Annotated in this window: 43 protein-coding genes and 1 pseudogene; 24 read left to right on the top strand and 20 right to left on the bottom strand. The window is 36.3% G+C overall.

Annotated features, from left to right (window positions below):
• The 3 genes from CY0110_RS18095 to CY0110_RS18085 form a co-directional block, all read left to right on the top strand.
• On the top strand, positions 1-561 hold a 561-nt coding region (locus tag CY0110_RS18095; RefSeq protein ID WP_008276964.1), incomplete at its 5' end, for an NAD-dependent epimerase/dehydratase family protein.
• Between the two features lie 51 nt (positions 562-612).
• The gene (locus tag CY0110_RS18090) at positions 613-2,013 is read left to right on the top strand and encodes an O-antigen ligase family protein (protein ID WP_008276963.1); all 1,401 of its coding nucleotides are present in this window, start codon (positions 613-615) and stop codon (positions 2,011-2,013) included.
• Positions 2,014-2,133: 120 nt separating this feature from the next.
• Entirely contained in the window at positions 2,134-3,093 is a 960-nt protein-coding gene (locus CY0110_RS18085) for a sulfotransferase family protein (protein WP_035799892.1), read from the top strand.
• A 33-nt stretch (positions 3,094-3,126) separates the two neighbouring features.
• Here the strand turns inward: CY0110_RS18085 and CY0110_RS18080 are convergent, their stop codons facing one another.
• Positions 3,127-3,630, bottom strand: a complete 504-nt coding sequence (locus CY0110_RS18080) for a pentapeptide repeat-containing protein (RefSeq protein ID WP_008276961.1) — start codon at positions 3,628-3,630, stop codon at positions 3,127-3,129.
• 50 nt (positions 3,631-3,680) lie between these two features.
• Here CY0110_RS18080 and CY0110_RS18075 point away from each other — a divergent pair, with 50 nt between their 5' ends.
• Positions 3,681-4,109 carry a YraN family protein gene (locus CY0110_RS18075; protein ID WP_008276960.1) on the top strand — a complete coding sequence of 143 codons (429 nt, stop codon included), beginning with the start codon at positions 3,681-3,683 and terminating at the stop codon, positions 4,107-4,109.
• Here CY0110_RS18075 and CY0110_RS18070 read toward each other — a convergent pair.
• Positions 4,106-5,374 (bottom strand): serine hydrolase, encoded by a 1,269-nt coding sequence (locus CY0110_RS18070; protein ID WP_008276959.1) that lies wholly within the window; start codon positions 5,372-5,374, stop codon positions 4,106-4,108. The two genes, CY0110_RS18075 and CY0110_RS18070, sit on opposite strands and share 4 nt — an antisense overlap.
• Positions 5,375-5,825: 451 nt before the next feature.
• Between CY0110_RS18070 and CY0110_RS18065 the strand changes: the two genes are divergently transcribed.
• The 3 genes from CY0110_RS18065 to CY0110_RS18055 all read left to right on the top strand — a co-directional run bounded on the left by CY0110_RS18065 (position 5,826) and on the right by CY0110_RS18055 (position 9,061).
• On the top strand, positions 5,826-6,119 hold the full coding sequence (locus CY0110_RS18065; RefSeq protein ID WP_008276958.1) for a hypothetical protein: 294 nt from the start codon (positions 5,826-5,828) through the stop codon (positions 6,117-6,119).
• A 310-nt stretch (positions 6,120-6,429) separates the two neighbouring features.
• On the top strand, positions 6,430-8,499 hold the full coding sequence (locus tag CY0110_RS18060) for an FAD-dependent oxidoreductase (RefSeq protein ID WP_008276957.1): 2,070 nt from the start codon (positions 6,430-6,432) through the stop codon (positions 8,497-8,499).
• A 106-nt stretch (positions 8,500-8,605) separates the two neighbouring features.
• Positions 8,606-9,061, top strand: a complete 456-nt coding sequence (locus tag CY0110_RS18055; RefSeq protein ID WP_008276956.1) for a DUF29 domain-containing protein — start codon at positions 8,606-8,608, stop codon at positions 9,059-9,061.
• Positions 9,062-9,070: 9 nt separating this feature from the next.
• Here CY0110_RS18055 and CY0110_RS18050 read toward each other — a convergent pair whose 3' ends face one another.
• The 6 genes from CY0110_RS18050 to psbN form a co-directional block, all read right to left on the bottom strand.
• The gene (locus tag CY0110_RS18050; protein ID WP_157464610.1) at positions 9,071-9,562 is read right to left on the bottom strand and encodes a hypothetical protein; all 492 of its coding nucleotides are present in this window, start codon (positions 9,560-9,562) and stop codon (positions 9,071-9,073) included.
• A gap of 15 nt (positions 9,563-9,577) precedes the next feature.
• A complete protein-coding gene (locus CY0110_RS18045; protein ID WP_008276954.1) occupies positions 9,578-11,200 on the bottom strand; it encodes an AAA family ATPase in 1,623 nt (540 codons plus the stop codon).
• Positions 11,190-11,384 carry a CxC ATPase DNA modification system associated small protein gene (locus CY0110_RS18040; protein WP_008276953.1) on the bottom strand — a complete coding sequence of 65 codons (195 nt, stop codon included), beginning with the start codon at positions 11,382-11,384 and terminating at the stop codon, positions 11,190-11,192. The genes CY0110_RS18045 and CY0110_RS18040 overlap by 11 nt, the downstream gene beginning before the upstream one ends.
• Positions 11,374-13,386: a DEAD/DEAH box helicase family protein gene (locus CY0110_RS18035; RefSeq protein WP_008276952.1), complete on the bottom strand. Its 2,013-nt coding sequence runs from the start codon at positions 13,384-13,386 to the stop codon at positions 11,374-11,376. Before CY0110_RS18035 ends, CY0110_RS18040 begins: the two co-directional genes overlap by 11 nt.
• A gap of 242 nt (positions 13,387-13,628) precedes the next feature.
• A complete protein-coding gene (locus CY0110_RS18030) occupies positions 13,629-15,110 on the bottom strand; it encodes a DEAD/DEAH box helicase (protein WP_008276951.1) in 1,482 nt (493 codons plus the stop codon).
• Positions 15,111-15,559: 449 nt separating this feature from the next.
• Positions 15,560-15,691, bottom strand: a complete 132-nt coding sequence (gene psbN, locus CY0110_RS18025) for a photosystem II reaction center protein PsbN (RefSeq protein WP_008276950.1) — start codon at positions 15,689-15,691, stop codon at positions 15,560-15,562.
• A 158-nt stretch (positions 15,692-15,849) separates the two neighbouring features.
• Between psbN and aroB the strand changes: the two genes are divergently transcribed.
• The 6 genes from aroB (at position 15,850) to CY0110_RS17995 (ending at position 23,283) form a co-directional block, all read left to right on the top strand.
• Positions 15,850-16,950, top strand: coding sequence for a 3-dehydroquinate synthase (gene aroB, locus CY0110_RS18020; RefSeq protein ID WP_008276949.1), 1,101 nt, complete (start codon positions 15,850-15,852; stop codon positions 16,948-16,950).
• 233 nt (positions 16,951-17,183) lie between these two features.
• Positions 17,184-17,873 carry an ATP-dependent Clp endopeptidase proteolytic subunit ClpP gene (gene clpP / locus CY0110_RS18015; protein WP_035799886.1) on the top strand — a complete coding sequence of 230 codons (690 nt, stop codon included), beginning with the start codon at positions 17,184-17,186 and terminating at the stop codon, positions 17,871-17,873.
• Between the two features lie 11 nt (positions 17,874-17,884).
• The gene (clpX, locus tag CY0110_RS18010) at positions 17,885-19,201 is read left to right on the top strand and encodes an ATP-dependent protease ATP-binding subunit ClpX (protein WP_035799884.1); all 1,317 of its coding nucleotides are present in this window, start codon (positions 17,885-17,887) and stop codon (positions 19,199-19,201) included.
• Positions 19,202-19,576: 375 nt separating this feature from the next.
• A complete protein-coding gene (rimO, locus tag CY0110_RS18005) occupies positions 19,577-20,890 on the top strand; it encodes a 30S ribosomal protein S12 methylthiotransferase RimO (RefSeq protein WP_035799881.1) in 1,314 nt (437 codons plus the stop codon).
• Positions 20,891-21,051: 161 nt separating this feature from the next.
• The gene (locus tag CY0110_RS18000; RefSeq protein ID WP_008276945.1) at positions 21,052-22,488 is read left to right on the top strand and encodes a DEAD/DEAH box helicase; all 1,437 of its coding nucleotides are present in this window, start codon (positions 21,052-21,054) and stop codon (positions 22,486-22,488) included.
• A 255-nt stretch (positions 22,489-22,743) separates the two neighbouring features.
• A complete protein-coding gene (locus CY0110_RS17995) occupies positions 22,744-23,283 on the top strand; it encodes a PEP-CTERM sorting domain-containing protein (RefSeq protein ID WP_008276944.1) in 540 nt (179 codons plus the stop codon).
• A gap of 78 nt (positions 23,284-23,361) precedes the next feature.
• Here the strand turns inward: CY0110_RS17995 and CY0110_RS17990 are convergent, their stop codons facing one another.
• Positions 23,362-24,003 (bottom strand): hypothetical protein, encoded by a 642-nt coding sequence (locus CY0110_RS17990; RefSeq protein ID WP_008276943.1) that lies wholly within the window; start codon positions 24,001-24,003, stop codon positions 23,362-23,364.
• Positions 24,004-24,308: 305 nt separating this feature from the next.
• Between CY0110_RS17990 and CY0110_RS17985 the strand changes: the two genes are divergently transcribed.
• On the top strand, positions 24,309-24,875 hold the full coding sequence (locus tag CY0110_RS17985) for a hypothetical protein (RefSeq protein WP_008276942.1): 567 nt from the start codon (positions 24,309-24,311) through the stop codon (positions 24,873-24,875).
• Positions 24,876-24,931: 56 nt separating this feature from the next.
• Here CY0110_RS17985 and CY0110_RS17980 read toward each other — a convergent pair whose 3' ends face one another.
• Both CY0110_RS17980 and CY0110_RS17975 read right to left on the bottom strand, forming a co-directional pair.
• The gene (locus tag CY0110_RS17980; protein ID WP_008276941.1) at positions 24,932-25,732 is read right to left on the bottom strand and encodes a DUF3153 domain-containing protein; all 801 of its coding nucleotides are present in this window, start codon (positions 25,730-25,732) and stop codon (positions 24,932-24,934) included.
• 98 nt (positions 25,733-25,830) lie between these two features.
• A complete protein-coding gene (locus CY0110_RS17975) occupies positions 25,831-28,083 on the bottom strand; it encodes a ribonuclease R family protein (protein WP_008276940.1) in 2,253 nt (750 codons plus the stop codon).
• A gap of 933 nt (positions 28,084-29,016) precedes the next feature.
• Between CY0110_RS17975 and hypF the strand changes: the two genes are divergently transcribed.
• From hypF to CY0110_RS17955, 4 genes are all read left to right on the top strand, one after another.
• Entirely contained in the window at positions 29,017-31,311 is a 2,295-nt protein-coding gene (gene hypF / locus CY0110_RS17970) for a carbamoyltransferase HypF (protein WP_008276939.1), read from the top strand.
• A 54-nt stretch (positions 31,312-31,365) separates the two neighbouring features.
• Positions 31,366-32,343 (top strand): HD domain-containing phosphohydrolase, encoded by a 978-nt coding sequence (locus tag CY0110_RS29630; RefSeq protein WP_008276938.1) that lies wholly within the window; start codon positions 31,366-31,368, stop codon positions 32,341-32,343.
• Positions 32,344-32,444: 101 nt separating this feature from the next.
• A complete protein-coding gene (locus CY0110_RS17960) occupies positions 32,445-32,930 on the top strand; it encodes a DUF4079 domain-containing protein (protein ID WP_008276937.1) in 486 nt (161 codons plus the stop codon).
• A gap of 78 nt (positions 32,931-33,008) precedes the next feature.
• A complete protein-coding gene (locus CY0110_RS17955) occupies positions 33,009-34,169 on the top strand; it encodes a nuclear transport factor 2 family protein (RefSeq protein WP_008276936.1) in 1,161 nt (386 codons plus the stop codon).
• Between the two features lie 20 nt (positions 34,170-34,189).
• Here CY0110_RS17955 and CY0110_RS17950 read toward each other — a convergent pair whose 3' ends face one another.
• From CY0110_RS17950 to CY0110_RS17940, 3 genes are all read right to left on the bottom strand, one after another.
• The gene (locus CY0110_RS17950) at positions 34,190-34,552 is read right to left on the bottom strand and encodes a DUF2237 family protein (RefSeq protein ID WP_008276935.1); all 363 of its coding nucleotides are present in this window, start codon (positions 34,550-34,552) and stop codon (positions 34,190-34,192) included.
• A gap of 86 nt (positions 34,553-34,638) precedes the next feature.
• A complete protein-coding gene (locus CY0110_RS17945) occupies positions 34,639-36,003 on the bottom strand; it encodes an efflux RND transporter periplasmic adaptor subunit (RefSeq protein ID WP_008276934.1) in 1,365 nt (454 codons plus the stop codon).
• 114 nt (positions 36,004-36,117) lie between these two features.
• Positions 36,118-36,750 (bottom strand): GUN4 domain-containing protein, encoded by a 633-nt coding sequence (locus CY0110_RS17940; protein ID WP_035799876.1) that lies wholly within the window; start codon positions 36,748-36,750, stop codon positions 36,118-36,120.
• A 195-nt stretch (positions 36,751-36,945) separates the two neighbouring features.
• Between CY0110_RS17940 and CY0110_RS17935 the strand changes: the two genes are divergently transcribed.
• The 3 genes and pseudogenes from CY0110_RS17935 (at position 36,946) to CY0110_RS17930 (ending at position 44,832) form a co-directional block, all read left to right on the top strand.
• A complete protein-coding gene (locus tag CY0110_RS17935) occupies positions 36,946-37,938 on the top strand; it encodes an aspartate carbamoyltransferase catalytic subunit (RefSeq protein WP_008276931.1) in 993 nt (330 codons plus the stop codon).
• Between the two features lie 459 nt (positions 37,939-38,397).
• A pseudogene (locus CY0110_RS28735) lies at positions 38,398-38,574 on the top strand (transposase); the annotation flags it as partial.
• A gap of 252 nt (positions 38,575-38,826) precedes the next feature.
• Positions 38,827-44,832: a hybrid sensor histidine kinase/response regulator gene (locus CY0110_RS17930; protein ID WP_008276929.1), complete on the top strand. Its 6,006-nt coding sequence runs from the start codon at positions 38,827-38,829 to the stop codon at positions 44,830-44,832.
• A gap of 153 nt (positions 44,833-44,985) precedes the next feature.
• On the opposite strand, the gene CY0110_RS17925 is transcribed toward CY0110_RS17930, so the two are convergent.
• The 3 genes from CY0110_RS17925 to CY0110_RS17915 form a co-directional block, all read right to left on the bottom strand.
• On the bottom strand, positions 44,986-46,296 hold the full coding sequence (locus CY0110_RS17925; RefSeq protein ID WP_008276928.1) for an APC family permease: 1,311 nt from the start codon (positions 46,294-46,296) through the stop codon (positions 44,986-44,988).
• A gap of 84 nt (positions 46,297-46,380) precedes the next feature.
• The gene (locus CY0110_RS17920; RefSeq protein WP_008276927.1) at positions 46,381-46,719 is read right to left on the bottom strand and encodes a hypothetical protein; all 339 of its coding nucleotides are present in this window, start codon (positions 46,717-46,719) and stop codon (positions 46,381-46,383) included.
• 115 nt (positions 46,720-46,834) lie between these two features.
• On the bottom strand, positions 46,835-48,895 hold the full coding sequence (locus tag CY0110_RS17915; protein WP_008276926.1) for a thioredoxin domain-containing protein: 2,061 nt from the start codon (positions 48,893-48,895) through the stop codon (positions 46,835-46,837).
• A 215-nt stretch (positions 48,896-49,110) separates the two neighbouring features.
• On the opposite strand from CY0110_RS17915, the gene CY0110_RS17910 reads away from it, so the two are divergent.
• Positions 49,111-49,572 carry a hypothetical protein gene (locus CY0110_RS17910; protein ID WP_157464609.1) on the top strand — a complete coding sequence of 154 codons (462 nt, stop codon included), beginning with the start codon at positions 49,111-49,113 and terminating at the stop codon, positions 49,570-49,572.
• A 32-nt stretch (positions 49,573-49,604) separates the two neighbouring features.
• Positions 49,605-50,381 carry a sulfite exporter TauE/SafE family protein gene (locus CY0110_RS17905; protein ID WP_008276924.1) on the top strand — a complete coding sequence of 259 codons (777 nt, stop codon included), beginning with the start codon at positions 49,605-49,607 and terminating at the stop codon, positions 50,379-50,381.
• Between the two features lie 27 nt (positions 50,382-50,408).
• Here CY0110_RS17905 and ftsH read toward each other — a convergent pair whose 3' ends face one another.
• From ftsH to CY0110_RS17890, 3 genes are all read right to left on the bottom strand, one after another.
• On the bottom strand, positions 50,409-52,412 hold the full coding sequence (gene ftsH, locus CY0110_RS17900; protein WP_008276923.1) for an ATP-dependent zinc metalloprotease FtsH: 2,004 nt from the start codon (positions 52,410-52,412) through the stop codon (positions 50,409-50,411).
• 170 nt (positions 52,413-52,582) lie between these two features.
• Positions 52,583-52,900 (bottom strand): HepT-like ribonuclease domain-containing protein, encoded by a 318-nt coding sequence (locus CY0110_RS17895; RefSeq protein WP_008276922.1) that lies wholly within the window; start codon positions 52,898-52,900, stop codon positions 52,583-52,585.
• On the bottom strand, positions 52,890-53,180 hold the full coding sequence (locus tag CY0110_RS17890) for a nucleotidyltransferase family protein (RefSeq protein ID WP_008276921.1): 291 nt from the start codon (positions 53,178-53,180) through the stop codon (positions 52,890-52,892). Before CY0110_RS17890 ends, CY0110_RS17895 begins: the two co-directional genes overlap by 11 nt.
• 247 nt (positions 53,181-53,427) lie before the next feature.
• On the opposite strand from CY0110_RS17890, the gene CY0110_RS17885 reads away from it, so the two are divergent.
• On the top strand, positions 53,428-55,029 hold a 1,602-nt coding region (locus CY0110_RS17885), incomplete at its 3' end, for a tetratricopeptide repeat protein (protein ID WP_008276920.1).

Genomic DNA, 55,029 nt, shown 5'->3' with positions numbered 1-55,029 from the left:
TTTTCAACTGATGATAATGTTGATCATCCTGTCAGTTTATATGCTGCTACCAAAAAAGCTAATGAGTTAATGGCTCATACTTATAGTCATTTATACGGCATTCCCACAACAGGATTACGTTTTTTTACAGTTTATGGCCCTTGGGGTCGTCCTGATATGGCATATTTTTTGTTTACAAAATCAATATTAGAAGACAAACCAATTAAGGTATTTAATTATGGGAAAATGAAACGAGATTTTACCTATATTGATGACATTGTAGAGGGTATTATTCGTGTGATGAATAATATTCCTCAGTCTGAAAATTTATCAGTTCCTTATAAAATCTATAATATTGGTAACAATCAACCTGTAGAACTTGGTCACTTTATAGAAGTGTTAGAAGACTGTATCGGCAAAAAAGCTATTAAAGAGTTTATTCCTATGCAACCAGGAGATGTCCCTATGACTTATGCTGATGTTGACGATCTCATCAAAGATGTTGGGTTTCAACCTAACACGTTATTAGAAACAGGGTTAAAAAAATTTGTTAATTGGTATAGAAATTATTATCATTATTAAACATAGAAATAGATAAATTAACTCTCAAATAAAAATTAATTAAAAAACTTTATGAGTCCTCAAGCCCAAATCGTTATTTTATTATGGCTGCCGATTGTTACATTTATCTTCCTACAATTTTCTCCTAAAAAAGCAGTTATAATAAGCTTTTTAGTTGCGTGGTTATTTTTACCACAAAGGGCAGGTTTTGTTTTTACTGGTATTCCAGATTACACTAGAATATCAGCTACTTGTTATAGTATTTTATTATTGGCTTTTGTTTTTGATGGGAAAAGAATACAGGCTTTTAAATTCAGTTGGCTTGATTTGCCAATGTTGATTTTGTGTATTTGTCCGTTTTTTTCATCTATTGTTAATGGCTTAGGAGCTTATGATGGGCTATCTTCGACCCTTGCCCAAACTGTGAAATTTGGTTTACCCTATTTTCTTGGACGAATTTATCTAAATAGTTTATCAGGTTTAAATCAACTAGCTAAAAGTATATTTATTAGTGGATTGATTTATATGCCTTTATGTCTGTATGAAATCAGGATGAGTCCACAACTTCACAGAATAGTCTACGGTTATTTTGCTCATAGTTTTGCTCAAACGATACGCTACGGTGGCTTTAGACCAACAGTATTTATGATACATGGCCTTGAGGTAGGAATGTGGATGATGGCTGTAACTGTAATCGGAATTTGGTTATGGCAAGCAAAAGTTATTAAAAAAGTCTGGTCTATTCCTATAACTTGGTTAGTTTGTGCTTTAATTATAACATTTATATTAATTAAATCAACTGGGGCTTATTTGTATCTCATTTATGGTGTCTTTATATTATTTGTTGCCAAAAAGTTTCGTCATAGTCTTCCTTTATTAATCCTCATCGTCACTGTATCGTTGTATTTATGTTTTGCTTCTACAGGGAACTTTACCACTCAAAATGCTGAACCTGTATTGTCTGCAATTTCTAGCAATATTTCTGAAGACCGAGCGGGATCTTTAGAATTTAGATTAGAGAACGAAGAACTGTTAGTACAAAAGGCTTTAGAAAGACCTATTTTTGGTTGGGGAGGATGGGGTAGAAGTCGTGTTTATGACTATAATTGGGAGGGAGTGTTAGTTGATATTTCGGTAACCGATAGTCTTTGGATTATAACCTACGGAAGGACTGGAATAGTAGGATTAATTAGTCTTTATGCTGCTTTTTTTATTCCTGTGTCAATTTTTGCCTTAAAACGGTATCCTGCTAAGTTCTGGTTTCATCCTCAAGTTGCACCTACTGCCTCTCTAGTAGTTGTAATTACTTTATATATGTTAGATAATACCCTTAATGCCCAGTTTAATCCAATTTTCACCTTGATTTGTGGAGGTATTACAGGTTTAGTTATTCAAGTTCCCAAAAAACACAAAAAACTCGATAGTCAAGCCAAAAAATTACACTCATCTCTTCCCACAAAACTCTCTCAGTGAAGTAAATATTCTCAGTAGATAATATTACCAATAGATTTTCATTAGTCTGAATTGGATATTATAAAAAGTCTAGGGAACCTTATTAATGATTGTTAATCATGTTCAAAAGGATAAATCACCATGAATAGTAATCCATTCATAATATCAAAACCAACATTTCTAGTAGGTGCTGAACGCTCTGGAACAACACTTTTAAGATTAATGCTATCTCATCATCCTCGCCTTGCTTGGTCATCAGAATTTGAATATGTAGTCGATAAAATCACTGATAACGGTGATTTTCCTGATCTTAATCAATATTATGAATGGTTAGAAACTCTTTTGATATTTCAAGATGTAAGTTTTTTGACTATTGATCCTGAGCTTGACTATATTCAACTGGTTAATAGTTTTTTATGGCAATGGAAGAATCACTATCGCAAAGAATTAGTTGGGGCGACAGTACATCGTCATTTTGATCGGTTATTAAAGATTTGGCCAGATGCAAATTTTATCTATTTAATTAGGGATGCTAGGGATGTTGCACGTTCGTGTATTGGTATGGGATGGTCTGGAAATGTTTGGAAAGGGTTAGATAGATGGTTAGAAGCTGAATATCTCTGGGATCAACTGAAATCTCAACTCTCAACCGATAGATATATAGAAATAACTTACGAAAATTTGATTACCGATCCAGTAACTACTTTAACCAAAATTTGTCACTTTTTAACTTTAGAATATGACCAAAATATGTTGAATTATGCTGGAGACACAACCTACAGTAAACCTGATCCAAAATTAATTAAACAATGGCGACATAAATTATCTGATTATGAGATTAGATTAGTTGAGTCAAGGGCATCGGCTTTATTGAAAGATAGGGGTTATGAATTGAGTGGTTTACCACCCCTTGATGTTACTCCATTCATGGAAAAACAAATAAATTTACAAGATTGGTGGTTTCGGATACAATTTCGGATTAATCGTTATGGTTTATCTTTAGTGTTAGCCGATTATGTTGCTCGAAAACTTAATATTAAACCTTGGCAAAAACAAACCCAAAAACAACTTATTGATATTCAAATGCAGTATCTTAAATAAGAGAGCAATTCATCAATGACTGAGATAATTTTATCAAGGACAAAATAACGTATCTTTAGTATTTCTCCGAGTAACTGGATTAGTTCCTTTTGCTATGTCACATAATTTCTTTTCAGTATCAAGACGCAGTAAAACATCGGTAAAATCTGCCCCGTCAATAACTGCTCCATTAAATAAGGTATTGGTAGCAAAAGCTCCTTCTAAAATAGCATTGGTAAAGTTAACACGAACTAATCTAGCAGACTCTAAATCAGCATATCTTAAATCGGCTCCTTCAAAATTTGCTCCTTCTAAATTAGAGGCAAAAAATCTCACCCCTTGTAAATTAGCATGACTAAAATTACAACCACGTAAATTAGCGTGTTCAAAATCGGAGTCTCGCAAATCTTGACCTGAAAAATCTCGCTCAACTAAGTTTTGTTTAGCATAATTAACACTCCAGGCTGGAGCAACAGGCTCAAAAAAATAAATAATAGTAGATAATAGTAAGATAATGCAAACTGTCAAGATAGTTTTATTATTCTTTATTGTAATCATATTGATAATTTAACTAATCTTATAGTCATTTCCTATTATATCGTAATTTGATGACTGATATTGGCAAAATTGGCGAACAATTTGTGGCTCAATGGTTAATTTCTCAGGGTTGGCAGCTTTTACATGAGCGTTGGCGATCGCCTGGGGGAGAAATTGATATTATTGCCCAACATCACAATAGTAATACTATCATTTTTGTTGAAGTCAAAACAAGGAAACGTGACAACTGGGATCAAGAGGGAATTTTATCTGTTACTCCGAAAAAGCAAGAAAAAATAAGGCAAACAGCTCATTATTTTCTAGGCGAATATCCCCAGTTTTCTAACTTTATTTGTCGTTTCGATGTGGCTTTAGTTAATCATCAACCTTGTTATCAAAGCGCTTCTAACAATAGAAATATCACCATTAAAATAGGAGAACCCATACAATGGCAAGGTTATCAACTAACTTTATTAGAATATATTGAAGCTGCTTTTTAACCTTCTGTCGGGTTGCTGTTACTTAATTTTTCTTCTGGTTGAGGTTGACTTTCAACGGGTTTCTTGACAGTTTTAGGAACAGGACGAGGTTGATAGTATTTGAAATGTTGATAGACAGTTCTGGAAATGTCTTGAATGAGAGAACGTCCGGCTGGATCATTATAAGCTCTCTCAGCAAAAACGGCTCCAATATAACGCTTTCCTGTGGGCATGTCAATAATACCAGCATCCCCGATAATTGTGCCGATATCCCCTGTTTTATGAGCAATATTAGCCTGTTTTTCTAATCCTTGGGGGAGTAAGGTTCTAGTTTTTGTTCCTTCCATAATAGCAATCAAGCGATCGCGGGATCTCGTACTAATTAAATCACCCCTTTCTATCCTTGCCAAAAGTTTAGCTAAATCTTCTGAACTTGTTTTATTGGTTCCTTCTAAATCGGGTAAAATATTGTGGATTTCAGTATGTTTCATGCCCCATTCTTTAAAGCGTTGATTAAGAACTTCTTTGCCACCTATCTGTTTAACTAACATTTCTGTAGCGGTATTATCACTAATAATAATCATTTTTGTTGCGACTTCAATGGCTGGAAATTTCTTATTTTCCTGCATATATTGCATATCTCCTGAACCACTAACCATGACATCTTTAGTCATAGTTAACATTTGATCAAGGTGCATATTTCCTTTATCAACTTCTTGGAAAAAAGCCACTAAAACAGGAATTTTAATGGTACTAGCAGCAGGAATAGGTTGTGTGCCATTATAAGTCACATAAGCCCCATTATCTAGGTCAATAAACCAAGCTTGTGGCTTAACATTAGGATATTTGGCATCAATTTTTTGTATTTTTTCTTTGAGTGCGGTTAATTCTTCACTAACGGGAACGGTTGCCGAACTTTTCGGCGTAACTTTTTCGGGTTTCTCTTCTTTGGTTTCTTCTGGGGACGGTTTAACTAATTGAGAGGCTTTAAAATAAGCTGCTAAGATATCTTGAGGATTAATAATGGTGAGGGTGGTTCCTGCGATCGCACCAATACCAACCCCCATAATACCAATTCGTAAAATATACAAGAAAAGTCGAACTAAGAGGTTAGGGGAACGTTTAGAAGGGTTAGGACGAGATTTTCTCGCTTCTGTGGATAGTTCATTTTTACTATTTCTTCGTGTCCCTGAAACAAGTTTAACTGGTTTCTCATTATGATTAACCCGACGACGTGCTATTTTTTTGGGTTGAGGAGAGGAAATAGAAGAAGTTCGACGCGCCATAATTTCAGCTTATCTATAGTGTCATTGATCTCAGTTATCCCTTGAGACGAAAAAAACCTCCTAGAGTTGCATTAATCCTAAGTTATTTAGATTTAATTTATTTTTAAGCCAAACTGGCTTAAATCAATCTCCATTTCTTTGATCACTTGATTTCCGTCAATAATTCCAATTTTATATCCTTTTTTAAGCTTCTTCTTCAGCAATACCAAAGAATGCTATTCTGTTTATGATGACGTTAGCGATATCTGTATTGTTGTGTTCGGCTAGTTTTTCGAGAAGTTGATAGAGTGCTGGCGAAATACTCAAGTTTAACTGTTCATTATTAGGATGACTTATTGCTATATCAACATATTCAAATTGCAGTAAAAATAAGAGATTGTGTTAATTCTTGGTGTTTTTGGGGAATCATAAACATAACTTAGATGATAATGCCTAATAGTTCAATTGTCTTATGGATACTAGCAACAAATCCGAAAATAGAGTACAAGCTTATTTAAGTGATTCTGTCTATAAAGCTTTTCGTGAATATTATGATACAGAAGGATTAAACGAATCAAAAGCAATGGAGAAGATACTGTCTGATTTTTTATTAAAGAAAAATCAAAGATGTTCTATTGCAAATAATTACCAAGGTAAAATGAAATATTTAGAATCTAGACTTAGCAAAGTAGAGGCTATTATCAAAACGAAAGATTATTTAGACCGAGAAAAAGTTAATACTAATTCTCTTAAAGTAACGAATTAAGATATCAATAAATTAATGAACTACACATTTTATTCAAGAGTAAAATGATCATACAAAATCAACTGCAATTAATCAATTAAGAAATACTAAAATTGATAAAAAATGATACAAACTATTGACTTGACAAAGATAATTGTTAACTTATAAGATGATTTTTCAACAATCTGAAAAAAGACTTAAAAGATTGCAGTATTTGTTGAGAGTTTCCCTAGACTTAAAGAACAAAACACACAAAAGATAAATGATTAGCGATTTATCTTCACAATAGTTAATCATTCAGCTTGCTATACTCACACAATCAATAAAAATTATGGGAAGACTCAGGAAACGTCATGAGAACTCTGGGAAATTATTGTCACAAAAAAGAACCCATGAAACCAAACCATTAAAACGAATTTTGACAAGTTTATTTTTGGGAATTATTAGCTTAGAAACAACCTTACCTTTAGTCGCTTATTCCCGTAATCCTCAAGAAACTATCAATTGCGATATGTTAATCGTGGGAGCTGGTTTAGCCGGTTCTGCTGCAGCCTATGAGGGTTTATTAGCAGGAAAAACCGTTTGCTTAACCGAAATTACTGATTGGGTTGGGGGACAAATTTCAGCACAAGGAACCTCAGCGTTAGACGAAGGAAAACAACAGCGATCGCAACAACATTTCCCTAGAGGATACAATACATTAAGAACTAATATTGCTCGTCTCTACAATCGACAAAACCCTGGAGAATGTTGGGTTAGTGAAAGTTGTTTTCTTCCTTATCATGGTCATCAGTTATTGTATCAACAATTAAAAGAAGCCCAACAATGGGGAAGAGGTACATTAAAATGGTTTCCTTCTACAGTGATTAAAGACGTAGAATTAAGTGAAGATGGAAAGTTAATAAAAAGTGCGATCGCTATTCAACATAGCCCGAAAACGGGAACTGGTCACCTCAACAAAGACCCCCTTTCTAAAACCATTGAAGACGCTTATAGTTACGAAAACTCTCAACGGTTTAACAAGAAAATTATTCGTTTTCAGTCCAAATCTAACAAAGGAAGTCCTAGCGACTGGTTTGTTATAGAAGCCACAGAAACTGGTGAAATCGTCGCTTTAGCAGACGTTCCCTACCGTTTAGGACTGGACCCCCGTAGTCATCTTAACCCCTCTTCTCCCACCGAAAACGGCGATCCCTATTGTGTGCAAGGGTTTACCTATCCCTTCGCCATGCAACGAACCGCAACCCCTCAACCCCAGACCAAACCCTCTTTTTACGAACAGTATGAACCTTACTACGGTTATGACAGCGATCGTAGAATGGCCTATTTTGACTTAATATTTACCTATCGACGCATCTGGAGTAACGAACAAGGGAAATTAGTTAAAGTCGGCCCGATGAAGGTTCATGAACCCACCCCTGGAGACATTTCCATGCAAAACTGGGTATGGGGGAATGATTATCGTCCCGGAACTTCTCAAGATAACTTGGTTTATAGTCGTAGACAACTCGAACAAACGGGACAACTCGAACCCGACGGTTGGAAAGGGGGACTACGTACAGAAGCCTTACGCAAAGGAGAAGAACTCTCTGAGGGGTTTTACCATTGGTTAGTTGCAGGTACTACTGATTCTCGTTTAGGCTATGGGGTTAAACGGCCTCATCCTAACCATAATTTCATGCAAGGGTTAGATTCTCCTATGGGAACCACTCACGGGTTATCGAAATATCCTTATATTCGCGAAGGAAGACGCATTATCGGTAGACCCTCTTACGATCATCCTCAAGGGTTTGCTATCAATGAGATCGATATTTCTACCAAAGATTATTGGCATGATTTTTATCGGACTTCCTTACCCCGTCCGATGTATCAGTTGGTTTGGTCAACCATTGCGGATTTAGAATCAAAATTTGTCACTGCTAACGATCGCCCTTCCTATATGATTACCCGACGCACCCATGCGACAGTTTATCCTGACTCGGTGGGAGTTGCTGACTATATGATTGATTTTCATCCTTGTATGGCTTTATCTCCCCCAGAAACGCGCGGAAACCGCGAACGCCAAGGGGTTCGCGTTGCTCATGGTGGGGCCTATCCGGCACAAATTCCTTTAAGGGCTTTAATTCCGCAAAAAGTGGATAATTTGATTGTATCAGGGAAAAGTATTGCTACCAGTCATATTGCTGCTGCTGCGTATCGGGTACATGGGTTTGAATGGTCTGTGGGTGCTGCCGCCGGAACTTTGGCTAGTTTTTCTCTTGAACAAAGTATTTTACCCTATCAATTAGTGGATAATTTACCCCAACAAGAAGCTAAATTACAACAGTTACGTCGACGGTTAGAAAGTAATGGCAATCCCACAACATTTCCCCGTGACATAATGTTTAGTCTGCGTCGTTAAATTGTAGGGTGGGCAATGCCCACCTTATCTGATCTACCATAGCTTTCGCAATATAATCTTAGAAAATATTGTTAAAATTATCTTACGTTAGATAGGAGTTTAATTAATGAGTTCCATCGACAACATGATAGAAACTGACGAAAACAATAACATGACAAACCTGTATGAAACAGATTTTATAAAGTGGACGATTAAACAAGCTCAAGCATTAAATGATCATAATATAAAAGCTCTTGATTGGAATAACTTAAAAGAGGAGATAGAAGACTTGGGAAAAGAGCAAATTAATGCAGTCCATAGCTTTCTAAAACAAATTATAATACACAGATTAAAACTAGACTATACTAACGAGATTCTATCACGGGGACATTGGATAGATGAAATTGACGATTTTCAAGACGAAATTGAGAGAAGATTAACTAAAACTTTGTTAAATAAAATCAATCTTGAACCTGAATATGAGCGAGCAAAGCGTAAGGTCTTAAAATCATATAAGATTAACTTACCTGATCAATGTCCTTATACTTTTGAAGATTTAATGACGAGATTACCAGGTAATTAATTTTATTGATTACCAGTTATGATTGTTATCCATTTCTGTTTTAAGAATTTCAACATATCTAATTAAAAAATCTTCAGCAAAATAAGGTTTAGGCATTTTAGACTGTAAATAGTCAAACCCTCCACTTGCATAAGCATTCATTTTATCCATTCCGTCATCAGTTAAACTTGTAAAACGATTAGTAGGATCAATTAAGTCTTTTAAAATTTTTTTAGCCTGATTTTTATCATCTAAAGTTAAACTTTTATCTGATAACTCGGCTTGTATTAATAACCCAATAATTAAGTTTTGTTGACGTTCATGCTGTTTCACAAATCTATCAACAAAATCAGCAGAATGACTGGGATCAGGGGTACTCTTATTTTTTGACGCTAATCCCATCATTAAACATAGATAGTATAAATCAAAGTCAGTATTGATAGGAGGAGTATCCTTGGTTGGTTTTTTAATCTTAGAAAACCACTCCCTTGCCTCGTGACGCATTCTAAATGATTTAGCCATAGGAATTACCTCTTTTTAATAGTGTAATAAATCGAAATTATTAAAATATTCTTTACCTTCAATAATGACACAATTTTTATTATCAATTACGCCTTTTGACGGTAAAGCTTGTTCTAATTGTTTAGTGGTTTCTGTTTTACGAAATACAGTCAAAAACTTGATATTATCTGCATTATTAGCTAAGGTATACGTAAACCCTTCTCGTTCCGAAGAAATAGTAAAAGCAATAAACTGTTTACATAAACTAGGGATTATTTGACCGATTTCTCGTCTCACAGTAATATCAATAGAGTTTGCTGGACTATCTACTAATAATGGAAATTGATGTTGTCCTTCTGATAATAAAGTTGTCAGAAAAATATAACCTACTGATAAAGTTTGTCCCATACTTGCCGCTTTTTGTCCTTTTAATGTAATTGAGTGGTTAATATCACTAATGGAAATGGGATCACGGTACAATATTTTTTCTAATTTTTGATTACATTTATTACGGATAGATTCTCTTAGGTTATTATTTGCTTTTGTTTTCGCAAGTTTGAGAATCTTTTGTAAAATCTCTTTTTTCTGACGCATTTCTATGGTATTAGAAATTTCAGCAAGTTTTATTTCTTCGTCTTCCAACCATTGTTTTAATGCTTTTAAACAATTAGTTTTTTCGTAATATTTTTGGTCATCACGATGACTAGGTTCTCTTTCAATTTCTTCTAATTCTGACTCAATCCTATTTTTTTCTTTAGTTTTCTTATCAAGTTCTTCTTTCCATTCTTTAACTTCGTTATTACCATTATTAATCATTTCTTGTTTTAAATACTCAATCTCATCATCAATCAACTGTTGATAGTCCTTAATATCTTGTAAATTATCAACACTGTTTTTAAAACTCTTCTCAGTTCCATTATCATCTGATAATAAATCTCTCTTAATATCCGACTTTAAACTATTTAAAAATCCTGCAGTTTCATTAGAGAGATACAAATTAGCACGTTGTTTAATTATTTCTCTTATTTCGTCATTTAATTCCCGACCGCAAATACAATCTTTTTCATTACAAAGATCAATAAAAAATTGACGCGATGCTTTTTCAGGCAATTCAGCTTTATCAAATTTATCTTTTAATTCAATCAGTGACTCTCTAAATTTTAGATGTAATAATTGAGGTTTTCTTATTTTATCCATCAACTCAGCAACATCCGTTTTTACTTTTTCATTAGCATAAATTAAATCTTTTTCTTTTTGTTCTAATTTTTCATGAAGATGTTGATTTTGACTTAAATAATAGTTTATTTTTGACTCTAAATCTTCTATAGAATAACTGGGAAGACTATCAACGATTCCTTCTTCAAAATTAAACATTAATTTAAAGGTCAAAAATTCGTTATCAATCTGTAAGTTCAAGGTAAATGATCCTTGAGGATTATTATCTCCGTGACGACGATAACTTTTAATTTTTTCTGCATCCCAATTACTTAATTCTCGTGTCAAAGCAGCACGAATTAAGCTTAAAATTGTGGTTTTTCCTGTACCATTTGGCATTTGGATTAAAGCAACATGGGCAGGGTTTTCACCAGACATTAAATTGATTTCCATATCTGGACATCTTAACCCTTTACATTCCCAACTAATAATTTCAATCTTCATAAGAATTTTCTATTTTTATTGACTCATAAATTAATTCTAGTCTTTGTGCTTTATCACTATCAGATAAAGTATTTTTATTGATAGCTTCCAGCCAAGAAATGATTTGTCTAGAAACTGAGTCATCTTGACTCATTTCTTCAACAGAATCCTCAATTGCTTTTTTAATTTCAGGTTCAATAGACATCGCTATTTATCCTCCTAGTTTGTGATAATTCAGTTAACCAGAGATAACGCTCTTCATCAGCACTTAATCTATCTTTTGTTTCCTCATCATCAACAACAAAATCAATAATTGTTGCTTTTTTATCAGGATTTTTTGGATCAGTGCGGAGACAACGACCAATTCTTTGTATAGTTTCTAATTTCGCTCTTGCTGATGAAAATAGAATAACATTTTTTAGGCTTTTAATATCAATTCCTTGAGAAATTCTATGACAAGCAATTAAACAATCAATCTCTCCTTTTGCAAATGCTTTAAGATAAGTTGGATCTTCCCCTGAGTAGTAAGTACGATAACGATGAGTATATTTGTGAATAGTCTTTAAAAGTTGATCTCCGTACCATTTTTCTTCAACAAAAATAATGGTTGACCTGAGAATCTCAGGATGACTTTCCCCATAATTAGCAAATATTTCTGGTTTTTGTTCAGCCAGTTTATAAACCTTAGAAAGTGCAGTCCATACTTCTTCCTTTGTCATGGGATTTCCTTCTTTTTCTCTAGCTGCTTTTTGTTTATAAACTTGCTCCCGTCTCTCCTTATCCACATCGGTTAATTGATACCTCAAAGGGATATAATTAAACTCACAAAGAATTCCCCTTTCAATAGCTTCTTTTAGTCCAAATTGAAAAAATACTTCTCCAATTTCTTCAAAAATAAAGTCGGTACCTTCTTGATCATATTCTCTTTCTGGTGTCGCACTCAACCCTAAATGATAACCAAAATTTTGATGTTTACCTTGCAAGTTTTTACAGTTTTCTGGACTGCCCAAACCATGAACTTCATCATGAATAATTATTATTCTTTGTTTTTCATCATCTTCAATCTGATTTAATAGTTTACTAAGATTTTGACGAGAAATAATGATAACAGCTTTGTGATGATTGTTAATAAATTTTTCTAATTCGTGATTATTTTTATAGTGTTTAAATACCCGAAACTTCTCTTCTCGTTGAATTGCCCAACCTAGCATTTCTTGTGACCATTGATCTAACAAATCATTCCCATCTGTACTAATAATAATACTATCAATTTTATTCTCATTACCTAGTTTGGTTAAAATTTTAATACTGGTTCGTGTTTTACCGGTTCCTGTGGCCATTTCTAAAACACCATGATGCACTTTTAAGAATTTTTGTACCGCTTCTTCTTGGTGTTGCCAACGCTGATCTTTTTCTACAGTTTGTGAAATCTTTTTAAACTGATGTGACTTATTGGTGTTAGAATATAGAGGATTATAATTAGGGGCATAATCTTTAATAAATTTAATGGTTTGCTGAGAGAGAGAAAGGGTTTTTAAACCTGTAGCTTTTCCTAACCAAGCTTCCTCAAATTCCTCGATTTTAATGTCAATTCTTTCTTGATCTGCCGTTATCCAACTCCGATAAACATCAATAGATTCATAATTAAAATTATAACCATTTACAGACTCATTAGCTGAACCCGTAAAAGCGATCGCATCTCCCCAAGGAAAGTCAAAAATTCCAATTTTTTTATGAAACAATCCTACTTGTTCTAAATGTTGCGGAAAAGCAAATTTCAAGATTAATCTATCATTAGCTATCATCCAAGCTAATAACTTTTGTCTCATTTCAAAATCATCATTATTTAGTGCATCTCGTACAATCTGATCAGCAATAATTTGTCTGAGTTTCTTTCTTTCCTTTTCATCAGTCACTATCTTCAAGGTTTTTTTATCTTCCTCTGATAACTCAGGAGAAATAATTAATTTAACCGTCACATTGTCTAAAATAAGATGAGCAATAGCATTATTCCAACTTAACAAAGCACTGCTGGAAAAATACCCTACAGCACGACGATATTGACAACAATATTTAAGACAAGGGGTAAAAAAATCTTGACCTAAATTAGCTTTACCACTGCGATAATGGCTATTAATATTTCGGATAAACTCTTTCCCTTGTTTATTCCAAGGAAACTGATGATCTATGATTGAGGAATTGAACATAGAATGCAACTATAATTTTCTTTAGCATTCCCAAAAATTCCTAATCTGTATCATCACAAAAGTAAAAAATCTTACTCACCCCCTAACAGTTGTCTAGTAAACTGTTGAAAATAACAATTTTTTGAATGACTTGTTTTTCTTTTCAAAACGATGTTGCAAGCGCATGCCTTTTCCATTGTGTATATAATATCATGTCAAGTCAAGAAAAAGCAAGTATTTTTAACATTAATTAGCAATATATTTTACTCTTCTTCTCCCCACTTTTTCTTAGGTTTTTCAGCAGCACGTAATGACTTTTTAGACTTCATGTTATAAGTTGAGGGTAACAATTCTAGTTGTTGAGGTTTCGGTGTTTTTGTTCCTTCCTTTCTCCGTTGTGATATTCTTTCCTCACTGGTGTCTTCTGCCACAATTTCATAAAGGGTTGCTAACTTATTTTTTCCCTTTCCTTTCCGTAAAATACGACCCAATCTTTGAACATATTCCCGTGCCGAACTGGTTCCCGATATAATAATAGCAACCTTAACCTCCGGCACATCAACCCCTTCATTTAAAACATGGGAAGTGACTAAACTTTTATAAATACCTTCTCGAAATCTGGTTAAAATGTCATGACGTTCTTTTACTGGGGTTTGATGGGTAATCGCCGGGATTAAAAATTCTTGAGAAATACGATAAACTGTCGCATTATCATTGGTAAAAATTAATAATGAATCTTGATGATGTTCACAAACTAATTCCGCCAAGACTCTTAATTTTCCTTCTGTACCTGCTGCAATTTCCTTTGCTTCTCGATGGGCTAACATTGCCCGTCTTCCTGCTGGACTTCTCGCACTGGCTTTGACAAAAATTTGCCAGCCATTTAAACTCCCTAAAGAAATATTAGACTTGCGTAAAAAATCATTACGAATTTGTATTGCCTTATCATAACTTTTTCGTTCTGTTTGTGATAGTTTAACCTTAATTTCTATGACTTCATGATCCGCTAACGTTCCCCCCGCAAGTTCTTTAACTCCCTTGCGATAAACTACCTCACCAATTAAACTATCTAAGTCACGATGGCTACCATCAGCCCTTTCTGGGGTGGCAGTCAAGCCTAAACGATAGGGAGAAATAGCGTATTCGGCAATAACACGAAAAAAATCAGTAGGAAGATGGTGACATTCATCGAATATTTGTAATGCGTAGCGATTTCCTAACGTTTCTGCGTGAATAGCTGCACTGTTGTAAGTGGCAATTAAAATAGGACTGCGATCGCGTGATCCTCCTCCTAATAACCCTACCTCAATGTCAGGAAAGGCCGCGCTCATTTGAGCATACCATTGGTGCATTAAATCCAAGGTGGGTACTATAATCAAAGTAGTGCGAGGCGTAGCTATCATGGCTAACTGGGCTAAATAGGTCTTTCCTGCAGCCGTGGGCAACACAACCACTCCTTTACGTCCTGAATGTTTCCAAGCCTCTAAAGCTTCCGTTTGATGGGGATAAGGTTCCCTTTCAAAACTAGGGGTTAGGTTTAAAGGAAAGAATTCTTTCGCCTCATCAATCAAGCTAAGGTTATTTGCTTGAAGGATTTCAATTAAAGTCCGATAGTAAATAGCCGGAACCCGAAACTGCTCAATGCGGTCATCCCAGGTAGCAAAATCAATCCAAGCTTTACCTTTTGGGGGTGGATGTAAAATTAAAGTACCGCGATCGTATTTTAGTTTACTGGGTCGTGCCATGTAACAATTTAGCTTTAGATAGTTAGGTTGCGATTATCTTTTCAATCTTGACATACAAAATTCAGTCATCTCACCATAACTAAACATTAGACAGAACGGCACCTTTATTTTCCGATTGCATCTTATCACAAGTGTCTGTAAAGGGGCAACTTCGTTGTTAAAATTTTGCTAATTTCAGTGATTAGGGCAGCTTTCATAAGATTTCAAAAACTTATAAATAATTTAAAAAATTAAAATATTTTTCATTAATTTTATTTATATAAAAGATCGGGCAGGCTAAATATAACTAGAGTTTTTATTATTTTAAATAAAATTAAATGTATTTGATTGATTTAATGAGCCGATGAAAAAGGTTGAGTTTTTCTAACAGTTAACCCAACCTATTGTTTAATTTAGTTTAATTTCTTGTGGATTTGAAGGAAAAGCTTTATAATCCTCATTAACATAGCTTAATCTTCGTGATCTTCAAAAGGATCACTTAACTGAGCAGATGGGGGTCCAAATGCCGTGTAAATGGCAAATCCAGTAATGACAAGAAGAATTGAGCCAATAGCGATACTTAAAGCAGTTGCAGGTTCCATAGGATTTTTAAAAGATAATATCGATCATCTTAAATATTATAATTAAAAATTGTAACCATATCTATCAATTCTATCTCAGTTTTTACCCCAACCCCTTGAAATCAGTCAAATTTTTATCTACTAAATTATTCTGAGACATTCAGTAGAAACCGAAATTTATGTCCTCTGTCATTCAAGTTACTTTACCCCATACCAGTTACAATATTGTCATTGATCCCAATAGCTTAGGGACTATAGGTCGATATTTGGATTCACTTCAGTTAGGTCAGAAAGTCATGGTAATTTCTAATCCAGAGATTTTTAATTACTATGGTAAAACTGTTATTAATTCACTCAAAAAAACAGGGTTTGAAGTATTTTCTCATTTAATTCCACCAGGAGAAACTTACAAAACTTTAGATAGTATTTCTCAAGTTTATGATGTTGCTCTAAAATATCGTCTAGAACGCTCGTCTACCTTGTTGGCCTTGGGAGGTGGAGTCATAGGAGATATGACGGGGTTTGCTGCAGCCACTTGGTTAAGAGGCATTAATTTTGTTCAAGTTCCTACCTCCTTATTAGCTATGGTAGACGCTTCCATTGGAGGAAAAACAGGGGTAAATCATCCTCAAGGAAAAAATTTAATAGGTGCTTTTTATCAACCCCGTTTAGTATTTATTGATCCGATGGTATTAAAAACATTACCAGTCAGAGAATTTAGAGCAGGAATGGCAGAAGTTATTAAATATGGAGTAATTTGGAATCAAGATTTATTTAATCAGTTAGAAGCACAAAAAAACTTAGATAGTTTAGATAATATCAATTTAGAGATATTACAAGAAATTATCAAAAAATCTTGTCAAGCAAAAGTAGATGTGGTTAATCAAGACGAAAAAGAAGCAGGACTGAGAGCTATTCTAAACTATGGCCATACTATTGGTCACGCAATAGAAAGCTTAACAGGTTATAGTCAAATTAATCATGGAGAAGCAGTGGCAATCGGTATGGTGGCAGCAGGAAAAATAGCAGTAAAATCAGGGATGTGGACGAAAGAAATGTCTCAAAGACAAGATGATTTGATCAAAAAAGCTGCTTTGCCAGAGAGCATAGATAAAAGTTTGAAATCCCAAAAAATTATAGAAACCTTGCAGTTAGATAAAAAAGTAAAAGCTGGAAAAGTTAGATTCATTTTACCAACAAATATTGGGAAAGTTGATATTAAAGAAGAGATACCCTCTGAAGTGATTAACACAGTATTAGAAGAAATGAAAAGAACCTGATAATCTACCTAGACAATATGCTAATGTGAAGGTAGCAAGAAGCAACTCGCAGTATCCAAATCATTAAATTAAATTTGTTGCAAGAGAGACAAAATTCAAGAAGAAGACTTATAATTAAACAAAGTCGGTTCTCAGGCAATTGCCTTAGTTACCGCAAACGGTAGAATCGATAAGGTTTCGCCGTGAATGTGTAACTTAATAGAAATACCATTTTTAACCTAATCTAAAAGGATATGATTCAATCGCGATCGCTAGATTATAATCTATCAAGTAAGCGTCCCTCAGAAATTTACGCCACCGCCAAAAACATAGTACCAATGGTGGTAGAACAGTCTGGTGTAGGGGAAAGAGCCTTTGATATCTATTCAAGATTGTTACGAGAAAGGATTGTCTTCTTAGGAACTCCCGTAGATGATCAAGTAGCTGATTCGATCGTAGCGCAACTGTTGTTTTTGGATGCAGAAGACCCTGAAAAAGACATTCAAATATATATTAACTCACCAGGAGGCTCGGTCTATGCAGGATTAGCTATTTATGATACCATGCAGCAAATACGTCCTGATGTAGTTACCATTTGCTTTGGACTAGCAGCTAGTATGGGAGCCTTTTTACTCTCAGGAGGAACAAAAGGTAAGCGCATGGCTTTACCCAGTTCTCGGATTATGATTCATCAACCCCTAGGGGGCGCACAAGGTCAAGCCGTAGAAATTGAAATTCAAGCTAAAGAAATTCTCTACATCAAAAAACGGCTGAACGATATGCTGGCTGAGCATACGGGACAACCCTATGACAAAATTGCTACTGATACAGAACGAGACTTTTTTATGTCAGCCCAAGAAGCAGTGGATTATGGTTTGATTGATAAAGTCATTTCTCGACCAGATTTGTCCGATCCCACTGTCCCTGTAACCTCACTCAACTAACTCAACCGCTTATGTCTAAATACGACTCCCACCTAAAATGTTCATTTTGTGGAAAATCCCAGGAGCAAGTACGAAAGCTAATCGCTGGCCCGGGAGTCTACATCTGCGATGAATGTGTCGAGCTTTGTAACGAAATTTTAGACGAAGAATTAATGGGAACATCGGGTCCGATTACAGACAAAAGTAATACCCGGACTAAAGCACGTCCTTCTAAAAATGGGACATCCCTTAAAGAGCTACCTAAGCCCATGGAGATAAAAGATTATCTTGATGAGTATGTGATAGGTCAAGATGAGGCTAAAAAAGTTCTTTCTGTAGCTGTTTACAACCATTATAAACGTCTGAATTTGGTTCAGGGAAAAAATGATGATGACAACATCGAACTGCAAAAATCGAATATCTTGCTTATGGGTCCAACTGGTTCAGGAAAAACCCTTCTAGCTCAAACCCTAGCCCAAGTATTAGAAGTTCCTTTTGCTGTAGCCGATGCTACTACCCTAACAGAAGCAGGATATGTAGGAGAAGATGTCGAAAATATACTCCTACGATTATTACAAGTAGCCGATCTCGATGTAGAAGAAGCCCAAAGAGGGATTATTTACATTGATGAAATCGATAAAATTGCTCGTAAAAGCGAAAATCCTTCTATCACTCGTGACGTATCCGGAGAAGGAGTACAACAAGCACTGTTGAAAATGTTAGAAGGGACAGTCGCCAATGTTCCACCTCAAGGAGGTAGGAAACATCCTTATCAAGATTGTATTCAAATTGATACTAGTAACATTCTATTCATCTGTGGTGGGGCTTTCGTTGGTTTAGAACGAGTGATAGAACAACGCATCGGCAAGAAATCTATGGGGTTTGTTCGTCCAGGAGAAGGACAGTCAAAAGAAAAACGGACAGCAGATTTAATGCAGCGAGTTGAACCCGATGATTTGGTGAAATTTGGCATGATTCCTGAATTTGTAGGAAGAATTCCTGTAATGGCAGCCTTAAACCCCTTAACAGAAGAAACCCTGGTTGCAATCTTAACTCGTCCTCGAAATGCTTTGGTTAAGCAATATCAAAAACTGCTAAATATGGACAATGTAGAGCTAGAATTTAGTGAAGAAGCAGTTAAAGCGATCGCTCAAGAAGCCTATCGACGAAAAACTGGAGCAAGAGCGTTACGGGGCATCGTTGAAGAACTGATGTTAGATGTAATGTACGAGTTACCCTCACGCCAAGATGTTCAGAAGTGCATGATCACCAAAGAAATGGTAGAAAAACGCTCAACTTCTGAGTTATTGTTACATCCATCCTCTATGGTAACCCCTGAATCGGCTTAAACACCTAGGGATAAATAGATAGCGAGTAAAGTAATGTATAAAAACCTCCTTACCCCAAGAAGCATTGGGGTAAGGAAAAATAGAGGTTCATTAGCTCACAAACATCTTAGTTAGAATTGCATAAAAATAGAAAAATCAGAGCAGGGGAATGATTAGATCAAGGTTAATCGGCCTTGATAACCATAGATTTATTATCATAACCTAAAAAATTTAACTTAAAGACTTCCCTTGTGAGCAAAAATCTGTTAAGATAAATTAACAGTACAAAAGGGGCAAGCCAGTATCCCAAACAATATTTCTAGCTAAGAAGCTATAAGAAAGGATTTGCTTGGTTTTTCGCCCCAGTGGAAGACAAGGGGTAAAACCAAATAATACATGGGCAACAAGCCAACTATTGCTATATCTCACCTCGGTTGTGAGAAGAATCGTATAGATTCAGAACATATGCTAGGCTTACTAGCGCAACAGGGATATTCTATTGATGCTAACGAAGAACTAGCAGATTACGTTATTGTAAACACCTGTAGCTTTATTCAAGAAGCCAGAGAAGAATCTGTCCGTACTTTAGTCGAATTGGCTGAAGCGAACAAGAAAATCATTATTTCTGGCTGCATGGCTCAACATTTCCAAGAGGAATTATTGCAAGAATTGCCAGAAGCCGTTGCTTTAGTGGGAACAGGAGACTACCAAAAAATTGTCGATGTCGTTCAACGGGTAGAAACAGGGGAAAGAGTCACAGAAGTGTCTCAAAACCCTACATTTGTAGCCGATGAAATGACCCCCCGTTATCGCACGACTAACGAAGCCGTTGCCTACCTTCGAGTGGCAGAAGGATGTGATTACCGTTGTGCTTTTTGTATTATCCCCCATTTGCGGGGCAATCAGCGATCGCGTTCCATTGAATCGATTGTTACCGAAGCCCAACAACTAGCTGAGCAAGGGGTGCGAGAGATTATTCTTATCTCTCAAATTACCACAAATTATGGCTTAGACCTTTATGGAGAACCCAAATTAGCGGAACTATTAAGGGTATTAGGAAAAGTAGATATTCCTTGGATTCGCATTCATTACGCTTATCCTACGGGATTAACTGAAAAAGTGATTGATGCCATTAGAGAAACGCCAAATATCTTACCCTATTTGGACTTACCTCTGCAACATTCTCACCCTGCTATCTTAAAAGCCATGAATCGTCCCTGGCAAGGTCAGGTTAACGATAATATTATTGAAAGGTTGAAAGAAGCAATTCCTAATGCCATTTTGCGAACCACATTTATTGTAGGATTTCCAGGAGAAACAGAAGAACATTTTGAGCATCTAATTAACTTTGTTCAACGACACGAATTCGATCATGTAGGAGTGTTTACCTTTTCTCCTGAAGAAGAAACACCAGCTTATCAAATGCCCAACCAAGTTCCGTCAGAAATTGCTAAAGAAAGACGGAACTATTTAATGGAAATTCAGCAACCCATTGCTGCTAAGAAAAATCAAAAATGTGTTGGGCAAACAGTAGAAGTATTAATTGAACAAGAAAACCCTAAAACCGAAGAATGTATAGGACGTTCAATCAGATTTGCCCCCGAAGTAGATGGAGTTGTTTATGTTAGAGGAAAAGGCCAATTAAATTCAATTATGCCCGTAAAAATTACCGATGCTGATGTTTATGATCTTTATGGAAAAGTTATCTAACCCCAACCCTTGAAGTCCGTACAAACTTGAGTGGAAACTAACTAGAAACTTATGCTAACATAAGTCACAATAATAAGCAGTTTGAAAAGCCACTATAAAAAAATCTAGCTGCACTTTCTAAACGTTTAATTCATAGTCAACTTACCAACAAAAACGACCTTATGACCATTTCTTTCGAGAACCTAGGACTATCCGAAGCCCGCATTAACCAGTTACAAACCCTCGGATTTGAAAGTCCTACCGAGATTCAAGAAAAAGCAATCCCCTTACTATTAGAAGGGCATGATGTCCTAGGACAATCTCAAACAGGAACAGGAAAAACTGCAGCCTATTCCTTACCAATACTTGAACAAATTGACACTAGAAATTCCAACGTTCAAGCGTTAATTTTAACGCCAACTCGTGAACTTGCTCAACAAGTTGCTGAAGCCTTAAAAGACTTTTCAACAGAACGTCGCCTTTACATCTTAACGGTTTATGGCGGTCAATCTATCGAACGACAAATCCGTAGTTTAGAACGGGGAGTACAGATTGTTGTCGGAACCCCAGGACGAGTTATCGACTTATTAGAAAGGAAAAAATTAGTCTTAGACTCGTTACGCTGGGCCGTTCTTGATGAAGCCGACGAAATGTTAAGTATGGGTTTCATTGATGATGTCAAAACCATTCTGAGAAAAACCCCCGACGCTCGCAATACCGCTTGTTTCTCAGCGACGATGCCTAGAGAAATAAGAGACTTAGTTAATCAGTTTCTCAAGTCTCCTGTTACCGTATCGGTTGAACGCACTCAAGCAGCCCCAACACGGATTGATCAGCATCTCTATATGGTTCCGAGAGGATGGTCAAAACGCAAAGCTCTACAACCTATCCTAGAAATTGAAGATCCTGAGTCAGCCATTATCTTTGTTCGTACCAAACAAACTGCCTCAGACTTGACCAGTAAACTTCAAGAAATTGGTCATAGCGTGGATGAATATCATGGGAACCTTTCTCAGTCCCAACGAGAAAGATTAGTCCATCGCTTCCGAGATGGGAAAATTAAATTAGTCGTGGCCACTGATATTGCTGCACGGGGCTTAGACGTAGAAAATTTAAGCCATGTTATCAATTACGACTTACCCGATAATAGCGAAACCTATATTCATCGTATTGGTCGTACCGGAAGGGCAGGGAAAACAGGAACCGCTATTTCTTTAATAGAACCTATTGATCGCCGTATGGTACGGCAAATTGAAAAGAGACTGCGACAAAAGTTAGAAACTTGCAAGCTACCCAGTCGTTCTCAGGTCGAGGCTAAACGCCTAGAAAAACTGCAAAATCAAATCAAAGAGTCCTTAGCAGGAGAGCGAATGGCCTCGTTCTTACCCTTAGTACGGGAATTAAGTGACGAATACGATCCTCAAGCGATCGCTGCTGCTGCTTTACAGATGATTTATGATCAAGACTGTCCTGACTGGATGAAGACAGATTGGGAAGTCCCCGAATCAACCGTACCTAAACCTATCATTAAGCGTAAGGGTAAATATAACTCTAACAAACACAATAGTAACTCTAACCGAGGAAATCGTAAAATTGTGAGCCATCAACCAGGTCGTTAGAAATTTACATAAATTTAAGATTTATTGCTCCTGTCCTATGGGCAGGAGCTTTGTTTTGATATATTGAAAACAATTTAATTATTTAATTATTCTTGTATTAAAGATTTTTAAGAAAAATTGACTTTTAAAACCTAATATTTTTCTAACTTTATAAAAGTTAGAAAAGCTTATTTTTTGAAATAGAGAAATTAAATAGACTGGGAATAGAAGGGATTGCTTATTGCTTCAAAAAATTAGTTGGAAGTTTGTACCATTATGAAAAAATTAATACAGTCCTTGTCAATTGGGACAACAGGATTGACTATTGCTATTACCATAGGAATTAGACCAGCCAATGCTTTAACGTTTGAATTTTCTCAATCAGGATGGTTGCCAGGTGGCGGAGAAGTGACAGGAACATTCTCAGGGGAAGATAAAAATGGAGACAACAAAATTATATTTGACTTTTCTGACCCCAATATAAACGAAGTTTCTGCTTATGAAATGAGCTTTCAAGGCAACTCAACTTTCACTGATTTTACTCACAACTTAAATGATTTATTTATTCTGGAGTATATGAAAGGAAATCCTGATATGCTAACTATCTCTTCGACTGATTTTACTTCAAGTTATGATAGTGAAAATATGGATATTGATCTCGGAGTGATTAGTCAGAGTGGCGAGTCAATTCTTACCAATGAGTCAGTTAATGTTAGTGTTAGAGAGGTTCCTGAACCGACATCATGGATAGGATTGATGCTTTTTGGCCTAGGCGCTTATTTTAAGAGAAAAATAACCACAAGTTTTTCCCATTAAAAAGAAACAACCCACACTAATTTTAAGCGAGTTTTAGTGTGGGTCGATTATCTAAAAAAAGAAGTGTTATTGTTAACTTTAGAAAACTTTGTGAGGACTGAGAAAAACTAATCCAGCAACGATTAATAAAGCAGTGGTTAAACTGTTTTCAGGAACACTGGGTGGATCTTGTGGTTGTGGTTCTTGTAAAGAAACATTATCAACAGCAGTGGTTGACCCAGAAGCAGCTAAATTCAAATTAACCGAATACTTATTAGTTGTTAAAGCTTGATTTAAAGCTTGATCATTAGGGAGATTAGAGGCTATCACACTAGAGGATACAACATCAGAATCAAAGTCTTTACTCCAAATGGTAAATCCGTATTTTCGTGTTGCAGTTTCTCTCGATAGATTGTAAGCAAGAATCTTTAATTTACCAGTATTAACATTAAAATCAAAATTTTGAAAGTGTGCATTTTTAGCAAACTCTAAATCATAACTCATCTCACCATAATCAGTTATATTAAAACTGGTTAAAGAGTCAAAATGTCTTAACATATTATTGGTGACCATACTGTCGTCCCAAGTAAATGCTAGGCGACCCATTTTATGCCCATTGGCATCAACTATTTCTCGATTAAGTGATCCAGCTTGAACAGGCTTAATAGAAGCAAAACTTAAAATTGCCCCCATACCGATACTTAAACCTAGGAATCCTAGGAAGGTTGATTTAATATTCATATTTGGTTTCTCTTAAATATTTAGTTTAGATTCTATATACAGAATAATTTTTAAGTTACCTTATCTCAAGGATTAAAATCACAGTGAAACTATGATTTTGATCATCGACAATTGACAATAAATATGTTAGAAATAATTGTTACGATATTGTTATAAAATGTTTAGTCTTTCTCAGTATATATACTAAGTATAAATTTTGAATAAAGTAAATATATAGCTCTTTTTACGGTTGTTTTAAATATCTAGAGGAGTAAATATTGTTAGATGAATATAAATAAATTTTAAGTAATTGTACCATTACCATTATGAAAAAACTAATAGAGTTCTTATCAATTGGGACAATAGGATTGACTGGTGCTATGTTAATAGGTGGGAAACCTGCGAATGCGCTAACCTTTGGATTTTCTCAATCAGGATGGAAGCAGGATGGAGAAGTAACCACAGCAGAAGTGGTCGGAACCTTTTCAGGAGAAGACAGAAATGGAGACGATATGATTATATTTCATCCTAATCCTGACATCAATGAAGTGTTTGTATATGAAATGAATTTTTTTGCAGGAAACTCGACTTTCGCTAATTTTACTCATAACTTGGACAATATAGATTTAAACTCGTTTTTCCTTGAGTATGCACTAGGGAATTCTTCTGCCTTTATTGCTTCCCTTGGCAATCATTCTCTTGGTAATATTTCTAATTATGATAGTGAAGGGTTTGGGGGTACGGGGATTATTAGTCAAAACGGTCAGTCCATTATAAGCAACGAGTCAGTTAGTGTTAGAGAAGTCCCTGAGTCTACATCCTCGATAGGATTAATGCTTTTTGGCTTAGGTGCATATTGTAAGAGAAAAAAAATTACACCTTTTTTTCATTAAACTGACATATCGCACCAGTAATAAAATTGTAGTATCATCAATCATTTAACTATTTTTCAAACGGTTTTTTGAAACCCTGGAAAATGTCGATGTTTGGCGTAGAATCCTAATAAGATAACCAGAATAATAATAACGGTTCCGATGCCTAAATAACTAGGAACCCAAAAAGAGGTTTCAATGTGATTAATCTGACCGGGTTCTAGTTGCCAACTGGTTTGAGTATAGTTAGGGTTAGATTCGCTATTTAAGTTACTTTTTTTATCAATATTTTTCACTCGTAAAGGGGCATTCAAAACAAACTCTAAATTAACTAAAGAACCAGGACTAACAATAACATTGCCTTGATTAGAAAGTACCCCTAAAGCTCTTAAATCAACATCAATATCCAGTTTATTTCGCTCAAAAAATATCCAGTTACTTTGTTTAATGGACATCTCCGCTTTGAGTTGAACTAATTCAGGATTTTCTACTTTTAAACCAGAGGTTATTTTAGAATAATTTGGGTTGAAAAAGTGATTAAATTTATCAGTTAATTCTTGACCATTGCTGAAAGGAATTCTTACTATAATTTCTTCATCAGAAACTTTTTGCGCTTTTCCTTTTAAGGATTTAGCACGACTTTCTAAACTATTTAACCATTGATTAGCTTCGGTTTTACTCAAACTGGTTAGCTGTTGGGCTAATCGAATATGTTGGAAAATTTCTCCGTGATGTTGTTCATTAAAATTAATCCCAACATCATAACGAACACATCCCGATAATAAAACTAATAAACTGAGAATTAGAGGTAAGAATAAACGGCTTAAAATTCTTCTTTGATTATAGTTTTTAGTTATTTTTTTTTGCGTATTTACCATTAGTTTACCTTTTAAGAATTAATAATTAACTCAGTTCTTTAAATCTCAATATATGTGGGTTTAGTATTGCTAAACCCCTACTTAAATTTGCTTAATTCTTATTCTTCATTCCAGTCACCATTATTAGTTGAACTTCCTCCACCAACGGTTACTAAGTCAATTTGTTGTCGATAATAGTCAACACTTTTAACCTCGACTTCCACTTCGTCTCCTAAGCGATAGGCAATATGATTTTTACGTCCCACTAAACAGCCATGACGGGAACGGTATTCATACCAGTCATCTTTTAGGGAACTAACATGGACTAATCCTTCTACTAATAAATCTTCAATTTCTACAAAGAAACCGTATGATTGAACACCTGTAATCAGTCCTTTGAAAACTTTGCCAGTTCGTTCCTTCATTTTTTCAGCTTTTTGTAGTCCTTCGAGGTCTTTTTCAGCTTCTTCGGCAGTTTTTTCGCGATCATTGAGATAGGTGACTAAAAAGTGAAATTGTTCTTCTAATTCTTCTTGCATAGCCGGGGGTAAGACATTCCAATTAATATTACCATGACAGCTACTGCTAAAGAGATTAACTCCCGTTTTGGTTTGTCGAGTACGGCGATCGCGTCCATCACTAAACACTAATTTTAAGACCCGTTGAATTAATAGATCAACATAGCGTTTACCTGGGGAAACACAATGAGTGTAACAATCATTATAAGCTAAGCCAAAATGAGAACCAGGATGACTATTATATTTAGATGATTTGAGGGTTTCATGGAGTAAATAACTGAGAACATGAACGTGAGACGATTTCCCTAACATTTGGGTTAAATTATAATAATCTTGGGGAGTAATTTCTTCTTCTGATTCAAGGGATGCCTCTAACCCTAAATTTTGGGCTAATTTCAGTAAGTCTTCTAACTCTTCCCAGTCGGGTTCGGGTTGAGTACAATAGATGCCTGGTATGCCTAAAGCCTGAATGTGGTCAGCAACAGCTTTATTGGCTAAAACCACTAACTCAGTTAATAAAGAACGAATGGGAGTCCGAGAAGAAGCAATTAACGTTCCGACTCTACCCTCATCTTGATAAGGCGATCGCGGTTCTAATTGTAGTTCAAACCCACCCCGTTGTAACCGTTGGGCTTTAACTAAGGGACTGAGGGTAAAAAAGAGGTGTTTTAGTTTCTCGGCCAGAGATTGTTGATCATCGGGGACTTTTTCTAAGTCGGCTAAAATAGATTGAACCTCTGGATAGGTCAGTTGATGATCTACCCGAATAACCGTCGGTTCAATGGAGTATTCTAGCAGTTGACCATTTTTATCGAAGGTCATGATCACAGAGATGGTCAAAAAGTCTTGATCGGGTTTCAAAGAATAACGTTCGGTTACGCCTTCGGGTAACATGGGTAAGACTTTTTTACCCAAATACACCGTCGTTCCTCGTTTTTTAGCAATTTTATCGAATAAAGAGTTAGGTTGAATATAGTGGGCAATATCGCTAATATGAACAGCAAATTGCCAGTGGTTATCTTCTGTTTGCTCTAGGGTAAAGGCGGTTTCGATAAAGGGTAAACAGTCTCGTTCCACATCTTCGGTGAAGCTAAAGGTGAGAACCTCACGCCAGTCGGTTCGTTGTTCTAGGGTTTCGGGATCGAAGGTAGTCGGGAGTTCTGAAACTGCTTGTTCTAAGTCTTCCCTGAAGGTTTGGGAAAGATCATGTTTACAGCAGACAATATCTGTATCGGCGGCCGCTTCAGCATCACTGCCTAAAATGCGGGTCACTCGTCCAACAGGGGGATGTTCTCCAATAGGATAACGAACCACAGAAACATGAACCAGATGATCCACTGCTTTTTCTAGGCTACCTCCATTTTGTTCGAGAATTAATTCAAAGAGTAAGCGATCATCAAGGGGAATAGCTTGATATTTTTCCTCTTCTTTTTTAACCTGAGCTAATAAGGAGGGGTTTGCCCGTTCTAAGATGAGTTTAACTTCTCCTTCAGGGGAACGGCGACGGGTTCCTTCTTTGATGACTTTGACTAAGACGCGATCGCCATTCCACGCATTACTAAGATGGAGTTCTCTAACATAAATGTCTTCTGCGTCTTCTTCGTCTTGGATAGCAAAGCAAAACCCCTTACTCGAACAGCGTAACTTAGCTTCTACGAGATCGTCTTCTTTAACGCGACGATATTTACCCCGTTCTTTTTCTAAGATTCCCACTAATTCTAATGCGTCTAGGATGATTTGTAATTTTTCGACGCTTTCTTCGTCTTCACATCCCAATTTTTTCTCTAGGAGTTTGGCCGCCACCAATTTGTTATCACTGAAATGGGATAATAATGTAGCGATTGAAAATTCCATCTATAAATAGTCCTTGCTAAATGTGAGTGAGTCTGATTGATCTGAAGATAGGAAGATAAACACCGGATCAGTTGATGAGTAATGCTTTGGTTTAAACTTCACACCCCAGTCTTACAGGTTAAGTATCTAGGGTTAAGCCGATACACTCCTCATGGAGTTTTCCCTAGGAACCTTAAATGTCATGCTTGAGAAGTACGCTTGAAGGGCAAAGAGAGAGTTGTATCTTTGGAAAGGAGGACTCTCGTTGAAGACTCGCTTTGCACCAGAATAGACTAATCTAATTAAGGTGAACTTCTCTTGATAAACTCATCTGACTTATCATTTTACCAAGATAAGGTACATTTTGAATTGAGTTCGCTGTTAGGGTTTTAGAGTAGGGTGTAGGAGGTGAGGGAAGAATTGGTACTGTATCAGAGTTTCGCATTAACAAAAGAGACAAAATAGGTAGATGATAATGAAATGCGGTAATTCTTCAGTTTTTCTTCTACCCATTGCTTTGAGATGACGTTTATCATGAAAATAGTTTAAAGTGACAATTTTTAGAGGATGACGAATTTATTAGAGTCGGTTGTCAAAAGCTACAACTAAAAAATATTTCTATGAAGTTTATATTATTTTTATTTAAGTACGTTTCTTTGTTTGATTTGGCCTTGAATTTTATTAGCTTAGGGTTGTTTGTCATGTTGGCTGATCGCATTGGCCAGAAGATACAGACATTTGGTCTTGTCTATGTAGTATTCATTATCCCAGGATTAATTGGTCTGACGGGCTTATCTTCATTATTCCTTTTACTCTCAACTCGGCTCAGCATTTTGCTTGGTTGCTTACTGTTGATACCATCAATTATTCATTTTAAATTTATACTGTTAGTTTCATTTGATTAGTTTGATAAGTGAGTCGATAAATGGGGGGTAATATCTATTTTCTTAAGTTATGAATAACTTAAAACGATTAAAAATTATCATTCAAGGGGCTGTTCAAGGAGTAGGATTTCGTCCTTTCATTTATCGCTTAGCAACAGAATTAAACTTAAAAGGATGGGTTAATAATTCTGCATCAGGTGTGTTTATTGAAGTGGAAGGAAATGAAATAATTTTAGAGCATTTTTTAGCAAGAATACCTCAAGAGAAGCCAACTATTTCCTTTATTAATACTGTAGAAACGACTTGGTTAGACCCCGTTAACTATAGTAATTTTGAAATTCGTCATAGTAGTAGTGGGGAAAAAACAGCAATCGTTTTACCAGATTTATCAACTTGTTCTGATTGTTTACAAGAAATTTTCGATTCTAATAATCGACGTTATTTATATCCGTTTACTAACTGCACTAATTGTGGGCCTCGTTACACCATTATTGAGGAATTACCGTATGATCGTCCTCACACAACTATGAAAGTTTTTACCATGTGTAAACGCTGTCAGACAGAATATGAAAACCCTCTTGATCGGCGATTTCATGCCCAACCCAATGCTTGTCCTAATTGTGGTCCGAGGTTACAACTATGGAATGAGAAAGGGGAAATATTAGCTAATGATAATAATGCTTTAAATTTAAGTATTGATGCTTTAAAAGAGGGTAAAATTTTAGCTTTAAAAGGATTAGGCGGTTTTCAGTTAATTGTTAATGGAAGAAATACAGAAGCAGTCACAGAATTAAGACGACGGAAACATCGACCTCATAAACCGTTTGCTTTAATGTATGCTTCCTTTAAAGGGATTAAAATTGATTGTGAAATTAATAACCTAGAAGAAAATTTGTTAACATCTCCTCAAGCTCCTATTGTTCTCTTAAAACGTAAAAATAATCAAAGTTTAAGTCCTGATGTTGCTCCTAATAATCCCTATTTAGGAGTGATGTTACCTTCTACTCCCTTACATCATTTGCTCCTTCATAAACTTAATTTTCCTATAGTAGCAACCAGTGGAAATATTGCCAGTGAACCTATCTGTATTGATGAACAAGAAGCTTTACAAAGATTAGAAAATATTGCTGACTTGTTTTTAGTTCATAATCGTCCTATTATTCGTCCTGTTGATGATTCTGTGGTCAGGGTAATAGCAGGAAGAGAAATGATGATTCGTCGCGCGAGGGGTTATGCACCTTTTCCTCTACAAATTAATGATAATTTACTAACGAATTATAAGAAAAATAATAAGCATATTCCTAATATTTTAGCGGTCGGTGGACACTTAAAAAATACAGTAGCAATTCTCAAAAAAAATCAAGTATTTATTAGTCAGTATATTGGTGATTTAACCACAGCAGAAGCCTTAAAATCATTTAATCAAGTCATGAAAAGTTTAAAAAAATTATACGATTTTGAACCAGAAATGATCGTTTGTGATGCTCATCCTGACTATGTATCAAGTCAATATGCAAAAGCTCAAAATCTACCTTTAATTACTGTTCAACATCATCATGCTCATGTTCTTTCTTGTTTAGCTAATAATAACTTAAATTCTTCTGTTTTAGGAGTCGCTTGGGATGGAACAGGATACGGTAATGATCAGACAATTTGGGGGGGGGAATTTCTCTTAGTTACAGGTAATAAATATGAAAGAATAGCTCATTTCCGTCCCTTCAAATTACCAGGAGGAGAACAAGCTGTTAAAGATCCTAAAAGAATTGCATTATCTTTATTATCTGAAGTGTTTCAAGACTATGATAATAAAAAATTGCCTTTTTTAGAAACAATTTCAACCAAAGAATTCAACTTAGTTAAACAAATGTTATCTCGTAACCTGAATACACCTTTAACCTCTAGTGTAGGAAGATTGTTTGATGGGGTAGCAGCCATGATTGGAATCTGTCAAAATGTAACCTTTGAAGGACAAGGAGCAATGGCCTTAGAATATATGATTAATAACTTAGAAACAGACGAAAGTTATCCTTATAATATTAAAGGTTCAGTCTATCCGTTAGTCATTGATTGGGAATTAATGATCCAGAGTATTATAGAAGATCATTTCAATCAAATATCACATCAAAAAATTGCTGCAAAATTTCATAATACTTTAGTCGAAATTATAATCGATATTGCCAATAGAAGCCAACAGCAAAGTATTCTTTTAACGGGAGGATGCTTTCAGAATAAATACTTAACAGAAAAAGCAATCGCTCGCTTGAAACAAGAAAAATTTACTCCTTTTTGGCATTACAATATACCTCCCAATGACGGAGGACTTGCTTTAGGACAAATTATAGCTGGTATTCTTGAAAAAAAATAACCTTATGGTATCAATTTGGTATAATTAAAAAACAGAAACGTAATCTTAACAAGCGTGGATATTTTTGGAAGTTCCGAACCGGCAAGAATCTTAGTGATCGATGATCACCCTTTCAGTCGCGTAATGGCAGTAGATCTGTTAAATGCTAATGGTTATTATGTCATTGAACATGATGGTGTTTCCGATGTCTTTGCTACAGTGAGAAACGTATCTCCTGATCTCATTTTGATGGATATCAAAATGCCTCATTATAATGGGTTTGATGTTTGTCAAAAATTAAAACAAAATCAAGACACTCGTTCTATTCCTATTATTTTAATGAGTGTTACAGATGATAATCAATCTCGCCTAAAAAGCAAAGGTATGATGGCAGATGCTTTCATGAGTAAACCCTTAGAAAGTATTGTTTTATTACCCGAAGTAGAACTTTTAGTGCAACGAAAAAGGCTCTATGAGTGGTTAGATCAGATACAACAAGTGCTATTTTTGATTTCCCAAGCAATTCAACAGCGTTATTCTCCTGAAGAAAAATCTGAGATTCGGTTTGATCAGTTAGCGCAAGGGTTTGGAAAATATCTTAACTTAAATTCGGTAGAAATTAGTGATCTAATTTTAGCCTCCCATCTCCATGATATCGGTACTGTTGCTATTCCCGATGCAGTGATAATGAAGCGAGGACAATTAGACGAAGAAGAAAAAGAATTAATCAAAAAGCACGTTTTAATTGGAGAAGAAATTTGTAAACCTATGCAAAACCGTCGAGGTATAGCTCAAATAATACGTCATCATCATGAAAAATGGGATGGTAGTGGTTATCCTGATGGTCTGATAGGAGAAAGTATCCCCAAATTAGCACAAATTTTTCAAATCTTAGATATCTACGAAGCATTAACCAGTCAAAGACCTTATAAACAACCTTATAATCCTCAAGAAGCCTTAAAAATTATTTCTGAAGAAGCCGAAAAAGGTTGGCGAAATGTCAAGTTAGTGAAACAATTTGTTGCATTTATGGAAGAAAAAGAACTAGCTTAAAAAATTATTATGGCACTTCTTAAAAAAGTCTGATTTAGAGTCAATTTTTTAATATAATTATAACAATTGCTGTTAAAAAATATGATAGGGAATATAGGACTATGGGAGACAAACTTGCAAATATCTTGGAACCCCTGGCTGCTTGGTTCCGTAGTTTAGGGGTACCTGAACCCATTGTTCATTGGGGACACCCAGTCATGATGGGTATTGTTGTCTTAGTGATGGGTAGTTTTACCGCTTATATGGGGTGGCGCAGTCGTTTCGTTACTGACCCCGAAGTGGTATCAGAAAGTCGCGCTTCTCATCGTCAATTAGCCCCTTGGGTCTTTCTTTTCGTCACCTTAGGATATACTGGCGGAGTGCTATCTTTAGCGATGCAACAACATCCTATCTTGAATAGCGGTCATTTTTGGACAGGAACCGCCGTTATCGGGTTAATGGCCATCAGTGCAATTACGCCTTTAATTGGCTTTGGTGGGGATCAAAAAGAAGGTTATCGCGCGTTTCATGCGTATTTAGGTGGTGTGGTTGCCATTGTGTTAATTGCTCATGGTATTTTAGGATTAAAATTAGGACTTTCTTTATAAATTTTTGATTATAAAATAATCACTGTTCCGGTTTCTTGAAAGAGGCCGGTTTTTTATCGTTACTAAATAGTCATTTTTATGATAGAGAAAACAGCAAAAGATATCATTGAATCCATTTATCAAGCCATTAATAATCGAGAGATTGAGCAAGCGATGCAATGGGTTGATGATGATTGTATGTATGAAGATGTCAACTTTTCTAAGACATTTCAAGGTAAGGAAGCGGTTAAACATCTTTTTCAAGAATCCTGTGATAATGCCCCCAATGATTTTAAATTTGTTGTTGATGAAATCACAACAGGAGATCCCTTGAAAGTTGGGGTGTTATGGCACGTTGAATTAGATAATATTCCTATTCCCAATGGTAGAGGGGTCAGCTTTTATCGTATATCAGAAACAACAGGAAAACTGATTTTTGCTAGGGATATTGTTGAACCTCCTCTAAAACCAGGTAAACTATCTTTTGTAATTATTCGTTTAGTCACGCCTTTAATTAAAACATTGTTGAAACAAGATTCTAATCCACCCAAAACGCAATTAATTTTATCAAAATTATTATGGTTTCTCGCAGGAACTTATATCTATATTTTACTCTGTTCTTCTCCTAATTTTATTTTACCGGGGGAACCAGTTTGGGCTGTACAACCAGAAACTATCAAAGAAGTTATCAGTGAATCCATTAATTTTTTCTTTGTGTTACCCATTTTAAACATCCTAGGGATTTCTGTTATGAAATCTCCTATAGTTCATCCTGCCATTGAAGCACAATTTAACTTTGCTGAAGCTTGGATCTTTATGTTTCTGCCTTTATTATTAGCCGATAAACGGGTAAGAGATTTCCCAAAAGTTGCCCTTTGGAGTGTGGCGATGTTTCTTACTAATGTTTTTCTCTTGCCTTATATGGCCTTTAGATTCAAACAACCGAATTTAGAAAAAAGAGAAGAACCACAAAAAGGAATTTTAGAGCGTATTTTTGGCTGGACAGGGTTAATAGTTGGCATTACTGCCATTATCTGGCTATTTATAGGAAGGCCAGAATTTGGAGATTTGAGTCAAAGAATAAACTATTTTATAACACAATTACAGAGTAGTCGTGTGGTTATTGCTTTTGCTGTTGATCTCGTTTTATTTGCCATTTTTCAAATAGTTTTAATGGGTGCAGTTATTCCTCCTAAAAATCCACAACGTCCCTTAAGATTTATTCCTTTCTTTGGTCTAGCTTTTTGGTTAATTTTGTAGTAATTATTAGTTATTACAAATCATGCAGCATACTGTTTTAATTCATCTAAAGAAACCACTTCTAATGCTCTGATATGAGTCGCTTCTAAGACGACAGGAGGTGCAACTCCTGCATCTTTCGCTTCTTGCCAACGGGAGACGCACAAACACCAGCGATCGCCTGATTTTAATCCAGGAAAATGATAAGCTGGCATGGGGGTACTGAGATCATTTCCTTGTTGTTTAGTGAAGGTTAAAAATTCATCGGTGACTTGAGCGCATACTACATGAACACCGAAATCTTGTCCTCCCGTGCGACAATAACCATCACGATAATAGCCTGTCATCGGGTCACTACAACACAGTTGTAAATCCGTTCCTAATACATTTTGTGCGTCTATCATTGTTTAATATCTCATTATGGTGTTCAGAGAACTTGTTTTATTCTAAAATCAAAAGCCGAAATCTTGATGTATTTTACTGTGACCTGTTACCTTGAATGAGTCAAAGAGACTTCCTTTATGGCGCGACCATCTTTTAAGTCAAGAATACGACTAACGGCAATGCGATCGCCTGGTTTAACCCCAGAAATCACCTGATAAGATTGACCTTGAATGGCTCCCACTTCAACAGGAACTTGTTTAGCCACTAAACTATCTTGAGATTCTCCAGGTTGAGCTAAAAAGACAAATTTTTGTCCCCCTAAACTACTGACCGCAGTAGTGGGAACCAATACCCCTGGTTGCCTATCCCAGATAACTCTGGCGCGTACATATTGTCTATCCCGTAGACTACCATCGTTACGAAAGGCCATTTTCACCAAAACTGACTGAGCATTTTGATCGACTTGAGGGGCAATATAGGTGATTTGTCCTTGAACTCCTGAAGTGCCATTTTGGTTAATCAGTTCTACAGGGAGTCCTTTTTGGAGGCGGTTGCGGTTTTCGATGGGAACATTAACGTTGAGATAAAAGACTTGATTATCTGTAATCGTGGTAATTGGTTCACCAATGCTAACACTATCACCAATTTTTTTCTCATTAAACTCACCAATCACCCCAGTAATGGGAGCTTCCAAGAAATTATAGCCTAGGGTCACTGCTGTTGCTCCCTGTTGACCTTGCGCTTGAACAATTGAAGAGCGACGACTATCTACATTAGCCAATGCTTGATCCACCCGTCTTTCGGCTGCTCTTAAATTATTTTGCTGCGCTTTAAGAGCTTGTTGAGAAGCATCGCGAGTTTTAATAGTAGATTGCAGTTGAGCTTGAGTGGCGTTAAGGGTGCGAGTTGCGTCGTCAAGGGTTTCTGTGGGGACAACATCTTCTGATTCAAGGAATGTTGCTCGTTGATGATTCTTTTCAGCTAAGATTAACTCCGCTTGTACCCTTTGCACTTCAGCATCAGTGCTGGCTAAGTTGGCTCTAGCGGTTTCCACGTCAGCTAAGGCGCGATCGCGTTCTGCTTCCCGTTGGCGGTATTCAGCTTCTGCTGCTTTGAGATCAGCCATAGCAACCTTAAGATTACCCGTAGCGGCCACTAAATCTTGTTGTTGTTGCTGAGGTTCAATTTCAATTAATCTTTGCCCTTGACTTACCCTATCCCCTTCTCGGACAAAAATGGCTTTAATTCTTCCGTTGGTACGACTGGGGGCTAATTCTACTCGTTGTCTCGCTTCTAGGGTTCCCACATAGGCATTACTATCAACTAAGGTTGCTGCTTCGAGGGTTTGTAACTTCACTTCCACTGGTTGGGGTCCAGTAGCGGTGGTTTCGTTATTGGCGCAACCTGTAGTTAATAGGGAAACCATCAAAGCAGTTCCTAACCATTGCTGAGAGAATTGAAGGGGTTTCATGGAACTCAATATTTCTACGATCACCTCGAATGTAGCAAAATAAAAGACTTTTGGGTTTTAAGTTTCGTTAATTTAGATAAAGGTGTGAGGTGTTAGCAAGTTTAGTCTACAAAACTACCGAGGTTGATAAATAAGGGGTTTTCTAGGGTCTGAATAAGCAGCCATGCCACACTCTACCATTCTTTGAGTTAGGGCGGTATAGTTAAGTCGCCCCCCGGTAATTTGGTATTCTGGGCGAGGGTTGGGTAAATGGCCGACAGGGGCTTCTAAACTATAGTCAAGACTATATTTGAATTGTATCCATCCGTCTTGGTTACGCCATCCGATGCGAGTTCCAAAGTTATCATAAGCTTCGGTATCTACTAAGCGGCCCGGTCTATTGCCGGTTTCAACGAAGATAGGAAACTGAACGCTAAAGCCAAATCTTCCCCCAGAATATTGTTTCCAGAGATCATCTATGATTTTAAGATCCCAACAAGCAATATTTTTTACCTCATCTTGAGGTATCCAACCTTGTGCTTCACGGTTAACCGCTCGTAGCAGTAAGGTAGTGGTGGTTTCGTTGGCTTCTAGCCATTGTTTTTGTTGTAAGTCTTCTTGTAAAGGTGTGTAATCAATTTCGGTTTCTGGAGATATAAGAGAAGATTGATTATTAGGAGTTTCTTGGCCTAACACAGAAAAGCTTGAAACACCAGTTAACACTAAAGTCCACAGTAGTTTGTTTAATGGCTTAGTTATGTTTAGCATCGATGATTACACAATAATTGCAATGTGATTGTTATTTTGTAGCCTCTGTTTCATTTTAACAAGCTTGGTAGTAGGGTGTTGGGTGTAGAAACCAAGATGTCAGTTTAACTCCGAACGACGAACCCCCAACTCTCGTTAAGCGTTACCCTCTCAGATACAATAGTTTGTTGAAACAAACCCTGTTAGGACTATTTTATGAGTTGGACTCGCCATCATGTTTTAGGGTTAAATGATTGGACCCCAGAAGAATACGATACCCTACTACAAACCGCTTCTAGTTTCCGTGAAGTGTTATCGAGTCGCACTAAAAAAGTTCCTGCACTTCAAGGGGTGGTGGTAACAAATCTGTTTTTTGAACCGTCTACCCGTACCCGTAGCAGTTTTGAATTAGCTGCTAAGCGTCTTTCTGCTGATATCTTGAATTTTTCCCCTGGAAGTTCTTCTCTAACAAAGGGAGAAACGATATTAGACACCGCTAAAACCTATCTAGCGATGGGAACGAATCTGATGGTCATCCGTCACAAACAAGCAGGCGTTCCCCAAGCGATCGCTCAAGAAATGGATCGCCTTAAAACTGGAGTCGGTATTCTCAACGCAGGGGATGGACAACATGAACACCCATCCCAAGGATTATTAGATTTATTTACATTGTGTTGTTTACTTGATTTTGATAATCCAAGATTAGGCTTATTAAAAGGGAAAAAAATAGCGATCGTTGGCGACATTTTACATTCACGGGTTGCCCGTTCTAATATTTGGAGTTTAACCGCAGCCGGCGCTGATGTTCATTTAGTGGGGCCGCCGACGTTAGTTCCTGAATGGTTTAAGGGGATGCAAAATGAGTCCCATGAGGGTCAATTATTCTTAAATTGGGAGCTTAAATCTGCGTTAGATAAGGCTGATTTTGTGATGACGTTGCGGTTGCAAAAAGAAAGAATGACGGATTATTTGTTACCCAGTTTAAGGGAATATCATCAACAATATGGTATTAATCATCATCGTTTAGAATGGTGTAATTCTGATGTTAAAATCCTTCATCCTGGGCCAGTTAATCGCGGGGTAGAAATTAGTTCAGAATTAATGGATGATCCTGAATTTAGTTTAATTCAACAACAAGTAACGAGCGGTATTGCTGTAAGAATGGCTTTATTATTTTTAATTGGTACGTCTTCTGAAAAAAGTCAATAGTTAAACTATCTTTAATCTGTTGAGGTTGACTCAATTTTAAACTGACATCTTGCATTAGTACAAGAAAACTTAATAATTATCAGAAGGTAATCAATTGTGAATAACTTAGCGTCAAAATGAAATACTATTGCGGATTGCCTTTTGCCTCTTGCCTCCCTAAACTAGCTCATGTAATCGAAGGTGCAAGATATGAGTAAAGTTAAAATAACACCAAATTTTGAGTCTTGTAGTTTATCTGGAAAAGCTGTTTTTAATTCTGAATATTGAATATCAGGATAATTTTCTACATACTCTTTAACAACAGCTAAAACAAGACCATTTTTACCATATACATTATCTTTAAACTTATATTTAGGTCGATCATAATTATGGCTAACATTTCTAAAGTAGGTTTCAGTTAATACATAAATTTGGTTATCTTCTCCACGATATCTATTAACTGTTAAAGCAGCAAAGGATTACAATGAAGATGATTGTTCCGTGCATAAAGATAACGCTCCTGAGAATTTAGCCCGATTACGACAGATATCCCTTAATCTTCTCTCCCAAGAGAAAACAGATAAAATAGGGGTAGCTAACAAGCGTCTCAAAGCTGCGTGGGATAATAAATATCTTGCCAAAGTTTTAGGGATTTAGCGATCGCCTGATTAAAATAACTTCTGATGCGCGATCTCGGCAGAAGGTCGAAAAAAGGCTGCTCGTTTTTTCCAAAAACGGTCTTATCAAGCAGCATCTTTTCTTGTAGTAGGAGTGTTTGGGCAGGTTTTTGAAATTACCTGGTAATTTCAAACCTTGAACACATTATAATTCAATTTTGCCCACATTTTAGATGCGTTTGCCCTGATGAAATAGCTCTGATATCACTACCTTACAGAAGAATCATTACCGATGCTGAATTTCACTGGTTATCAACAAACAAAACTCCTCTACAATGGAACCCGAACCCAAGTCTATCAGGCACTGCGAACCGCCGATCAAAAATCTGTTGTTGTCAAAGTCCTACGCAACCCCAACCCCAGTTTTAACGAGTTAGTGCAGTTTCGCAATCAATACATCATCACCCGTCATCTGGAGTCACCCTACATCGTTAAATCTCTGGCTTTAGAACGCTACGGAAATGGCTATGCCTTGATTATGCTGGATCAGGGGGCGATTTCACTTTCAGACTATTGGAAAGCCTCAGAACGTTCGCTCGTTGAATTTTTGAGAATTGCCATTCAACTTTCAGAAGCACTTCACGATCTAAGCCAACAACGAATTATTCATAAAGATATTAAACCAACCAATATATTAATTCATCCTGAAACTCAGCAAATACAACTAATAGACTTCAGCATTTCTAGTTTACTCCCCAAAGAACAACAACAACTGGTTAATCCCAATATTTTAGAAGGAACCTTAGCTTATATTTCCCCCGAACAAACAGGACGAATGAACCGAGGAATTGACTATAGGACAGATTTTTACTCTCTCGGCATAACTTTCTATGAATTATTAACTGGAGAACTACCCTTTCCAACAACAGACCCAATGGAATTAGTGCATAGTCATATTGCTAAAGTTCCAGAAAAATTGGGGAAAGAGAAAGAGATTTCCCAGGTATTGTCAGACCTAGTTTTCAAATTAATGGCGAAGAATGCAGAGGAACGTTATCAGAGTGCCTTGGGATTAAAATTCGACTTAGAACAGTGTTTAGAACAGTTAGAAAATACCGGACATATCTTACCATTTAAACTCGGAAAGCAGGATTTATGCGATCGCTTTACTATCCCAGAAAAGCTATACGGAAGAGAAACCGATATTCAGCAATTACTGGATGCTTTTGAGCGAGTAGCCATCCCCTCTCAATCCTCAGTAGAAATGATGTTGGTAGCGGGATTTTCAGGGATTGGAAAAACCGCAGTTATTAATGAAATCCATAAACCGATAGTACGAAAACGGGGCTATTTTATCAAAGGTAAATACGACCAATTTAATCGCAATATTCCCTTTAGTGCATTTGTGCAAGCCTTTCGAGATTTAATGGGTCAACTGTTGTCTGAGTCAGATACAGAATTAGAAAACTGGAAACAAAAAATTCTGCAAGCAGTTGGAGAAAACGGACAAGTTTTAATTGAAGTCATTCCCGAATTAGAATACATTATTGGTCAACAGCCGAAGGTATCTGAACTGTCTGGAAGTGCCGCTCAAAATCGGTTTAACTTACTCTTTCAAAAATTCGTTCACATTTTCACCACAAAAGAACATCCCTTAGTGATATTTTTAGATGATTTACAGTGGTCGGATTTAGCTTCATTGAACTTGCTCAAACTATTAATGGAAAATTCAGAAATGGGTTATTTATTAATATTAGGAGCCTATCGGAATAATGAAGTTTTTCCAGCTCATCCTTTAATGTTGAGTTTAGATGAACTGCAAAAAAGTCAAGCTGTTGTTAATACGATTACTCTTAAACCCTTAACATTTAAGCAGATTAATCAGTTAATTGCGGATACTCTAGTCTGTGGAAAAGACAAAGCTCAACCGTTGAGTGAATTGGTGTATCAGAAAACACAAGGAAATCCATTTTTTACGACACAGTTTTTAAAAGGGTTGTACGAAGATAAACTGATTACCTTCAATCAAAACTTGGGATATTGGGAATGCGATTTATCCCAAATTCGTGATGCAGCTTTGACTAATGATGTCGTGGAATTTGTGGCGCAACGGTTGCAGAAATTGACGGAAGAAACACAACAGGTCTTGAAGTTAGCAGCCTGTATTGGCAATCAATTTGATTTAGAAACATTAGCAGTTGTTTGTGAAGAATCTCCAGAAAAAGTAGCCCGTGATATTTGGGAAGCCTTGCAAGAAGGATTAATTTTACCGATTAGTGAAGCCTATAAGTTTTTTCAAGGCAGTTTAGAAGAATCAATACAGACGGTAACAGTGAGTTATCGTTTCTTACATGATCGAGTTCAGCAGGCTGCTTACTCGTTAATCCCTGAAGAGCAGAAACAGGAAACTCACTTAAAAATTGGGCAACTGCTGCTAAACAGTACCCCAGCCACAGAATTAGATGAAACTTTGTTTACAATTGTCAATCAGCTTAATATCAGCAAATCCTTATTGGTTGAGCCACAACAACAAATCCAACTTACCGAACTTAATTTAAAAGCAGCACAAAAAGCAAGAGCTGCTACAGCGTATGTTGCTGCCTATCAGTATGCTACGACAAGTATTAATTTACTCAATTCTTCCCAACTTGAGGACTCAGGCTGGCAAGCCTATTATAACCTCGCCTTACCTCTCCATGAACTAGCCGCAGAGACTGCCTATCTCAATGGTGATATCACCTGTATGGAGGAATGGGCAAACATTGTTTTACAGCAGGCCAAAAATGCTGTGGATAAAATGGACATCTATGCAACCAAAATGCAGGCATATATGGCACAAGCCAAAAAGCTAGAGGCCCTCAACATCGGATTAGAAGCCTTAGAGTTGCTAGGTGTTAGCTTTCCAGAATCACCAACCTCGGTAGACATTGAGCAAGCATTGAATCGAACTGTGAGCAATCTGCAAGGAAAGGTAATAGAAGATTTAATTAATCTGCCTGTGATGACAGATAAGGAAAAGCTAGCTGTGGCTAAGATTTTAATCAGTGTGGGACCTCCAGCCTTTCAAGCCGCACGCAGTTTCTTTCCCTTAGTCATCTGTGAACTGGTAAACTTGTCACTCAACTACGGTAATTCACCCTTCTCTGGCTATGGGTATGCTTGTTACGGCATTTTCTTAAATTCTATTTTTCAAGATCCTGAATCGGCGTATCAATTTGGTCAGTTAGCGTTAAATTTATCGCAACGTTTCAACGCTCCTGATATGAAGTCATCAGTATTTATGGCAGTAGGAGTTTGTACGATTCATATCAAAGTTCATGCCAAAGAAACATTACCTATTCTACAGGAGGCATATCAAAGTGGACTGGAAGGGGGCAATTTTGAATTTCCTGCTTATGCTGCTGCCAACCGATGCCATTACTTGTATTTATTGGGGCAAGAACTGGGCAGCCTTGAAGCTGAGATGGAAACAATTAACGATGCTCTGGCTCGATTCAAGCAAGATAATGCTTTAGCGTGGAATAAAACCTTTCAGCAATCTATTATAAATTTGCGCTATCCTTCAGAAACTCCTTGTAATTTAGAAGGAATAGCATATAGCGAAAAAATATCTTTACCTCAGCTTAACGAAGCCGATCATCGAAGTGAACTTCACTATTTATATTTCAATAAATTAGTTCTCAACTATCTATTCGGAGAGGTAAAACAAGCCCAAAAAAATGCTTTACAAGCTGAACAATATTTAGATGCAGTGGAAGGAATTTTAGTAACCATTACGTTTAACTTCTATGATTCTTTAACCCATTTGGCTGTTTATCCATCTTTACCTAACTCCGAGTCAGAATCTATCTGGAGTCGAGTCACAAATAATCAGGCAAAAATGAAGCAATGGGCAACTCATGCCTCTATGAATTTTCAACACAAATATGACTTAGTTGAAGCTGAAAAATGTCGAGTTTTAGATCAAAAATTAGAAGCAATTGAACTCTACAACAAAGCCATTGCTGGAGCTAAAGAAAACGAATACATTCAAGAAGAAGCCCTTGCTAACGAACTCGCCGCTAAATTCTATCTAAATTGGGGTCAAGAAAAAATCGCTCAAACCTACATGATAGAAGCCTACTATTGTTATGCTCGTTGGGGAGCAAAAGCTAAAACAAACCAACTTGAAAAACTGTATTCTCAACTCTTAACCCCCATTCTTCAACAACCCAAAATCAGCTTAGAGACTCTGCAAACTTATATCCCACCTAGTCACCAAACCGCTCAGATAAGTAGCAGCACAAATGTTGGAAATTTACTCGACTTCAACAGCGTAATGAAAGCCTCTCAAGCCTTATCAGGAGAGATAGAACTCAATAAATTAATCACCCAACTGATGCAAGTAATATTAGGAAATGCGGGAGCAACTAAAGGCGTATTAATTTTTAATCGAAATCAACAATTAACTATAGAAGCCATTGCTACTCAGTCAGTAAAACAGGATAAAAATCTAACTATTACTCAACGAACTTCATCCTTAGAAAAAAGTTCAGATATCCCGCTCAAACTCATAAACCTCGTCAAACATCAACTCGAACCCCTTGTGATTAACGATATCCTCAATCAACCCGAATGGGCGAGTGATGCCTATCTAGTCAAACAACAACCGAAAAGTATATTGTGTTTGCCAATTTTAAGTCAAGGAAAACTGCAAGCAATTCTTTATTTAGAAAACAATCTCATCACCCAAGCCTTCACCCCAGAGCGTTTAGAAGTCCTCAAACTCTTATGTTCTCAAGCCGCAATTTCCCTAGAAAATGCTGAACTTTACCAACAATCTCAGAATTATGCTCATCAATTAAAACAAATTAATCAAGAACTAGAACAACGAGTAGAAGAACGAACAGCCGAACTCGCTGAAGCCAAACAAAAAGCCGAAACAGCAAACCAAGCTAAAAGTGAATTCCTCTCCAATATGAGCCACGAGTTAAGAACCCCTTTAAACGGAATTCTGGGTTATGCACAAATTTTAAAACGAGACTCCAATTTAACAAGTTTTCAAACTCAAGGATTAAAAATAATACATGAAAGTGGTCAACATTTACTGACCTTAATTAACGATATTCTTGACCTCTCAAAAATCGAAGCGCGGAAAATGGAAATATATCCAAAAGGCATACATTTTCCCAGTTTTCTTGACAGTGTCGCCGGAATTATAAAAATGCGAGCAGTAGACAAGAATATTTTGTTTAAATCCGAATTTGATTCTCAATTACCCCTAGGAATACAAGCCGATGAAAAGCGATTGAGACAAGTGTTATTAAACTTATTAGGAAATGCGATTAAATTTACAGATAGAGGACAAGTTACATTCCGTGTAAATGCCATTCAAACTGAAGCCAATCAAGCTCAAATTCGGTTTGAAATTGTTGATACAGGCGTGGGAATAACCCCTGAACAAGCCACGAAAATCTTCCAACCCTTTGAACAAATTGGAGACATAGAACGACGCGCAGAAGGAACGGGATTAGGACTAGCCATTACCCAACAATTAGTGGAATTAATGGGAAGTGAATTAAAAGTGAGTAGTACAGTAGGAGAGGGTTCAACATTTAGTTTTGAAACCGTGTTTCTCGTTGAGGAAACCGTTCCAGAAATGGTAGTAGAAACCCCTAAAAAAATTGTCGGATATCAAGGAGAAAAACGAACAATATTAGTGATTGATGACCGAGAAGAAACTCGATTACTGCTACACAATATGCTGAAAACTTTAGGATTTAATATTGTTTGTGGTGAAGATGGTCAACAGGAAATTCAACTCGCTAAACAAATTAAGCCGGACTTAATTGTAACAGATTTAGTCATGCCGAATAAAAGTGGTTTTGAAGCCATTCAAGAGATTCGAGAAATTCCAGAAATTGCCCAAATTCCGATTATTGCCGTTTCCGCCAGTGTTTTGGATACGGAACAGAAATCCAGTTTAATTTTAGGTTGTGATGATTTTATTACTAAACCCATTGATGAGAATAAGTTACTGAATTTATTGAAGAAACACTTACAGCTAGAATGGATTTATGAACCATTAAAAGCATCTAAACTCGAAGCATCAGGCATAATGGAAATTCCGCCAAAAGAAGAACTAACTCAATTCAATGATTTAGTTAAACGGGGTTTACTCCCGAAAGTTCAACAAAAAGCTGAACAGTTAAAAAAACAAGACAAAAAATATACCATTTTTGCGCAAAAAGTCGCCCAACTCGCCGAAGATTTTGAAGTGCAACAACTGCAACAATTTCTAGCGGAGCTTTCTGGTTGACAAAACAGGGTTCCGTTGCATCGTTATTAGATTGACTGGTGTCAACACCTGCACAACCATTGAGTAAGCCGACGAATGCTAAAGTAGTCAATAAACTTTATGTTAATTAAAGTGTTTTGTTTAAAATATGTAAAGTTAGGGAATATTAAAAAATTAAATCAGTTCTTTATGAGAAGCGACCCAATAAAAAGGTATTCCAAAAGCAATAGTGATCAATCCCATTAAAGATTCAACAGGGTTACTCTTAAAAATAAACACCAAAATCCAAACACTGAGTCCTAAGAAAATAAGAGGAGTAATCGGATAACCCCAAGTACAATAAGGTCGATGAGCATTAGGATATTTATAACGGTGAATAAATAGCCCTAATACTGTCAGAAAAGAAGATAAAGTTAGGGTAAATCCTAAATAGATTGTTACCGCTTCAAACGTGGAGGTAATTAAGAAAATTAAAACAATAGACAATTGAATGAGAATGGCATAATGGGGAACACCATTGGCATTTTTATGAGAAAGTTTCCGAAAAAAAGGAATATCCTCACCGATCGCTTCTGTTACTCTTGATCCAGCTAAAACCATCGAACTAATAGAAGAAATTAAGCCAATAGAAATTAATGAAGCCATTAATTTTCCACCAGAAGAACCGAAAATTTGATTAGCAGCAATATAACCCACTTCTAATTCTCCTGCCAACTTTTCAATGGGGGTCGTATACAGAAAAATAAAATTAAGCAACAGATAAAACCCCATTACCACTAACGTACCGATAAACAAAGAACGAGGTACATTTTTTTCAGGTTCTTCTAAATCACTGGCTAGATAAACCGAAGCATTCCACCCTAAATAAGAATAGGTAACATAAACAAAAGAAACTGCAAACGGAGAACTTAGAATTAAAGGAATATCCTCACCAGAAGGGGCAAAACTAATGTTTTGGGGATTGGCTAATAGAAAACCACAAACAATTAATAAAGCAATTAATAACACTTTAATTAGGGTAGAAATCTGTTGGAAAGAATTTACTAAAGCCATATTTTGTAAATTCACAAGAGAAATAAAAATGACCACTGCCACTGCCACTAATAAAGGGTTTAAGATGGGAAAAACACTCGATAAATAAGCCCCTAACGCCATCGCTGCTAAAGCAATGGGGGCTGCAAATCCCACTGTAACTGAAATCCATCCTGATAAAAACCCAATCACAGGGTGATAAATTTGCGATAAATAATGATATTCACCCCCTGATCTCGGCATAGCTGCCCCTAATTCTCCATAACATAATGCCCCACATAGGGCAAAAATACCCCCGATAAACCACAGACACAAAAGGGAAAACCCAGATTGAATATCAACGGTTTGAAACCCTAAACTGGTAAACACACCGGTGCCTATCATGTTAGCTATCACCAGACAGATAGCGGTTATTAGAGGGAGTTTTCGAGCTTGTTGCGCTTGTACGTTCATTCCACTCCTCAGTAATTTTATCAATTGCTCACTATTAAACTTTATATTTACGTTAATATGCCAAAAGTATTCCACCTGTAAATTTCACCAAGGCCATGAACCTTTAAGTAAACGCAGATAGGGACGCATACTAAATTGTAAATCGTCGAGAGAGAAATCTTCAGCTTGCTCGATTTTTTGGAGAAAAGGGATAAACCAATCAACGCGGTTGAGAAAAGCCTGATTAAAGGAGCTACGATAGTAGGAAAAAGCTCCCGCAGCATCAGTGGGATAATTCCCATCATAGTTGCTACCCACACGAAACGGCTTGTGTAAGTTGGTCGGACAAAAGACAAACCCCTCTGCTTTTTCGTAAACCAAGACAATATAATTGATTTCGTCTTTGAGGGCCTCAAGATGCCAAGTAGGGGTAAAAAGGTTCACAGGCAGGTACTCTCTTAATTATTAATCGAAGAAAAATGGCTCTTCTAGTTTGATTATGATAAATTACTAACAAAAATGCCAATTTAATAGAACTCTACGTCTAAAATTAAAGAGTTTATATTTGACCAATTTCTATAATCTGATTCAATAATTGTTCTTCGGTGGTAGCTGGTTCTAAACAAGATAAACCTTGACACACTAAACCAACAGCATTATCGGGTAAATTATTATCTAAACAATAAGCTGTGGTAGGAAAATATTGAGTCATTAACTTAGGTAATAGGGTTTCATTTGTTCTTACTAAACAGCCGAAATGATACCAATCTAAAGCCGTTAATAAACTGGGACAAGCGCGAGGAGATTCGCTTAAAATATGACTAAAAGCTTGTAATCCTTGTTCTGCTTTATCTAAATAGTCTAAATTATCTGTTAACCTAGCTAAGCGGACTAAATTACTGATAGCAATACCATTGGCTGAAGGAGTTGCATTATCAATATAGCTGCGTTCACGAACTAATAAATCATTACTATTATCGGCTGCATTGTTATAGTAACCTCCCATTTCTAAACTCCAGAAGAATTCGTCAAATTCTTGTTGAATTTCTATGGCTTTATCTAACCATTGAGTCTCTTGAGCATTAGCTGCGTGTAAATCTAATAAGGCTTTAATTAAAAACCCATAGTCTTCTGATTGGGCTAAAATTGAGGGATTTCCTTCATAATTAATGCGGTGTAATCGTCCATTAAGCCATTGTTTATTTAATATAAATTGAGTTGCATTACAACCTAATTGCCAATATAAAGGCTGTTTAAATATAGCATAAGCCCTTGCTAAACCAGAAATCATTAAGCTATTCCAAGCCACAATCATTTTAGTATCGGTTACCGCAGGAATGCGTCCTGGCCAGTTAATTTCTTGAGCTTCTTGATTATTTTTAGCAGGTAGAAATGTTTCTAAATTGTTCCTGGAAGTTCCGTATCTTTCCTGAAATAGTTTATCTAAAATGATTTCAATACTATCAGAGAATTTACTACCATTACGTCTTTGTAAAACATTTTTTCCTTCAAAATTGCCCTCTGGTGTGATAGTAAAAACTTCCGTTAATTCTTCTAATTTTTTGGTGTTTAATAACTGTTCTAACTGTTCATATTTCCATACATAAAATGTCCCTTCTTCTGGTTCTTTGTCTTCTTTTGTAGCAAAACTATCCGCGTCTTGTGCTGCATAAAAATAACCTTCTGGGGAGGTCATTTCCCGTTGTAACCACTGTACCGTTAACGCGATCGCTCGTTCAAAGGCGGGTTCTTGTTGTCCGTTACTCCACAAATTAGCTAAATATTCCATAATTTGCCCGTTATCGTAGAGCATTTTCTCAAAATGGGGAACTGTCCAAGTAGAATCTACTGTATAACGATGAAATCCACCCCCAACATGGTCAAAAATTCCACCTAAAGCTAAATCTTGTCCCCTTTGTATCACTAATTTCTGTCTTTCTTCTGGTTCTCCGAATAAAAAGCGAGTGCCTTCTAAGGCTAAGTTGCTATAAGGAATCATAGGAAAACAAGGACGGCCAAAATCTTCAGCTGTCACCTGTATTATTTTTGTGTTAACATCAACGCCACGATAAATTAATTGAGCATTATTAACATCAATTTCACTCATTGGTAACGTCGCTGACTGTTGTAACCCTTTTAATATTTCTTGTTTAAACCCGTTTAATTTCTCTTTTTCAACATCATAAAAATGACGAATTGATTGTAATACTTGTAAAAAACCCGGACGACCATAACGGGGTTCAACGGGAAAATAAGTTCCTCCATAAAACGGAACTAAGTCTCCTGGTGTTAGAAAAATATTTAACGGCCAACCCCCTTGTATTCCCATCATTTGTAGAGAAGACATATAAATACTATCGAGGTCTGGACGTTCTTCTCGATCTACTTTTATTGGCAGAAAATTATCATTAAGATAAGTTGCGATCGCCTGATCAGAAAACGCTTCTCCTTCCATCACCGTACACCAGTGACAGCTAGAATAACCAATGGAGAGGAAAATAGGTTTATTTTCTTGTTTCGCAGCTTCTAGAGCTTCTTCGCACCAATACCACCAATCTATAGGATTTTCAGCGTGTTTACGAAGGTAGAGACTTTGGGTATTGGCCAGACGGTTAGGCATAATATTTAGTTAATAAAAATCTAACTCTTTTCATCCTACCATCTTCTCTTTATTTGATTTTGGTTAATTAATGAATAAAGATTAAAATTATAAAAGTTATCAATCATTGATTAATAGACAGATAAGATGATAGACCACTAAGAAAACAGTTTCATATTAGGTTAAGATAACATAGGTAAGAATTAGCTTTCTTTGACTGGGGAGGAGTGGTAACGATGTTTAAATATTTTCTATCCATGACAGCGTTAATGGTATCTGTAGCAGGAATTGGCGTTTCTTTAGCAAGAGAAGAATTTAGATGTTATTTAGGGTTAGTATCGGCTGCTTGTGATTCCTCGGAAATTAAGTCAACATCACCAACTAAAGATGACTCTATATTAAATCAAGAATTCACAAAAAATAGTGATTCTCACGATCAAGAAATAGCAGAACCACAACCCTCATTAAATGCTAAATCTTCTGAAAGTTTAGTTCCCAACCAATCTCAACAAGAAAAGGGTAATTCTTCTGTCAGAGAAACTTTTGAATCTGATAGTAAGTTTATTTCCGTTGAAGAACTATCTCGCATTCCTAAAGAAAAACCAGAGAGTAATGTAGATAATTCTGTTCCTTCTGGAGAAGAGGGTTATGTAGGCATTCCTATTGAAGTTGAACCCTTTAATGAAGGAAATAATTAAGAGATTTGAGGAAAACTTATTATGAATCAACCATGTTAGATCAAATTATTATTCTAATTATTAGTGGTTTAGGTTCGGGACTACTAGCAGGAATTTTAGGTATTGGTGGAGGGGTGGTTTTAGTTCCTCTTTTACTCGCTTTAAATTATACGCCATTACAAGCAGTTGCTACCAGTAGTTTAGCCATTGTTATTACTTCTTCTTCAGGAAGTATTCAAAATTGGCGGATGGGATATTTAGATTTTAAGAGAGTTATTTTATTAGGAATTCCTGCTATTATTACGGCACAATTTGGGGTGATTGTCGCTAATTATATTCCTGAATTTGTTTTATTAACAGCCTTTGGTTGTTTGTTGATTTTCAACATCTTTTTAAGTAATATCCGTCGCCAATTAGTTACCGCGTCCCATCAACAATCTAGTAGTAGATTATCTGAAAAATTGGCTTGCTTATTTACAGGAGGAATCGGTGGATTTTTAGCTGGTTTGTTTGGTATTGGGGGAGGAGTGATTATGGTTCCTCTACAAATGTTATTGTTAAAAGAAACTATAAAAGTGGCCATACAAACCAGCTTGGGGGTAATTGTTATTACTTCTATTTCTTCATGTTTGGGTCATGCTTTGAATAATAATGTTTTATGGTTAGTAGGAATTATTTTAGGGTTGGGGGGATTAATTGGGGCGCAAATTAGTGCGAGATTTTTACCCAGATTACCTGATAAAGTTGTTCGTTTTTCCTTCTATTTCATGTTGGCGATATTATCCGTTTATACCTTTTGGGAAGCTTGGAAAATTTACACCACTAATTAATAGAGTTGGGAGATAATTAAGAATTAATCACTGGTTAATGTCCACTGATAACTGTTCCCCATCTTTAACTTGATTCAAAAGTTGATGAAGTTCTTCCCCTTCTATGACTTCAACAGCTAATAATTGTTGAGAAATTTGTTCTAAGAGATCGCGGTTACGATTAAGAATAGATAACGCTTGTTGATGGCCAGAATCAACAATTTGTTTAACCTCTTCGTCAATGGCTTTTGCTGTTTCCTCACTCACCAAACGGCGAGGGTTAACGCCACTATTTCCCAAAAAATTAGCTTGTTGCCGTTTTTCGTAAGCCAACGGTCCTAATACCTTACTCATTCCGTAGGTGGTGACCATGCGTTCAGCAATATCTGTAGCCCGTTGTAAATCATCTGAAGCCCCATTAGTAACACTACCAAAGACAATCTCTTCTGCAGCCCGTCCCCCTAATAACATAGCAATTTGTTGACGAAATTCTGTATCACTCATCAAAAAACGGTCTTCGGTGGGCATTTTCAAGGTATAACCCAACGCAGATAAACCCCTAGGGACGATAGAAATTTTAGACACTTTACCCCCTCCCGGCATGACAGCCCCCACTAAAGCGTGACCAACTTCATGATAAGCGACAATTTTCTTTTCAAAATCCCCTAAAACTCGGCTTTTCTTCTCTAAACCAGCGACAACTCGTTCAATGGCTTCTTTAAAGTCTTCCTGGGTTACATATTCCCGTTGATTTCTTGCTGCTAATAGGGCCGCTTCATTGACTAAGTTTGCTAAGTCAGCGCCGGCAAATCCTGGGGTGTGGGTGGCGATATCTTTGAGGTTAACATCGGGGTCAATTTCTACCCGTTGGGCATAAATTTCTAAAATAGCCAATCGTCCGGATAAATCCGGACGATCAACCAATACTTGACGGTCAAAACGTCCTGGTCTTAATAGGGCTGAATCGAGGGTTTCTGGGCGATTGGTGGCTGCTAAAACGATCACTGTGGCATCCCCCACGGCAAAGCCATCCATCTCCGTTAACAGTTGATTTAAGGTCTGTTCCCGTTCATCGTTACTGCCACTGAGGCCGTTACCCCCACTACGAGACTTACCAATGGCATCTAATTCATCAATAAAAATAATACAGGGGGCTTGTTTTTTGGCCTGTTCAAATAAATCTCTTACCCTAGCGGCCCCGGTTCCGACAAATAATTCTACAAATTCCGACGCAGAGATGCTAAAAAAGGTAACACCTGCTTCCCCTGCAACCGCTTTTGCTAAGAGTGTTTTTCCTGTCCCTGGTGGCCCTACTAATAACACCCCTTTGGGTATTCTGGCCCCGATACGACTAAAGCGATCGGGATTTTTGAGAAATTCGACAATTTCAACTAATTCGGTTTTCGCTTCTTCAGCCCCGGCCACATCAGCAAAGGTAATTCTTGCTGCTTCTCCTTCAACATACACTTTAGCTTTACTTTTACTGAAGGCTAATGATCCTCGATCTTCATTGCGATAGAGTAAAAATTGCATGGCTAAAACCAGGATAATCGGAGGAATCACCCAAGCAAGAAGGGTACTCACCCAACTATTTTTAGGAGGTGGGGATGCTTCAAAAATGATCCCTTTTTCTTGGAGTAAGGTAGGTAAATTAGGATCATCAATAGGAATGGTGGCTAAAACTTCTCCTGTAGTACCCGAAGGTTTGGCTTGAGAGGGGGGTGAAGCGGTTGGCCCGTGGAGAGGGTTATTAGAGTTATTGGTGTCGCCTAAGGGGGTTTCTGGTAGGGGTAATAAGTCTTCGGAAGGAGACAACAAGGATAAGGACTTGAGTTGATAAAGAATTAAACTGTTACCTATTTTGACTCTGGCCACTTTATTATTTTCGACTTTTTCTAGAAATTCGCTATAGGGTTCGATGGGGACTTCGTTATCAGAACGATTAGTGTAGTAGTAGATAAGGTAGATGAAAAAAATCACGCCAACTCCCATTAATATCAAACTACCGAGAGGAGGAAGACGTAGAAAGCGAGAGTTATTTTTGAGTCCCATGATAATTGCCCACTTTGCTGCGAAGACTATTACTCTTTTATAGCTTAGCAGTTTGATTTTTGATTAGGGATTGGGGAATAAAGCCGCGATCGCCTGGATGCTCAAGGTTTTTTCAGGTTGATGAATATCTATTAAGTTTGGGAGTTATTTTCGTTTTCTAAAAGTTCATGTCATTGTGAATGTAGGGAAATTAAATCATTTTGAAGTGTTCGCCAAATAAGTGGTAATTTTACCTGGAAATATTCATGGAAAATTATGTTTCGCATATCTCCCATCAAACGCCAAGGAATATGAGGATAACGTAACTGTATCTCACTGGGAATATTTCTAGCTGCCTCACCAATAATTCCAAAATCATAGAGAACAGCTTTAATAATTGTTCTATTATTACTAAACTCTTCAAAGGTCATATTTGCTGTTCGTTCCAAAATGTCATCAATCGATTCCATAATGTCTTGAATACGCAGTTGCCACTTTCTATAAGGCATGAATTACATCCTTTAATACAGGTTCTCTTAAGTGTTCTCTTAAAGTATCTTCTGTTCCCAAATCAACAGAACAGTTGAGAATATCTTGTAAATACAGTCGAATTTTGATAAACTCGAATAATCCCATTTCTCGATTCAATTCTACTAAGAAATCTACATCACTATCGGGACCAGCTTCATCCCTTGCTACTGAACCAAACAGAGACAAAGATTTTACTCCTAATTTTTCTAATTGTTCTCGATGTTCTGCTATAATTTTGAGTACCTCATGTCGTTTCATTTTTATTCCCTCTAAATTTGCTCAACAATAAAATTAGAAATACTAATGATAGTGAGTCATCAAGTTTTTCCATATTATTATAGCTCTTTTAAAGTATCGATAGCGTTAAAGTATAGTTAATATGGAAACCTCAGTTCAACTAAATTAAACTTATCTTTAACTTAATTGGTTCCATAACTTCATTAAGCGATAAAATAACAGTTAGATGTCAAATGTAGAACTTGTCTATTCCCATATTTATATAATTATGTCTGAATCCAACTCTTTAGCTAATCGTTATCAGCAACTCATTGATTCTATTGTGGAGATTACCTTACAAGGAAAAATTCGATCAAAAGAACAAGTTTATCGGATGTTGTTAAAAGAGATTGAATCAGGAACAGGAGAAATTTTTGAACGTATCCTTGATACAAATATCCAAAAAACCACGGCACAATTAGAAAAAAAATTAAAAGCAACTCGTATTTTAAGGGCTTTGCAAACTATTCAAGGAGAATGGGAACGCTGGCAAAAAGAAAATCAAAAAGAACAGGTTATTACTTTAGCCTTAGAACAAATTAATAAGACTGACTCTCAACATTTACTATCTTCTTTTTTACCTTTTTTAGACCAAAGTAATCATAATAGTTTAAATCGAGAACAATTAGAAAAATTATCTCAATCTCTTAAAGAGTCTAATAACAGGACAGAAACTTTAGAATTAGCCAATGGTATCAGGGACGGATTAAAAGAATTTTCTCGTTTAGAACCTGAGTTAATTACTTGGATTTATGAACAAAGTCAAAGTACATTAGGGTTCGGTTCAGAAAAACAAGGTCCTTGGCCTTGGTGGGAGAAAAAAACAAGTTTACCTCTAGCACAAATGCTGTTTAAAACCTTAGCTAATAATGAATCTATTAGAGAGGTATCGAATAAAAGTCATCAGGTAGAATTAAGGGCATGGGTTGAATTAATTCTACTATTATACTTCTTAGAAAGAGGATTAGTTAAATGGTTTGATGAACAACCTTATAATGCTAAATTTGGTCAACGGTTATCTTATAGTACCTTGTTAATTTTTTCGATGATTTTTGCTCAACTCTCTCAAGGATTTACTGGAAAAAATAGCAATTTAAGAGAAGGTTATTTTTTAATGATGTTACAATCATTACGTCAGTTAACTAAGCGTAAAGATTTTCCTTTATATGGCGGTATTTTTGCTTCTTTTTCTGGTGAGAATTTGCAATATACATTAACTTATTTTGATGATCCTTTAAAAGAAGTAGAAAGAACCCAAGAAAAAGCAAGAATTTTGACATTACTGGCTTATTCTCAACTAACGTTAGGAAATTATAAACAAGCAAAACAATTTCATTTAGAAGCATTAGAAATTGCTCAAGAATCTTCAGACAAACCCTGTGAAATCGCTAATTTTAATCATCTTAGTCGCATTTCTATTGCGGAAAAAGATTACGATCAAGCGATTAATTATAGTCAAAGGGCATTAATGTTTTCTCGTCAAGTTGGTGATAAACTAGGAGAAGCTAACGGACTCATTAATGTAGGTTATAGCGAAGTATTTCGTGCAAAAGAACTTGAACAAATGAATACCGAAATTTATGAATCTGCTATTAATTATTTAGAACAAGGTGCCACATTAGCGGAACGATTAGAAGACTATCAAAGTCAAGCCTTAGCTTATAATAGTTTGGGCATTGCTTATGTCATTTTATCCCAACCCTCTGCTGCTATTACGGCTTTAGAGAAAGGCATTAAAATGGCGTTAAATTCTGGTAATACTTACCTTCAAGGATTAAACTTTACCTACTTAGCAGAAGCCTATTATACTTTAGAAAATTTACCTCAAACT

This window comes from Crocosphaera chwakensis CCY0110 (assembly GCF_000169335.1).
Taxonomy (GTDB): Bacteria; Cyanobacteriota; Cyanobacteriia; order Cyanobacteriales; family Microcystaceae; genus Crocosphaera; species Crocosphaera chwakensis.
This window is presented reverse-complemented; position numbering and strand designations above follow the sequence as displayed.

Coding starts and splice junctions, on each gene's coding strand:
- CY0110_RS18090 (WP_008276963.1), top strand. CDS start 613: ATGAGTCCTCAAGCCCAAATCGTTATTTTATTATGGCTGCCGATTGTT.
- CY0110_RS18085 (WP_035799892.1), top strand. CDS start 2,134: ATGAATAGTAATCCATTCATAATATCAAAACCAACATTTCTAGTAGGT.
- CY0110_RS18080 (WP_008276961.1), bottom strand. CDS start 3,630: ATGATTACAATAAAGAATAATAAAACTATCTTGACAGTTTGCATTATC.
- CY0110_RS18075 (WP_008276960.1), top strand. CDS start 3,681: ATGACTGATATTGGCAAAATTGGCGAACAATTTGTGGCTCAATGGTTA.
- CY0110_RS18070 (WP_008276959.1), bottom strand. CDS start 5,374: ATGGCGCGTCGAACTTCTTCTATTTCCTCTCCTCAACCCAAAAAAATA.
- CY0110_RS18065 (WP_008276958.1), top strand. CDS start 5,826: ATGGATACTAGCAACAAATCCGAAAATAGAGTACAAGCTTATTTAAGT.
- CY0110_RS18060 (WP_008276957.1), top strand. CDS start 6,430: ATGGGAAGACTCAGGAAACGTCATGAGAACTCTGGGAAATTATTGTCA.
- CY0110_RS18055 (WP_008276956.1), top strand. CDS start 8,606: ATGAGTTCCATCGACAACATGATAGAAACTGACGAAAACAATAACATG.
- CY0110_RS18050 (WP_157464610.1), bottom strand. CDS start 9,562: ATGGCTAAATCATTTAGAATGCGTCACGAGGCAAGGGAGTGGTTTTCT.
- CY0110_RS18045 (WP_008276954.1), bottom strand. CDS start 11,200: ATGAAGATTGAAATTATTAGTTGGGAATGTAAAGGGTTAAGATGTCCA.
- CY0110_RS18040 (WP_008276953.1), bottom strand. CDS start 11,384: ATGTCTATTGAACCTGAAATTAAAAAAGCAATTGAGGATTCTGTTGAA.
- CY0110_RS18035 (WP_008276952.1), bottom strand. CDS start 13,386: ATGTTCAATTCCTCAATCATAGATCATCAGTTTCCTTGGAATAAACAA.
- CY0110_RS18030 (WP_008276951.1), bottom strand. CDS start 15,110: ATGGCACGACCCAGTAAACTAAAATACGATCGCGGTACTTTAATTTTA.
- psbN (WP_008276950.1), bottom strand. CDS start 15,691: ATGGAACCTGCAACTGCTTTAAGTATCGCTATTGGCTCAATTCTTCTT.
- aroB (WP_008276949.1), top strand. CDS start 15,850: ATGTCCTCTGTCATTCAAGTTACTTTACCCCATACCAGTTACAATATT.
- clpP (WP_035799886.1), top strand. CDS start 17,184: ATGATTCAATCGCGATCGCTAGATTATAATCTATCAAGTAAGCGTCCC.
- clpX (WP_035799884.1), top strand. CDS start 17,885: ATGTCTAAATACGACTCCCACCTAAAATGTTCATTTTGTGGAAAATCC.
- rimO (WP_035799881.1), top strand. CDS start 19,577: ATGGGCAACAAGCCAACTATTGCTATATCTCACCTCGGTTGTGAGAAG.
- CY0110_RS18000 (WP_008276945.1), top strand. CDS start 21,052: ATGACCATTTCTTTCGAGAACCTAGGACTATCCGAAGCCCGCATTAAC.
- CY0110_RS17995 (WP_008276944.1), top strand. CDS start 22,744: ATGAAAAAATTAATACAGTCCTTGTCAATTGGGACAACAGGATTGACT.
- CY0110_RS17990 (WP_008276943.1), bottom strand. CDS start 24,003: ATGAATATTAAATCAACCTTCCTAGGATTCCTAGGTTTAAGTATCGGT.
- CY0110_RS17985 (WP_008276942.1), top strand. CDS start 24,309: ATGAAAAAACTAATAGAGTTCTTATCAATTGGGACAATAGGATTGACT.
- CY0110_RS17980 (WP_008276941.1), bottom strand. CDS start 25,732: ATGGTAAATACGCAAAAAAAAATAACTAAAAACTATAATCAAAGAAGA.
- CY0110_RS17975 (WP_008276940.1), bottom strand. CDS start 28,083: ATGGAATTTTCAATCGCTACATTATTATCCCATTTCAGTGATAACAAA.
- hypF (WP_008276939.1), top strand. CDS start 29,017: ATGAATAACTTAAAACGATTAAAAATTATCATTCAAGGGGCTGTTCAA.
- CY0110_RS17960 (WP_008276937.1), top strand. CDS start 32,445: ATGGGAGACAAACTTGCAAATATCTTGGAACCCCTGGCTGCTTGGTTC.
- CY0110_RS17955 (WP_008276936.1), top strand. CDS start 33,009: ATGATAGAGAAAACAGCAAAAGATATCATTGAATCCATTTATCAAGCC.
- CY0110_RS17950 (WP_008276935.1), bottom strand. CDS start 34,552: ATGATAGACGCACAAAATGTATTAGGAACGGATTTACAACTGTGTTGT.
- CY0110_RS17945 (WP_008276934.1), bottom strand. CDS start 36,003: ATGAAACCCCTTCAATTCTCTCAGCAATGGTTAGGAACTGCTTTGATG.
- CY0110_RS17940 (WP_035799876.1), bottom strand. CDS start 36,750: ATGCTAAACATAACTAAGCCATTAAACAAACTACTGTGGACTTTAGTG.
- CY0110_RS17935 (WP_008276931.1), top strand. CDS start 36,946: ATGAGTTGGACTCGCCATCATGTTTTAGGGTTAAATGATTGGACCCCA.
- CY0110_RS17930 (WP_008276929.1), top strand. CDS start 38,827: ATGCTGAATTTCACTGGTTATCAACAAACAAAACTCCTCTACAATGGA.
- CY0110_RS17925 (WP_008276928.1), bottom strand. CDS start 46,296: ATGAACGTACAAGCGCAACAAGCTCGAAAACTCCCTCTAATAACCGCT.
- CY0110_RS17915 (WP_008276926.1), bottom strand. CDS start 48,895: ATGCCTAACCGTCTGGCCAATACCCAAAGTCTCTACCTTCGTAAACAC.
- CY0110_RS17910 (WP_157464609.1), top strand. CDS start 49,111: ATGTTTAAATATTTTCTATCCATGACAGCGTTAATGGTATCTGTAGCA.
- CY0110_RS17905 (WP_008276924.1), top strand. CDS start 49,605: ATGTTAGATCAAATTATTATTCTAATTATTAGTGGTTTAGGTTCGGGA.
- ftsH (WP_008276923.1), bottom strand. CDS start 52,412: ATGGGACTCAAAAATAACTCTCGCTTTCTACGTCTTCCTCCTCTCGGT.
- CY0110_RS17895 (WP_008276922.1), bottom strand. CDS start 52,900: ATGCCTTATAGAAAGTGGCAACTGCGTATTCAAGACATTATGGAATCG.
- CY0110_RS17890 (WP_008276921.1), bottom strand. CDS start 53,180: ATGAAACGACATGAGGTACTCAAAATTATAGCAGAACATCGAGAACAA.